The following is a 56,543-nucleotide window of genomic DNA, read 5'->3' as shown; positions in this document are numbered from 1 at the left end:
TCGGTGCCGGGGGCGCGGCCGAGGCCGAGGTCGATCCGGCCCGGGGCGAGCGCCTCCAGGGTGCCGAACTGCTCGGCGATCACCAGCGGGGCGTGGTTGGGGAGCATCACGCCGCCGGAGCCGAGCCGGACACGGCGGGTGTGGGCGGCGAGGTGGGCGAGGATCACGGCCGGGGAGGAGGAGGCGACCCCGGGCATGGAGTGGTGCTCGGCCACCCAGTGCCGGTGGTAGCCGCGCCGCTCGGCGAGCCGGCTGAGCTCCACGCTGGTGGCGAGCGACCTGCTCGCGGTCGAGCCGCTGCCGACCGTCACCAGGTCCAGTACGGAGAGCGGCACGGGAGCACTGCCCAGGGCCGTTCCTCGTACGGCGTCGGCGCCGGTGCCGTCCGCCGCGCCTGCGTCTGCCTGGGTGCCGGTCTCGCTCACCGTCCGGTCCTCTCTCCGCTCGGGTATCTCCACCGGAGCGGCAACAGGGGTGCGGTGGCCCTTATTCCGGGGCGAACGGGGCGGGACGGGTGACCGGAGTCACATTCCAGCCATCGGAACGGCGGGATCCGGGTCCGCCCCGACCCGGAGAATCCGGGATGCAACGGGAGCCGAACACGCGCGCGAGCACGGGTCCGCACTCCCCTGACCTGAGAATCTTCCACTCATTCATGCCCATGTCATATGCCAGAGGGGTCGATCCCTGCACAGGGCCCGGATCCTCCGTATGTTTCTCGCCAACAGCCGCCCCGCAAACGGCCCTTGGCGGCTATCGTGGTACAGAAGCTTGCGGTCACAACCTGGTAGGGGGAAACCGTGGCGCTGAAGCCCGAGCCCACCGCGCCGTTCCATTCGGTGCAATACGCGCTGCGCGTCCTGGAGACCGTCTCGCGCCACGGCGGCGGGGTGGCGGACACGCAGATCGCGCGCGAGGCCGGACTGCCCGTCGCCCACCTGTCGCCCCTGCTCCTCATGCTCCGCCGCGAGGGATACGTCGAGCAGGTCTCCGACGGCGCGTACGTCATCGGGGACTCGCTGGTCCTCCTCGGCTCCGGCTCCACGCGCCGGGAGGCACTGGAGGCCAAGCTCCAGGAGACCCTCACCGAACTGCGCGACTCCGTCGGCGCCGCGGTCTACATCAGCCGGTACATCGACGGCGAGGTGAAGATCACCCAGTTCGCGGACGGCCCGCGCACCCCCAAGGTCCACGAGTGGGTCGACTTCCGCTCCGCGGCCCACGCCAGCGCGGTCGGCAAGTGCCTGCTCACCCAGCTCGACCTCAACGGGCGGCGCGACCACCTCTCCCGGCACAAGATCGCCCGGCTCACCTCCCGCACGATCACCAACGAGAAGGTGCTCTTCTCCAAGCTGGACAGCCAGCCCCCGACCGTCCCGGTCCTCGACCTCCAGGAGTACGCCGTCGGCACGGTCTGCGCGGCCGTCCCGCTGACGGCCGGCTCCGCCGTGGGCTGCCTGGCCCTCTCGCTCCCGATCGAGCACGCCCACCGGCTGCGCTCGGCCGCCGACACGCTGAACCGCCGGGCGGCGCCGGTGGTGCTGTCACTGGCGATCTGAGGCGTACGGAGAGTCGCGGCGACCCGGCGCGGCGGGGTCCCGGCGGGGTGGTCACCAGCACCCGCCGGGACCGGGTAGTATTTTCTCTGTCAGCAGGCGCCGCTAGCTCAGTTGGTTAGAGCAGCTGACTCTTAATCAGCGGGTCCGGGGTTCGAGTCCCTGGCGGCGCACCGACGGAAGAAGGCCCCTCGCGAAAGCGGGGGGCCTTCTTCGTGCGCCCGTCACGCCGGACGCGCCGGACGCGCCGGCCGTCCCCGCGGCGCCCCGTCACGCCTGGAGATAGGCGAGGACGGCGAGGACCCGGCGATGGGTGTCCTCGGCCGGCGGCAGGTCCAGCTTGGCCAGGATGTTGCCGATGTGCTTGCCGACGGCGGCCTCGGTGACGACGAGCCTGCGGGCCACCTCGCCGTTGGAGTGCCCCTCCGCGACCAGCGCCAGGACCTCCCGCTCGCGCGGGGTCAGCGCGGCCAGCGGGTCGCGGCGGCGGCGCAGCAGCTGCCGTACGACCTCCGGGTCGACGACCGTGCCGCCGGCGGCGACCCGGTCCAGGGCGTCCACGAACTCCTCCACCTGCCCGACCCGGTCCTTGAGGAGGTAGCCGACCCCGGTGCCGTCGCCCGAGTCGAGGAGGTCCGAGGCGTAGTCCCGCTGCACGTACTGGCTGAGGACGAGGACCGGCAGGGCGGGGCGCTCGGCGCGCAGCGCGACGGCGGCCCGCAGCCCCTCGTCCTGGAAGCCGGGCGGCATCCGCACGTCGGTGAGGACCACGTCCGGGTCGTGGGCGGCGACCGCCGCGCGCAGTTCCTCCGCGTCGCCGACGGCGGCGACCACCTCGTGGCCGAACCGGGCCAGGAGCCCGATCAGCCCCTCGCGGAGGAGGACGCCGTCCTCGGCGAGGACGACGCGGAGCTGACGCGGCACGGGATCTCCACTCGTAGGACCGTCGGCCCGCCCGGCGGGCTGGTGATCGTCAGTGTGCCATCGAGGACGGCGAGCCGGTCGGCGAGCCCCGTGAGCCCGGAACCCCCGGCCGGGTCGGCGCCGCCCCGGCCGTCGTCCTCGACGGTGAGGACGAGGACGCGGCCGTCGTGCCGGCCGGTCAGGCGGACACGGGAGGCCCCGCTGTGCCGGTCGACGTTGGCGAGCGCCTCACGGCCGGTGAAGTACGCGGCGCTCTCGACGGCGGTCGGCAGCCGGGGCAGGCCGTCGAGGTCCGTGTCGACGGGGACGGCGCTCCGGTCGGCGGCGTCGGCGAGGGCGGGGCCGAGGCCGTAGTCGGCGAGGACCTGCGGATGGATCCCGTGGATCAGCTCGCGCAGCTCCGCCAGGACCTGCCCGGCCTCCTCCTGCGCCCGCGCGAGCCGCCCGGCCAGCGGGCCGTCCGGCGGGGCGTCGAGCCGGGCCAGGCCCAGGGTCATGCTGAGCGCGACGAGCCGGTGCTGGGCGCCGTCGTGCAGGTCTCGCTCGATGCGGCGGCGCTCCGCCTCGAAGGCGTCCACGAGCCGGGCCCGGGAGGCGATGACCTCGCCGAGCCCGTCCCGCTCCCCGGGCGTGAGCAGCGCCCGGGCCAGCGCGCCGCGCCCGGCCGCGTACAGGCTGAGCGGGTGGCCGAGGACGAGGAGGGCGAGCAGCCCGACGGCCGCGCCGGTGAAGGCGGCCGGGTAGGAGGTCACCAGCACGGTCTTGAGGAGCTTGGTCTCCTCCCCGTCGACCGCCAGCAGCACCGGCCCGGCGAGCAGACCGGCCGGCGCGCCGACGGCGACGGCCAGCACGAGCGCGTCGAGGATCCACAGGACGGTGGCGAGGAGGAGCGCGTACGCCAGCTCCCGCCAGGTCGCCCGCTCCCCCGCCCGGGTCCGCGCCCAGGCGCCGAGTCCCGGGGCGGCCGGCACCCGGTGCGGGTCCGGGGCGGGCACCCGGTCGACGAGCCGCAGCCGCAGCCGTTCGACACCGCCGAGCGCGACCCCGCCGGCGAGCAGCAGCGGGATCCCGACGAGGAGCAGTGAGGTGAGCAGCAGCACGAGGAGGGCGGCGCAGGCGAGGACCCCGCCGACGACCCCGGTCGACAGGTACGCGGCGCTCCGCCACGGCCAGGTGCCGAAGGGGTGGCGCGGGGGCCGCCGGAGGAGCGCCCGCGGGGCGTCACGATGTTCCATGACCGCCCACCGTAGGCGGCACCGTGCGCCCGGACCATGGGGCGGGAGGGTGCGCGGGGGTGGGGCCGGCCCTACCCCCCGGGGCCCGCCCCCGGGGATTGCCCCTGGGGTCCGCCCCGGGGTCCGCCCCTGGGTTCTGCCTCAGGGGTCAGGCCGGTGCGCGGCCGTGGCGGGCGTACTCGGCGCGGAGGGCGGCGAGGGCGCGGGCGGTGAGGGGTTCGTACGGGGAGGTGGGGGCGGGGCGCCACCAGACGGGGTCGTCGCAGAGGAAGGAGGCGCGGCGGAGGCCCACGCGGTGGATCTTGTTGGTGGCGGTGAGGGGGAGCGCGGGGGTGACGCGGACGAAGCGCGGCGGCATCTTCGTGCCCAGGTCGGGCTGGGCGGCGAGGAAGGCGGCGAAGGCGTCCGGGTCGAAGGCCGTGCCGGGGCGGAGGGCCAGGGCGGCCATGACCTGGTCGCCGGCGACCGGGTCGGGGACCGCGTAGACGGCGACGCCGGCCGCCCGGTCCCAGCGGGACAGGATCGCCTCGATCATCGCGGCGGCGAGGTTCTCGCTGTCGACGCGGAGCCGGTCGTCGGTGCGGCCGGCGAAGTAGAGGAAGCCGGCCTCGTCCCGGTAGAAGAGGTCGCCGGTCCAGTACCAGCCGCCGCGCCGGCGGGCGGCCTCGGCGTCCGGGTTGCGCCAGTAGCCCTCGAAGGTGCCGGTGCCGCCCCGGTTGACGAGTTCGCCGATGGCCTCGTCGGCGTTGAGGAGCCGGCCGGCGGGCGAGAACCGGGCGGGCGGGCGGACGCGGAGCGTGTCGGGGTCGACGACGGCCAGGTCGTCGTCCGGGGCGGCGCGGCCGACGGCGCCGGACGGCGTGTCGGGGGTGCGCTGGATCGACGCGCCGCCCTCGGAGGAGCCGTACCCCTCGACCAGCGGCACGCCGAAGCGCTCGCGGAAGCGGGCCGCGTCGACGGCGCCGGCCTCGGTGCCGAAGCCGAGGCGGAGGCGGTGCTCGCGGTCGTGGGGGCCCGGCGGGGTGGCGAGGAGGTACTGGACGGCCCGGCCGACGTAGGTGAAGTAGGTGGCGTCGAAGCGGCGGACGTCGGCGAGGAAGCGGGAGGCGGAGAAGCGGGCGCGCAGCGCGATCCCGGCGCCGGCGGCGAGGGCGGGCGCCCAGTCGGCGATGACGGCGTTGCCGTGGAACATCGGCATGCAGATGTAGTGGGTGTCGTCCGGGCCGACGGAGAAGGCGCGGGCCAGGGAGGCACCGGCCGACGCGACCGCGCCCTGGCTGCGGAGCGCGGCCTTGGGCGCGCCGGTGGAGCCGGAGGTGAAGGTGAGGAGGTAGCGGGTGCCGGGGCCGACGGGGCCGAGGACGGCGTCGCCGGGGCGGGCCTCCGCGTAGGGCGCGAGCAGTTCCTCGTACGCCTCCGTGTCGGTGACGAGGATGCGGACACCGGGCAGCGGCAGGCCGTCGAGAAGCGGCAGGTGGGCGCGCTGGGTGACGAGGACCCGGCAGGCGGTGTGGGTGATGTCCCGGGCGAGTTCGGCGCCGCGCCGGGTGGGGTTGACGCCGGCGACGGCGGCCCCCGCGAGGGCCGCCGCGCCGAGCCAGAGCGGGTACTCCGGCGTGTTGTCGAGCAGCAGGCCGAGGTGCGGCTCGCCCCCCGGCCGGGGTGGCATCAGGTCCACGAGCAGGGCGGCCCGGGCGGCGGCGCCCGCGGCGGCCCGGTGGTGGCTGAGGGTGTGGTGCTCGTCCCTCAGCCCCGTCCGGTGGTCGCCCCAGCGGCGCCGTATCAGCTCCGCGACGGTGTCCGCGCCTGCCCGTGTCGTGGCCGTCATGGCCACGGACCTTAACTGACAGTGCGTCAGAACTGAACGTCCGAGCAGGCGTAGAAGGCGTTCGCGGTGTCCGCGACCGTCCACACCGCCAGGATCACGTGCTTGCCCGTCTTGCCCGCCGGGATGGTCCCGGAGTGCGAGAGGGTCGCCGGCGGCTGCTGGCTGTTGTACGGGACGGTGAGGAACGGCTGGGGGTCGAGCTGGGCCCGGGTGAGCTTGCTGTTCGGGTTCCAGCCGTTCTTGGTGATGTAGTAGCGGAAGTCCGTGGTGCGGTGGCGGGCCGTGAACTGCCAGCGGAAGGTGTAGCTCTGGCCGGCCGTGACCCGGGTCGCCGGCCAGGCGCCGCCGCGCGGGTCGTCCAGCTGGGCGAACTGGGAGTTGCCGCCGGCACAGATCGTGCCGTCGGCGGGTCCGGCGCCCGGGAAGCCCTTGAGGCCTTCCACGGACTGCGGCTCCCACTGGATGTTGCCGCAGTTCGTCACGGTGCCGTTGGCACAGAGCTTCTGACGGCTGATCGGTGAGTCGGTGTAGCCGTGGCTGTTCGCGGTGCTGGTGGCGAAGAGGGAGGCGGCCGTGACGCCGAGGGCCACGGCGGCCAGCCCTGTCTTTTTGCGCATGCTGTCGCTCCAGGGAGAACGTGGGGGAGTTCTGTGATGCCCGTGGGCCGTGCTGCACGCGTGCGGGGTGGTGCGGAAGGATCCGTTCTAGGTCTAGACCAAGTACCAAGGTAGGGACGTAAGTTGAACATGTCCATACCAACGGCGAGGGCGGCCGGGAAGACCCGACCGCCCTCGCGCCGAAGACCCGTACCGGCCGTCAGGCTCCCTCGCCCGGTCCGCCCCGGCCCGTGTAGAACGCCACCGTCAGGTCCTTCACCAGCGCCTTGCGCTCGTAGTCGTCCAGCTCCACGAGACCACGACTGGTCAGCCGGTGGACCACGTCGTCCACCGCGTCCACCAACGACGTCAGCACGCTGTCCCGGTGCTTCGCGTCGATCGCCGCGATCCGGCGCCGGCGCATCGCCTCCGCGACCTCCGGGGCGTACTCGATCCGCGTCGGCTGCGCCGAGAAGACGTCGAGACCGACCGGCGCGCACTCCGCCGACAGCACCCTCGTCAGCGCCTCGCCGACCGCCTCCGCGTCCCGCAGCGTCGGCGCGTCCTCGTGGAACGCGTCCGCCGGCAGCTGCGACAGCACCCGGGCCATCGCCGCCTCCACCTGCTCGCGCAGGTAGTCCTCGTGCCCGTCGATCCCGAGCGCCGCGCGGACCGTGTCCCGGACCCGCCACACCACGAGGACCGTCACGTCCAGCGCCGTCCCCTTCGCGTCCACCGCCGGCAGCGGCTCGCTGCGCCAGTGCCGCAGCCGGACGTCCACCCGGCGGCGGAGCAGCAGCGGGCTCGCCCACACCAGGCCGGTACGGCGGACGGTGCCGCGGTACTCGCCGAACAGCGTCAGCACCCACGCGTACCCGACCCGGCCGCGGCCCAGACCGCCCACCGCGAACAGCAGCGCCAGCACGCCGAGCGCGAGCAGCCCCCACTGGGCGAGGTGGACGCCGTGGTACGGGCGCAGCGGCAGCCCCAGCATCCGTTCGAGGTCGGCGGGCACGGCGCCCGTCCACCACACGACCGCCGCGCACCCCGCGAGCGCGAGCAGCCCGCCGGCCACGCCGACCCACCCCGGCAGCACCGCCGCGGCGCGCTCCACGAGCCCGGGGTCGGCCGTCGGCGCGGGCCGCGCGGACGCGGGGCGCGGCGGCGCCTGCTGGGTGGCGGGCCTCGGGATGACGGCCTTCGGGCCGCCCCGGCCCGCGGGCGCCGGCATCGCGACGGTGTCCGGACCGCCGTCGTCCTCGGCGGCGGCCGTCGTCGTCGGCGCGCCGGCCGTGCCGCCGTCGCGGAAGAGCAGGTGGACGGGGATGGACCCGGTGGTCTCCGCCCCGATCACGTTCTTCCGGCGCGGCAACCGCCCCACGGCGGCGACCGGCACCGCCACGGACGCCACCCGGCCTCCGGTGATCCGCCCGTAGTCGAGCACGTCCCGCTCCGCCTTGAACACCCCGCGCCCGGCGGCCACCGACAGATCGGAGCTGCCGGTGGTCGTGGGGGTGGTGGGGGACGCGGGGGTGGTGGGGGTGGTGGGGGTGGTGGAGGTCTTGGGGGGTGTGGGGGTCGTGGGGGGCGCTGCCACGGGTGCCCGGCCGGCGGCCGTCGCGCTCGCCGCCGGGCGCGACACCTCCGGCGCGCGGGCGGCCGGTGCGCCGGAGGGCGTGACCGGTGCCGTCACCGGGCGCGGCTCCAGGGCCGCGCCGGCCGAAGCACCGGCCACCGTCGGCCTCGGGGCGAGGGCACCGGCCTCGGCCGGGACGGAACGGGCCCCGTCCTGCGTACGACCGGTCACGGCCGGGCTCGCCCCGGCGAGCGCCGTCGCACCGGCGACCGCCGTGGACGGGTGCGGCTCCCCCGACGGGCGCTGCTCTCCCGACGGGCGCTGCTCCTCCGACGCCCGCGCGACCGGCCCGCCGGGGGCCGGGGCGCCGGAGGTCGGGGAGCCGGAGGTCGGGGAGCCGGAGGTCGGGGAGCCGGTCACGGTCCGGTCCGGACGGGGTGCCGGGGCGGGGTCCGTCTCGGCGAGGGGCGATGTGGCGGCCGCCGCCGTGCGGCGCGGTTCGCCGGCCGGCGCGCCGGGGGTCGGGATCGGCGTCGGGGTCGGGGTCGGGGTCGGGGTCGCCGGGGCGTCCGGTCCCGGCTCGCCCGGGGTCCGGGCGGGGGTGGGGGCGGCGGTCGCCTCGCGCGGGGCCAGGGACGGGTCGGCCTGGGGCAGGGGCAGGTCGGCCGGCGGGTCGGCGGGGGTCGGGACCGGGTGGGTGCCGGGGCGTACCGAGACGGCCGACGCCCCGAGCGGCGGGGCGGGCGGGGGCGCCGCGCCCGGCGCCGCGCGGCGGGGGAGACTGCCGTCGGTGAGGCGGCGGGCGGTTCTGGCCGCGTCGCGCGAGGCTGCCGCGCCGGAGTCGTTCGGGGTCGCTGCCGTCATTCGAGGTCCACCTCTTGTCTCGGGGTCATCGGAACAATCGCCGCCAGGTCTCCGGGCCCGGGTAGCCGTCGGCCGCCGCGCCGCGCCAGCCCTGTGCCCGCTGGAACGCCTCGACGTTGCGGCGGTCCGCCTCCGTCCAGCGCGGACCGGGTCCCGACAGGTAGTGCTTGCCGAAGCCCCGCTTCACCAGTTGTTCGCCCAGCTTCTCCACATATGCGTTGGATTGGCCCGGACGGAAGGAGCCACGCCCGGGGAACCCCTTCGCATCTGTGCTCGGACCGCTCGAACCACTCGAACCGCCGATGTCCCGGCCCCCGCCCGACACGAGGAGCTTCCAGGTGTACGGGCCCGGCAGCCCGTCGGCCTCCTTGCCCTTCCAGCCCTGCGCGCGCTGGAACGCCTGGGTGGCCCTGCGGTCGGCCTCGCCCCACTTCGGACCGGGCCCCCGCGTGTAGTAGCGCTTGCCGCCGCGCTCGATCAGCATCCGCCCGAGCTCGGTGACGTACGCGTTGTCCGCGCCGGGGCCGAAGCGCGCCCCGCCCGGGTAGGCGGAGCCGCCGGGCGCCGCCGCGCCGCCGCCCGCGCCGGTGCCGCCGACCAGGCCCTTGTAGCGATAGGCCACGTACCGGTCGGAGTTCTCCCAGTACGCCAGGGGCGTGGCCTGCCTCCGGGTGCGCGGCTCGGTCTGCTCGTACGCGAGGTACGAGTCGCGGGTGTGGTCCGTCCAGCCGCCGAAGATCGTCACGTGGGAGCCGCGGTTCGGGTCGGCCGGGTTGTGGAAGAGCAGGATGTCGCCGGGCTGGAGCGCGGCCCGGTCGATGCGGACGGCGAAGCGGTCGAGGCTCCCCGTCCACTCGTTGCTGCTCAGGTTCCAGGCCATGGAGATGTAGCCGGAGCAGTCCTGGCGGTAGCCGTCCGACCAGTACTTCTCCATCGAGTACGGCACCTGCGCCGAGACCCACGTCCTGGCCCGGTTGATGATCTCTGTGCGGGTGGTCCTCCGCAGCGTGTCGGTCGAGATCTGACTGGTCGTCGGGACGGCGCCCGGGGTGGGCCCGCCGTCGGCCTGCGGGGTCGGCCGGCCGTGCAGCGGGGCGGGGCCGCCCTGCGGGGTGTCGCCGTCCCGGGCCCCACCCCCGGCGTCCACGACACCCGCCGGGACCACCGGAATACCCGGAATGCCCGGGTCGGCCGGGAGCGCGGGCACCGGCGCCGTGACGGCGCCGCTCACCCCTCCCCCGCCGAGCACCGCACCCGCCGCCGTCACCAGGACCAGGACCCGGCGGGCGCCGTGCGCCGCCGGGTGGCCGCCCGCGCGGACCGGCAGGCCCAGCGCTAGGTCGCGGCGGTGCCGGGCGCAGCCCGGGCAGCCGCAGTCGGGCGCGGGTTCGACTTCCTCGAAGACCAGCACACTCATGCGATTCCCCTCCACACTCGTCAAGATCTTCTGGGCCTCGCTTCGGGCGCCAGTTTCTCAACTGTCTGGACAAAACGCATTTTGACGGATCAAAGGCTCAATATGACCATCTGACAGGCCGGAGGCGGGCAGTGTTGGTCGGGAGCACCCCCGGACGTCGGGTAGAGTTATCCCTGTCAGCAGGCGCCGCTAGCTCAGTTGGTTAGAGCAGCTGACTCTTAATCAGCGGGTCCGGGGTTCGAGTCCCTGGCGGCGCACCGACACAAGAAGGCCCCTCGCGAGAGCGAGGGGCCTTCTTGCTGCCATCGGGCAACTACCGTGTGTTGCGGGCCAGTTCCGGCGCGTACTCGTGCGGCGTGTCGGAGGCGTGACCGTCGTGACACGGCAGCGCTCTGGGCCGTGCGCGGCACGGCCCTCTACAGTGTGCGGAACTCCTGCCTCCCGCGGCGGTTCCGGGCTCCTCCCGCGGCCCGTGAGCCCGCGGTCGAGGACCGGCCCGGCCGGCGGGCCGTGGGACGCGGCCCGCCGGCCGGAGCCAGGTCCTCCCGTCGCGGCCCGCCCGGCCGGTCCTGATCCGCGCCCCTGACCGGCGACTCCGACCCGCGGTCCTGAATCGGCGACCCTGGTCCGCCGTCCGGGCCTCGGGCCCTTGGGGCTACTCCGCTCCCGTCAGGTACGCCGAGACGACGACGTTCGCCGTGTAGGCGCCGGTGGCGCGGTCGAAGGTGCCGCCGCACGTGATGAGGCGGAGCTCGGCGCGGCCGGGGTCGCGGGGGCCGTAGACCGCCCGGGGGTCGAAGGCGTCGCGCTCGACCACGCGGACGTCGTCGATCGTGAAGACGGCGACGGATCCGTCCGTCCGGGTGACGCGGACGGTCTCGCCGGGGCGGGCGGCGCTGAGGGCGTAGAAGACGGCGGGGCGGGTCTCGGTGTCGACGTGGCCGACCAGGAGGGCGGGGCCCCGGGCGCCGGGCGCGGTGCCGGGGGCGTACCAGCCGACGGTGTGCGGCTGCTCGTACGGGGGCGGGTCCACCGCCCCGGTGGAGTCGAGGCCCCGGGGGACGACGGGGGCGTCGACGCCGAGGGCGGGGAGCTGGACGCGGCTCGGTCCGGCCGTGCCGGACATCGGCTCCCGGGAGGACGGGAGGTCCACACCCGGCGGGCGCCCGACGGCCGCGATGTCGCCGTGCGTCGGGGCCGAGCTCCCGCCCGGGCCCCAGGCGGCGTCGCGGCCCCAGAGCCAGAGTCCGAGGAGCAGGACCGCCCAGGCCACCCCGGCGACCGGGCGGCTCGACGCGGCCACGGCTAGGCCGGGCCTTCGCCCGATCCCGAGGGCGCCGCCCCCTCCTGGTCCCGGCGGCGGGAGCTTCGGAAGGCCACGGCCACGGCGGCCACGGCGGCCATGCCGAGGCCCAGCAGGGTGTAGGGGGTGCCGAGGCCGTCCCCGCTCGCCGTCTGGGCGACGCCGGGGGCGGCCGGGGCGGCGAAGGCGGCGGTGCCGCCGCCGCCCGCGCGGACCGGGGCGACCGGGGTGACCGGCGTCGGGCGGTGGGTCGGTTCCCGGTGGTGCTCGATCCTGAGCGTGCTGGCGTCGGGGTGGTCGTGTCCGTCGCAGGTGACGGAGATCTGGTAGGTGCCGTCCCGCAGGCCGGTCCGGACGGTGGCTCCGCCGAAGAGGGCGCGGCCGCCGTCGCGGCCGGTGAGCTCGGCGTCGGCGACGAACGCCTGGGACCTGGCGGCGCCGGTGGTGCCCTTGCAGCCCTTGACGCGGATGTCGACGTCCGCGCCGGGAGCGGCGGTGGCCGGGGTGACGCCGGCCTCGACGCCGTCGCGGGCGAGGGCGGTGCCCGCCGCGGGCGCGAGCACCAGAATCAGTGCCGCCCCGGCGGCACGGAGAGCGATGGAGCCTGAACGCATGGTGACCTCCTGGTACTGGCAGGGTCACCCGGTTCGCCGCTCTCCGCATCCGCAGGGGACGGCGGGGACGGAATCAGACGCGGTCGACGATGTCCGCGATCGACTTCACGATCTTGGAGGGGCGGAACGGGAAGCGGTCGATCTCCGCCTCCGTGGTCAGGCCCGTCAGCACGAGGAAGGTCTGCATGCCCGCCTCCAGGCCCGCGAGGATGTCGGTGTCCATCCGGTCGCCGATCATCGCGCTGGACTCGGAGTGGGCGCCGATCGCGTTGAGGCCGGTGCGCATCATCAGCGGGTTGGGCTTGCCCGCGAAGTACGGCTCCTTGCCGGTGGCCTTGGTGATGAGGGCGGCGACGGAGCCGGTGGCGGGGAGCGGGCCCTCCAGTGAGGGGCCGGTCTCGTCGGGGTTGGTGCAGATGAAGCGGGCGCCGTTGTTGATGAGGCGGACGGCCTTGGTCATGGCCTCGAAGGAGTACGTCCGGGTCTCGCCGAGGACCACGTAGTCGGGCTCGTGGTCGGTGAGGACGTAGCCGATGTCGTGGAGGGCGGTGGTGAGGCCGGCCTCGCCGATGACGTACGCGGTGCCACCGGGGCGCTGGTCGTCGAGGAACTTGGCGGTCGCGAGCGCCGAGGTCCAGATGTTCTCGACGGGGACGTCGAGGCCCATGCGGCGGAGGCGGGCGTGCAGGTCGCGGGCGGTGTAGATCGAGTTGTTGGTGAGGACCAGGAACGGCTTCCCGGTCTCCCGCAGCTTCGTGATGAACGCGTCGGCGCCGGGGATCGGGACGCCCTCGTGGATGAGGACGCCGTCCATGTCGGTGAGCCAGGATTCGATCGGCTTGCGCTCTGCCATGGGTGCGGGACTCCTGCCGTACGGGCGTGGGACGTGCGGTGTGCTGGGGGCGACGCGACAGCGCTGTGGCGACGCCCCCAGCGTAGGCCCTCCCCGCTCGCTCGGGCAGGGCCCGCCCCCGCGTGCGTGGGCGGGGAGGGCCCGGGGTCAGGAAGTGGTCACGGTGACCCCGTCGATCGTCCAGTACCAGTTGTTGGACCCGGTGTACCGGAAGCGGAAGCCGACGGTGGAGGCGCCGGCGGGGACCGGGACGGTGACCGTCTGGGCCTGCGACAGGACGTCGGCGGTGTAGCTCTTCACGACGGTGGGGGTGCCGCCGTTGAAGGAGGCCAGGATCTGCGCGGTCTGCGAGCCCTCCTGGCGGTAGAGGGTGGTGAAGCCGAGGGTGACGTTCGAGGCGCCGGAGACCGTGTACGCGGGGGTGACCAGCGTGGAGTCGTAGGTCCCCGAGAAGGACTTGTCGGCCCACTCGTCGGAGTCGGCGACGGCGAAGACGCCCCGGGCGCGGACGTTGAGCTCGCGCCACTGGTCGCGCTGGGAGCGGGACCAGAACTCGTCGGTGGCGAAGGACCAGCCGCGCCACTCGGTCACGCCGCCGGTGCCCATGGCGTTGTCGATGACGGACCAGCCGCTGGGCGGGGTGCGGGTGAAGCCGAGGACGCCGGCGGGGATGCCGGTCTCGTCGACGCGGCCGGCGAGCGAGGACTGGAGGGTGTCGAAGGGGTCGCCGGTGCGGTCCTGGATCGGCTTGCCGTCGAGGCCCCAGGACGGGTCGGGGACGATGCCGAGCTGGCGGAAGACGGTGGGGGCGACGTCGACGAGCCGGGTGTCGATGGGGCGGGCGCCGGCGGCGATGCCGGGGCCCTGGGCGAGGACGAAGGTGCGGCGCTCCTCGATCGCGGAGCCGCCGTGGCCGCCGCCGTCGGTGTGGCCGTGGTCGGTGGTGACGATGACGGTCCAGCGCTCGGAGGCGCGGGTGGGCCGGGCCTGGATCGCGGCGAGGAGGCGGCCGAGGTAGCCGTCCTGGACGGCGATGGCGTCGAGGTACTTCTGGCTGGCGGCGCCGTGGTTGTGTCCGATCTCGTCCGTCTCGCCGAAGTAGACGAAGAGGACGTCGGGGTTCTGGCCGCGGAGCACCTGCTCGGTGAGGTCGGTGATCACGGCGTCGTTCACGGCGTAGTTGTTGTTGTAGACGAGCTTGGCGTCGGCGCCGGGGGTGACCGTGCCGTGGGTGTCGAGCTCGGGCCAGTCGACGGCGGCGAAGAGGGAGAGCTGGGGCCGGATCTGGTGGAGGCGGGCGAGGAAGCCGGGGTACCGGCCGTAGTTCTTGCCGGCGAAGCTGTTGTCCTTGACGCCGTGCTTGTCGGGCCAGACGCCGGTGGAGACGGTCGACCAGCCGGGGCCCGAGGAGGTGGCGGCCATCGGGTTGGCGTAGAGCAGGGAGCGGCCGTAGGTGCCGTTCGCCATCAGGGACTTGAGGGTGGGGGCGTTCGCCGCGTCGATGCGGTCGTGGCGCAGGCCGTCCATGCCGACGACGAGGACCTTGTCCTGGCTGGTGCCGTTCGGGAGCGTCGGGGGCGCGGCGGCGTGGGCGGCGGGGGCGGTCGCGAGGCCGGTGGCGGCGAGGGCGGTGCCGGCGCCCGCGACGGCGAGCACGGTACGGCGGGAGATGCCGGGGATCGGCATGTCGGAGTCCTCCGTGGAAGGGGGTGAGGGCGTGCCGACGCCCCTGATTTCTCAGGGGCGTCGGTCCGTACCCGTTATCTTTCCGCGACCCTTGGAGGGGGTCGAGGGTCCGTGCGGTGAACTCTCAGCTGCCGGTCGCGGACTTCCACGCGTCCACGTAGGCGGCGAGGTTCTTGTCGATGTCCGCCCAGTCCGGCTCGAAGATCTCGACGCCGTCGATCAGCTCGGCCAGCTCGATGGCGTTGGCGTCGGTGGGCTTGACGTCCTTGCGGGCGGGGAAGCCGCCGCCGACGGCGCTGACCTCGCGCTGGGCGCCCTCGCTCAGCATGAAGTCGAGGAGCTTCTTGCCGTTCTCGGTGTGCGGGGCCTTGTCGACGAGGCCGGCCGCGTAGGGCAGGGCGAAGGTGGTGGGCCTGCCGCCCTCCTTGGCCGGGAACCAGATGGCGAGGTTCGGCATGGACTTGGCCTGGGCGAAGTTCATCTGCACGTCGCCGTTGGCGACGAGGAGTTCGCCCTTGTCGACCTTGGGGGCGAGCTTGGAGGTGGAGGAGGACGGGCCGACGTTGTTGGCCTGGAGCTTCTTCAGGTACTCCATGGCGGGTGCCTGGCCGCCGAAGTCGTGCATGGCCTTGATGAGGACGGCGGTGCCGTCGCCGGCGACGCCGGGGGTGGAGTACTGGAGCTTGTTCTCGAACTTCCCGTCGAGCAGCGCCTCCCAGGTGCCGGGGGCCTCGGGCAGCTCCTTCTTGTTGTGGATGAAGCCGAAGTAGTTGTTGACGACGGAGGTCCAGGAGCCGTCGGCGGCCTTGTCGCCGCCGTCGACCTGGTCCGCGCCCTTCGGGGTGTACTTCTGGAGGAGGCCCTTGGAGCCGGCCTGCTGGATGAAGGGCGGGAGGGTGACGATGACGTCGGCCTGCGTGTTGGACTTCTCGCGGAGGGCCCGCTGGACCATCTCCCCGGAGCCGCCCTCCACGTACTTCACCTTGATGCCGGTCTCCTTCTCGAAGTCGGCGAAGACCTTGTCGTACCAGCCGTCGCCCTTCTCGCCCTTGAGGCCGTCGGCGCTGTAGACGGTGACGACCTTCTCGTCGGAGGCGGCGGAGGAGCCGCCGCAGGCGGTGAGGGTGGCGGCGAGGGCGAGGGCGCCGGTGACGGCGGCGACCGGCTTGGCGTACGTGCGCATAACGTCGTTCTCTCCTGGCTGTGAGGGCTTAGCGGTAGGAAGCCTTGGTGCGGATACGGGAGACGGCGAGCAGGACCAGCAGGGTGGCGGCCATGAGGACCACGGCCAGCGCCGATCCGGTGAAGAGGGATCCGCGGTCGGTGGCCGTGAAGACCAGCACCGGCAGCGGCATCCAGTCCGGCGGGTAGAGCATCATCGTGGCGCTCAGCTCCCCCATGGACAGGGCGAAGCAGAGCCCGGCGGCGGCGCTCAGCGAGGGCAGCAGCAGGGGCAGCTTGACCCGGAACAGGACGTACGAGGGGCGGGCGCCGAGTCCGGCCGCCGCCTGCTCGTACATCGGGTCGAGGCGGCGGATCGCCGCCGAGACCGACTGGTGGGCGAAGGCCGTGACCAGGACGGTGTGGGCCAGGATCACGATCCAGCGGGTGCCGTTGAGGAGCAGCGGCGGCCGGGAGAAGGCCACCAGGACGGCGAGGCCGACGACCACCGACGGCACGGCGAGCGGCAGCACGAAGAGGCCGTCGAGGAGCCGGCGGCCCCGGCCGCGCAGCGAGGCGGCGGCGAGCGCGGCCCAGGTGCCGAGGGTGAGGGCGAGGAGGCTGGCGGCGACGGCGGTGACGAGGCTGGTCGTCAGGGCCTGGAGCGACTCGCCGCGGACGGCGGCCGAGTAGTGCTCGGCGGTCGGCCCCGAGGGGAAGGCGCCGGACCAGTGGGTGGAGAAGGACGCGGCGACGATGACGAGGAGGGGGACGGCGAAGAGCGGGACGAAGAGGACGGCGAAGACGAGCCAGGAGGCGGCCCGGCCCCTGCGGCTATGCACCAGCACGGCGGCTCACCACCCGGTAGACGGCGTAGAGGCCGACGGAGATCGCGACGTTGACGACCGCGACGACGCAGGCGGCGGCGTAGTCGGATTCGAGGATGGCCTTGGAGTAGACGAGCATCGGGAGGGTGGTGACGCCCTTGGCTCCGGTGAAGAGCACGATCCCGAACTCGTTGAGGCACATGACGAGGACGAGGCTGCCGCCGGCCGCGAGCGCGGGCAGCGCCTCGGGCAGGATCACCTTCCGCACGATCCGCGCGGGCCGGGCGCCGAGCGAGGACGCCACCTCCAGCTGGGCGGTGTCCAGTTGGGAGAAGGCGGCGAGCAGCGGCCGCATCACGAAGGGCGTGAAGTACGTGATCTCGGCGAGGAGCACGCCCCACGGGGTGGTGAGGAAGTGGAACGGCCCCTCGGCGGCCCCCGTCGCCCCCGTCCACAGTCCGTTGGCCATGCCGACCGTGCCGTAGACGAAGAGCAGGGCGAGGGTGATGAGGAAGGAGGGGAAGGAGAGGAAGACGTCGATGAAGCGGGAGACCGCCTTCGCCCCGGGGAAGGGCACGAAGGCGACGATCAGCGCCAGGACGAAGCCGAGGACGAGGCAGCCGACGGTGGCGCCGACCGCGAGCCACACGGTGGTGAGGAGCGCGTCCCGGAAGGAGGCGGAGGAGAACACCTCGGCGTAGGCGCCGGGCGCGAGCGACTCCTGGACGACGAGCCCGAGCGGGTAGAGGAAGACGAGCCCGAGGACGGCGACGGGGGGCAGGGCCCAGACCCAGGCGGGGACGGTACGGCTCCGGGGCGGGCCGGCGGCCGTGACGACCGGCGGCGCGGCGGCCTCGGCGCTAGCCATCGTTCACCCCCGCCGCCAGCAGCACCGCGTCCTCGGGCGCGAAGTGCAGCACGACCTCCGAGCCCAGCGGCGGGGTGTCCCGCAGCTCCCGCACGTCCGCCTTCACGCGGTGCCCGTCGACGTCGACGTACAGCCGGTGGGTGGCGCCCCGCCACTGGACCTCGGCGATCCGGCCGCGCAGGGCGTTGGGTCCCTCGCCGAGGCCGATGAGGTGGGGGCGGACGCAGAGGGTGGCGGCGGCTCCGGCGGCGGCGTCGCCGACCGGGACCTTCAGGCCGGTGCCCGCGAAGTCGACGCCGTCGGCGCCGACCCGGACCGGCAGCAGGTTGGCGTTGCCGACGAAGGAGGCGGTGAACTCGGTGCGCGGCCTGCGGTACAGCTCCTGCGGGGTGCCGCAGTCCTGGAGCCGGGCCCTGTCCATGACGGCGATCCGGTCCGCGAGGGTCAGCGCCTCGACCTGGTCGTGGGTGACGTACAGGACGGAGACGTCGGGGAGTTCGCGGTGGAGCCGGGCGAGCTCGGCGAGCATGCCGGAGCGGAGCTGGGCGTCGAGCGCGGAGAGCGGCTCGTCGAGGAGGAGGACGTCGGGGCGGATGGCGAGGGCGCGGGCGATGGCGACGCGCTGCTGCTGTCCGCCGGAGAGTTCGCGGGGGTGCCGCTCGGCGTACGCCGCCATCCCGGTCATCTCCAGCGCCTCGGCGACCCGGCCGGGGATCTCGGCCTTGGGGTGCTTGCGCGCCTTGAGCCCGAAGGCCACGTTCTCCCGGACCCGCAGGTGCGGGAAGAGGGCGTACTGCTGGACGACCATGCCGATGCCCCGCCGGTACGGCGGGAGGTCGGTGACGTCGCGGTCGCCGATGTGCACGCGGCCCGCGGAGGGGCGGACGAAGCCGGCGACGGTGCGCAGGGCCGTGGTCTTGCCGGAGCCGGACGGGCCGAGGAGGGCCATCACCTCGCCGGGTTCGACGGTGAGGGTGAGCGTGTCGAGGACGGTGGTGTCGCCGTACGCGACGGAGACGCCGTCGAAGCGGATGCCGCTGGTCACGACTCGTACTCCCGTATCGCCGCCGGGAGTCCGGCGATGGACGCGAGGACGTGGGTGGCGCCGCTCTCCCGGAGGGCGGGCTCCCCGTGGGCGCCGGTGAGGACGCCGGCGACGAGCCCGGCGCCGGCCCGGGCGCCGCTGAGCATGTCGTACGAGGTGTCGCCGGCGACGACGGACCGGCGTACGTCGTCGACGGCGGCGGTGCGGAGGAAGGCGGTGAGGACCATGTCCGGGTACGGGCGGCCGCGGCCGCCGGCGTCGGCCGGGCAGAGGGTGAGGTCGGCGAGGTCCCGCCAGCCGAGGGCGTCGAGGATGGCGTCCTGGGTGACCCGGGCGAAGCCGGTGGTGAGGACGACGGTGCGGCCCTGCTCGCGGAGGGCGGCGACGGTCTCCGCGGCGCCGGGGAGCGGGGCGATCCGGCCGCCGTCGACGAGTTCGCCGTAGGCCTGCTCGAAGGCGAGATTGGCGCGCCGGGCGCGGTCCTCGTCGCCGCCGAAGAGGTGGCGGAAGACGGTGATCTTGGACTCGCCCATGGTGGCGCGGACATGGCCGATCATCGCCGCGGGGTCCTCGCCGAGGCGTTCGGCGGCGGTCGTGAAGGCGGCTTCGACGAGGCCGTCGTCGGCGACGGTCGTACCGGCCATGTCGAGGACGATCAGGTCGAGGGTGTTCTGCGCGGTCATGTGTGTCACCAGCCCAGTTCGTTCGCGGTCGTCTCGGCGATGGCGGGCGAGCAGGTCATGCCGCGCCCGCCGGGTCCGGTCACGAGCCAGACCCCGTCCCTCACCCGCTGGCGGTGGACCACCCGGGTGGTGTCCACGCACTGCGCGTACACGCCGGCCCAGCGGCGGCGGATCGCCGGGAGGGGGCGGCCGAGCAGGGACTCGACGACGCGGACCAGGTGCTCGTAGGGGTCCTCGACGGTGTCGAAGGCGAAGGGGTGCTCGTACTCGTGGGTGTCGCCGATGGTCAGTCCGCCGTCGAGGCGCTGCACCATGAGCAGCTGCATCCGGTGCGCGGCGGCGGTGGGGTCCTGCGCCTGGCCCTCGTTCAGCGCGTCGAGCGCCCCGGAGGCGTAGGCGGGGTAGTAGCGGAAGGAGTCGGCGTCGGCGACGGAGGTCGTCAGCGGTTCGCCGAGCGGGGCGGTCTGCATCATCTGGAGGCGGACGCGGCGGACGGGGACCGGTCCCGCGACCTCGCGGACCAGGCCGGAGAGCCAGGCTCCGGTGCACAGGACGACGGCGTCGCCGCTGTGCAGGTCGCCGTGGTCGTCGCGGACGGCGTGCTCGCCGACGACCTCGCGGACCTCGCGGTTCGGGAGGAAGGTGTAGCGGCCGGTGGCGAGGAGGGCCTCGCGGAGCGCGAGCTGCGCGGTGCGCGGCTCGACGGCGGCGTCCCGCTCGCACCAGAGGGCCGCGTCGAAGGCGCCGCGCAGGGCGGGGTTGACCGCCCGGGCCTCCTCGGGGGTGAGCAGCTTGTAGCCGCGGGCGGGGGCGTCCGCGCGGGCGACGGCCGCCTCGGCGACGGCCAGCTCCAGCGCGCCCCGGACGGGGGTGAGGGAGCCGATCGCCCGGAAGCCGAGGCGGGGGACGCGGGCGCCGATCCCCTCCCACAGCTCACGGGCGCGCAGGGCGGTGTCGAGCTCCTCGCCGCCCGCCCTGCCGCTGACCCAGATCTGGCCGAAGTTCCTCAGGGAGGCTCCGCGCGCCTCGGCCTCGCGCTCGATGTGTACGACCTCGTGGCCGCGTTCCACTGCCTGCCAGGCGTGCATGGTGCCCACCACGCCGGCTCCTACGACGATCACCTTCATGCCGTCCACGGTCGGGGCGGCGGGTGACCCGGGCGGGTCGCGCGGACGTCGGGACGGTGAACGGGCCAACAAACTTGGCCTAGACCCGTTATCTTCTCGTGATGTGCGCGGCTTTCGTGATCGGGCCGATACGGGCTATTCCTGGCGGCCGAGGTGGGCGGTGAAGCTGAAGCGGTCGCCGCGGTAGAGGGTGCGGACCCGCTCCAGGGGCCGCCCCCGCTCGTCGCGGGAGACGCGGTGCAGCAGGAGCATCGGCAGCGCCGGCGGGGTGCCGATGAGCAGCGCCTCGCGCGGGGTGGCGAGCACGGTCTCGATCCGCTCGTCCGCGTCGCCGAAGGAGATGCCGAGGCGGTCGCGGAGATAGGCGTAGAAGGAGGAGTCGGGGTCGAACTCGGTGTCGAGGCGCGGGGCGCGGGCCTCGGAGACGTACGTGCTCTCCAGACCGACCCGCTCGTCGTCGGCGAGCAGCACCCGCTCCATGTGCCAGACGGACGCGCCGGGTTCGACGCCGACCTCGGGCGCGAGCGCCTCGGGGCAGGGGAAGCGGTCCAGGGAGACGATGCTGCGGCCGGGGCGGCGGCCCTGGCGGCGGACGCCCTCGGTGTAGCTGGCGAGGGAGAGCGGCTGTTCGAGCTTGGGCCCCGCCACGACCGTGCCGCGCCCCTGCCGGCGCAGCCTGCCCTCCAGGAGGAGTTCGCGCAGCGCCTGCCGGACGGTCTCGCGGGAGACCTCGTACCGGACGGCGAGGTCGCGCTCGGTAGGCAGCGCGTCGCCCTCCCCCAACCCGTCCACGAGGACGGCGAGTCGCGCCTTCACGGCGTAGTACTTGGGCACCCGGCCGTGCTCCGGGACGCCGGAGCGGACGGGGGCGCCGGGGGTGCTCGGCACGCCGTGAGCGCGGGGGGCGCCGGGGGCGCTCGGGGTGCCCGGGGCGCTCGGGGTGCCCGGGGTGCTCGGGGTGCCCGGGGTGCCGGGGGTGCCGGGGGTGCCGGGGGCGCTCGGGATGCGGTGCTGCTGGCTCATCCGGGGATCGTCGCAGACGGGGGTGAACGGGAAGGTGTACGGCCGGTGTCCCGGCGGGTTCGGGGTCGGGGGGCGGGGCAGGGGTCGGTCGGGGGCGGGGTCGGGGGCGGGTCGCGGGTGGGGTCGGAGCAGGGTCGGGGGCGGCTTCGGGTGTGGCTTCGGGGCGGAGGGCGTCTGTCAGGTCCGAGCGGCTTCTGTCAGGTCCGGGATCCGGTCGGTCCGGGAGCCGGCCGTCAGGGTCGGCGGGTCCGGGAGCCGGCCGTCAGGGTCGGCGGGTCCGGGAGCCGGCCGTCAGCTTCGGGGGGCTCTTCTCAGGCGGTGGCCGGCGCGGGCCAGGAGGGCGCCCGCGAGGGCGAGGGCCGCGGCCCAGGGGGCCAGGCGGGCGGCCTCCTCCTCCGCGCCCGTGTGGGCGAGTTCGGGGCGCGGCTGGGTGCCGGTCCCGGGGGGCAGGCCGGCGGGGGGCGGTGGGGTCGCGGGCGTGGATCCGTCGGGAGTGGGGGTGGGTGCGGACGTGGGTGCGGAGGTGGGGACGGGGGTGGGTCTGGGTGCGGGGGTCGCGGGGTCGGCCGGGGCGGAGGGGGGCGCGGGTTCGGCCGGGTCGGGCGGTCCGATGGTGAGGCGGTAGTCGTCGGAGCGGCCGACCCAGTCGCCGTCGGCGCCCCGGCGCTGGACGAGCGCGGCGTTGACGACGACCTCCTCGGGAGCGACGTCGTCCCGGAACGCCAGCCTGACCGGCACGGTGACGGTCCGTCCGGCGGGCACCGAGAAGCCGCCGAACCCGGTGAACGCGCCGACGCTCTCCGCCTCCTCGGTCGCCTCGAACACGACCGGCCGCCAGGCCTCCGCCTCCCCGTCGTAGAACTCCAGCCGGATCTGCTCGGGCCGCAGCACCCGCCCCTCGTCGGCGAGCACGAGCACCGGATGCACCCCGGCGCAGTCCCCTTCGGTGGTGTTCCGTACCTCCAGCTCCCACGCCCGGAACGCTCCTCCGGCGGGGTAGTCGGCGGGACCGTCGTGGATCTTGGTGTCGAGCGGGAACCCGGCGGCGGAGGCGCTGCCGCAGCGCGGAGCAGGGGCGGGGGCAGGGGCCGGAGCGGCCGAGGCGGAGGCGGGCCCGGCCGGCAGGGCGAGGCCGAGTGCCAGGGGCAGGGTGACGGCCGCGGCGGCGCTGCGCAGGGGCCGGGGGGCGGGTGCCATGTGCGGGTGCCTTTGCTGCTCGCGGACGTACGGGACGCCCGCGACGCTGCCACACCCGTCGGTCCGGAACCGGCGACGACACCGCCGTGCCCCCCGACCGCCCGCCGGATCCGCCCGATCAGCGTATGGTCCGACATTCCTATGAACGGCCGCTCCCGCTCCCGAAATCCCCGGTCAGGAGGTCAGGGGGCCGGGACGTCGGCCGGATGCGGCGCCAGACCGAAGACGGGGGCCAGGACGAGGTGGGCCGCACCGAGGGCCATGGTGTGCGGGGCGGCCACGACCTCGACCGGGGTCGGGAGACGGAGGCCGGCGAGCACCGCGGTCACGCCGTCCGCGAAGACCCCGGGCGCGGAGCGGACCACCCGGCCGCCGAGCAGGACCCGGTCGATGTCGAGGAGCCGGACCAGATTGGCGGCGCCGGTGCCGAGGATCCGCGCCGCCCCGGGCAGGTCCCCCCGGGCCACCGCCGCGAGGCAGAGCACCTCCAGGCAGCCGCGCGCGCCGCAGGCGCACGGGTCCCCGTCGAGCTGCACGGTCTGGTGGCCGAGCTCACCCGCCCCGGTCCGCTCGCCGCGCAGCGGGACGCCGCCGACGACGAGGCCGGCGCCGAGCCCCGTACCGAGGTGGACGTAGGCGAAGGAGCGGGGCGCGCCCGGCCGGACGGCGAGTCCGAGGGCGGCGGCGTTGGTGTCCTTGTCGAGCGTGACGGGCAGTCCGAGCCGCGCGCCCAGCACGTCGCGCACCGGATGCCCGTCCCACGACGCGGCCCCCGTGACCCGCCCCGGCACCCCGCCGCGGTGGTCCAGCGGCCCCGGCATCGCCACTCCGACCCCGAGCACCCCCGACCCGAGCACCCCCGACCCGAGCCCCGCGGCACCCGACGCCACCTCGGGGAGGGCGGCGGACCCGACCGAGGGGACGGCGGCGGACGCGTGACCCGGCGGCGGGGGGAGCGGGAGGCCCGCCTCCGCGAGGAGGGTGCGGAGCTCCTCCTCCACGGCGGCGAGGACCGGTTCCGGGCCGGCGGCCAGGGCCAGTGGGCGGTGGCGGAGGGCCACGGGGGCGCCGGTGAGGTCGGTGAGGGCGAGGGCGAGGCCGTCGCGGTCGAGGTGGGCGCCGACGGCGTACCCGGCGGCGGGGACCAGGCGCAGGACGGTACGGGGCTTGCCGCCGGTCGAGGCGCGGTGGCCGGCCTCTGCGGCCAGGCCCCGAGCGCGCAGCCGGGCGGTGATCTTGCTGACGGCCTGGGGGGTGAGGCCGGTGCGCTCGGCCAGTTCGAGGCGGCTGATGCCCTCCTCGCCCGCCGTACGCAGCAGGTCCAGCACGAGCGCCGTGTTGTGGCCGCGCAGCGCCGACAGGTTCGCGCCGCCGCCGGGGTCCCTCGTCATCACCGTCACCGGCTCATTCTGCCTCCTGCTTGCACTTCGGCAACAGCGTTGCTTAAGTGCTGTCCATGACGCCCCTCACCACCCCCCGCCCCCTCCGCGTCGGCCTCGTCGGCTACGGCCTGGCGGGCTCCGTCTTCCACGCCCCGCTGATCGCCGCCTCCCCCGACCTGACGCTCGCCGCCGTCACCACCGGCAACCCCGAGCGCGCCGCGGAGGCGCGGGCGGCCCACCCGGGCGTCCAGGTCCTCGCCCGCCCGGAGGAGCTGTGGGCGCAGGGCGGCCCGGAGCTCGACCTCGTCGTGGTCGCCTCCCCGAACAAGACCCACGTCCCGATCGCCGAGGCCGCCCTGAAGGCCGGGCTGCCCGTCGTCGTCGACAAGCCGCTCGCGGCGACCGCCGCCGAGGCCCGCGCCCTGGCGCGGCTCGCGGAGGAGCGGGGGCTGCTGCTCTCCGTCTTCCAGAACCGGCGCTGGGACAGCGACTTCCTCACCCTCCGCCGCCTCCTGGACGAGGGCGAACTGGGCGAGGTCCAGCGCTTCGAGTCCCGCTTCGAGCGGTGGCGGCCGCGCCCCAAGGGCGGCTGGCGCGAGTCCGGCGCCCCGGAGGAGATCGGCGGTCTGCTGTACGACCTCGGCAGCCACGTCGTCGACCAGGCCCTGGTCCTCTTCGGCCCCGCCGTGTCCGTCTACGCCGAGTCGGACGTGCGCCGGCCGGGCGCGGAGGCCGACGACGACACCTTCGTCGCGATCACCCACGCCGGCGGCGTCCGCTCCCACCTGTACATGAGCGCCACAGCCGCCCAGCTGGGGCCCCGCTTCCGGGTGCTCGGGCAGCGGGCCGGCTTCGTCACGTACGGCCTCGACCCGCAGGAGGCGGCACTGCGCGAGGGGCTGCGGCCCGGCCCCGGCGCGGCCTGGGGCGTGGAGCCCGAGGGGCTGTGGGGCCGGATCGGCTCCGGGGAGTCCCCGCTGACCGGCGGCGGGACGCCGGTCGCGTCGGTGCCGGGGGACTACCCGGCGTACTACGCGGCCGTCGCCGCCGCCGTGCGCGGCACCGGACCGAACCCGGTCACCGCGCACGAGGCGGCCGCCGCCCTGGACGTACTGGAGGCGGCGCGGCGCTCGGCCCGCGAGGGCGTCACTGTCAGGCCGACCACCGCGCCCGACGGCGCCGGCGGCTGACGGCGACGAGGACGCCGCCGCCGAGGGCGAGCGCGGCCGCCGTCGCGCCCATGACGATCTTCCCGGTGCCGGCGCCGGTCTCGGGGAGCTCGCCCCCGCCGTCCGGGCCGTGGTGGCCGCCGGTGTCGTCGCCGTAGCCTCCGTCGGAGCCGGCGTCGGAGCCACCGGCGTCGGACCCGCCGCCGCTGGTCCAGCCGCCCGAGTCACCGCCGTCGGAGCCGCCGTCCGTGACCCCGCCGTCCGTGACCCCGCCGTCGGCGGAGTCGGTCGGGCTGGGGACGGGCTCGGTCGGCGTGGGCGTGGTCTCGGTGGGGGTCGGCTCGGTGGGAGTCGGGGTGGACTCCGTCGGGGTCGGCTCCGTGGGGGTGGGCTCCGTCGGGGTGGGCGTGGTCTCCGTGGGGGTCGGCTCGGTGGGAGTCGGAGTGGTCTCCGTGGGGGTCGGCTCGGTCGGGGTGGGCGTGGTCTCCGTCGGGGTCGGGGTCGGGTCCTCGTCGCAGGACGGCAGGTCGCCGTCGAACGGGTAGTTGTGGATCTCCTGGCCGCCTCCCCCGCCCGGCTCGGAGGCGTGGGTCAGGTCGCCGGTGGTGAAGAAGCGGCCGTTCATGCCCGGCATGGTGATGGTGGCGGTGCTGGCCTGGTTGCCGACGAGGACGCTGCCCGCGAACTGCGCGGTGCCCTCGAACGTGACCCGGGTCGCGTCGGGGAAGTTCCACAGCAGCCGGTCGCGGAGCCCCGGGAGGCCGTCGATGTAGGTGTCGACGGTCCGGTCGCCGCCGAGGACGTTGACGAGGACGGTCGCGTTCGCGGGGATCCCCTCGAAGCGGATGCCCTGCTGCCCGCCGGGCCCCGACTCCAGGTCGAAGTCGACGTTGAAGACCTGGAGCGCGGAGGTGCCGTCACCGGTGAAGAGGGTCTCGTAGCCCTTGTTGACGGCCGTTCCGGTGGCGGTGCGGGAGGCCCCGTCGACGTACGCGTAGCACCGGCTCGCGGCGGTCAGCTCGTCGCGCAGGGCGGTGTACGGGGCGACGGCGGCCGCGTCCTTGACGGGCGCCGGGGAGACGGTGCCGGTGGCGGTGCCCGCGTACAGCGTCCTGCCGGTGACCGAGCCCTCCTCGGTGAGGAGGCTCTGCCCGGCGGCGACGGTGATGTTCCCGCCCACACTGAGGAACGCGGTCCCGTTGTCGGGGACGACCCGCGACCCGCCGCCGGCGATGCCGACGTTGTAGACCTGGGAGACGCCCGCGCGCTTGGCCTGGTCGAAGCCGCCGAGGACGACGACCTTGCCCTCGGCCTCCGCGGCGGCCTCGCGGACGAGGAAGTCGCCGCCGACGAAGACGTTGACGGCGTTGTCGCGCCACACGACCTCGCCGTTGTTGAGGTCGGGATACGTGGGCGGGCACTTGCCCGGCAGGCAGGGGCCGAGCCCGCCGGGCAGCGGATCGGCGGCGCCGGTGCCGGCGAGTCCGCCGACGAGGGCGCCGGAGGCGAGCACCGCCGTCGCGGCGGAGAGGGCGAGACGTGTTCCGCGGCGGGGGGCGCGTCCGTTCTTCACAGGTTCCATACGCCGCAATATGCATAAAAAAGGACGAAAATGGCGGCACCCCACGCGGGGTGCCGCCAGATTCGGCGCCGGCCGTCGTCGCCCGCCGGCGCAGCCCGTCGCCGGGCCGGGGGTCAGGCGCTCTTCAGCTCCTGGCGCTGACGGCCGAGGCCCTCGATCTCCAGCTCGACGACGTCACCGGCGCGGAGGTACGGCTTGGGGTCCGGCTGACCCATGGCGACACCGGCGGGCGTGCCGGTGTTGATGATGTCGCCGGGGTACAGCGTCATGAACCGGCTCACGTACCGGACGACCTCGGCGACCGGGAAGATCTGGTCGGAGGTGTGGCCCTCCTGCTTCAGCTCGCCGTTGACCCACAGGCGCAGGGTGAGGTCCTGCGGGTCGGGCACCTCGTCGGCGGTCACCAGCCAGGGCCCGAGCGGGTTGAAGGTCTCGCAGTTCTTGCCCTTGTCCCAGGTGCCGCCGCGCTCGATCTGGAACTCCCGCTCGGAGACGTCGTGCGCGAGCGCGTACCCGGCGACGTGCGCCAGGGCCTCCTCGTCGGTCTCCAGGTAGCGGGCGGTCCGGCCGATGACGATCGCCAGCTCGACCTCCCAGTCGGTCTTCACCGAGCCGCGCGGCACGAGGACGGTGTCGTCCGGGCCGACGACGGTGTCGGCGGCCTTGAGGAAGACGACCGGCTCGGCCGGGGTGGCCTGCCCGGTCTCGGCCGCGTGGCCGTGGTAGTTCAGCCCGATGCACACGACCTTGCCGATCCGGCCGACCGGCGGGCCGACGCGCAGCCCGGTGGCGTCGCCGGAGCCGCCGTACGCGGGGAGCACCCCGGCCTCGGCGGCGGCGCGGATCCGGTCGAGCGTGGCGGTGTCCGAGAGCAGCCGGCCGTCGACGTCGTCGGCGAAGGAGGACAGGTCACGGAGGGTCCCGTCCCCGTCGAGGAGGGCGGGACGCTCGGCGCCCGGCGGGCCGACTCGCAGCAGCTTCATGGTCTTCTCCCTGTGGTCGAGGTGGGCCCGGGGGGAGGCCCTTCGGTGCCCCGGCCGATGGAGTGCGGCCATCGGAGGATCGTCCGATCCTCCAAGGTTCCCGTTCAGCCCGCAAGACCCCGTTCAGCCTGCGGACCCTTACGCATGAGTAGGGCCCGCTCGACGACGGACCAGGTGGTGCTGGTGGCGAGGTAGAGCCCGACCGCCAGCGGGACGACGGCGACGGTCACGACGGTGCCGAAGGACAGCAGCGGAAGGATCCGGCCCAGCGCCGCCGGGGCGCCCTCCACCCCCGCCGCCCCCGCCGTCTCCCCGCGGGTCCTGCGGTACTGGTACGCGGCGACGGCGAGGGTCACCCCGAAGAGGGCGAGGTACACGAGCCCGGCCGGCCCGAAGGGCCCCCCGTCGGCGAGGGCGCCGGCCCACCGCGCGTCCAGCGGGGCGGCGAGGAGGCTGTGCCCGGCCATCCGGTCGCCGGAGGAGAAGAGCGCGTACAGGAGGAGGAAGGCGGGCACCTGGAGCAGGCCCGGCAGGATCCCGGCGAACGGCGAGACCTTCTCCTCGGCGTGCAGCTCCAGGATCGCCCGCTGGAGCCGCTCCGGCCGCCGCTTGTGCTTCTCCCGCAGCGCGGCCACCCGCGGCGCGATCCGGACCCGGGCCTGCTGCCCCCGGACGGAGGCGCGGGAGAGCGGGTGGACGGCCAGCCGGACCAGGGCGGTGAGCAGCACGACCGCGGCGGCGGTCGAGGCACCGTCGGCGAGGGGCTGGAGCAGCTCGGCGAGCCGCTCGACGAGGGCGGCGAAGGCGTCGAGGACGGACGTCGGGAAGACGGAGAAGGCGAGGGGCTGGGACGGGGGCGGGAGCGGGAGCGGGGACGGGGATGCGGGGAGGAGGGGCGCGGAGAAGGGCGGAGACAGGGGCGACAAGGGCAGGGACAAGGGAACCCTCCGGGGTTCGTCGTGCCGGGGATGGGGTGTCTCGGCATGACGGACCGCGCGAAGGGGTCGTCGGGTGCGGTGTGCGCGGACCCCTACGCGGCCGTCGGGAGGGAGCGTCCCGGCGCCCTGGGCCGGCTGCGGCCGGCCGCGTCGGGGTCGCGCTGCGGGAGGAAGGCCGTACGGCGGGCCCGGTCGCGCAGCGCGGTGCGGACGAGGGTGGGGGGCACGGCCGGAGCCGTACGGGCGCCGACGAGGGCGGCGACGACGGCGGAGGCGGCGAGGACGACGCCCGCGCCGACGGAGCCGTCGGAGAGGAACGCCCCGGCGGCCGCGAGCGCGAGGAGGAACGGCAGGAGGAAGGCGAGGGAGGAGGCGAAGGCGTGGAGGAGGGCGGGGGGCGCGACTCGGCGCGGGACCAGACTCCCGCTCATCACGCCCCCCGTTCCCCGGACTTCACTGTCTGCCGGGTAGGACGAACGGCCGTGCGGGAGAGTTCCCGGCCCTCCTCAGGAAGCGGCCGGCTCCAGGGGGACGAGGAGGCGGCGGGGGGCGAGGAGGGCGCGGCCGACCGGGTCGGCGGGGTCCGGGTCGAGCCCGGCGCCGGGCCGCATCTCGACGTCGGCGGGGGCCACGGGGAGGCGGCAGGCCGGGCACTCGCCGTACGGACCCAGTTCGGTGCCGCACTCGGCGTGGTGGAAGTGGCGCATGGGGACGGTGCCGGGGATCTCGGTCCTGCCCCAGGCTCCGAGGGCCCGCAGGACGGGCCAGAGGGCGAGGCCGCGCTCGGTGAGGACGTACTCGTCGCGGGGCGGGGAGTCCTGGTAGCGGCGCCGGTCGAGGACACCGGCGTCGACGAGGGCCTGGAGGCGGGCGGCCAGGACGGCGCGGGGGGCGCCGAGGTGGGCCAGGAAGTCGCTGTACCGGCGGACGCCGTAGAAGGCGTCGCGCACGACGAGCAGCGTCCAGCGCTCGCCGACGACCTCCAGGGCGCGGGCGATGGAGCACTGCTGCTGGGCGTAGTCCTTGCCGAGGGCCATGCCGACCAGCGTACCCAAAAGTTCGGTTCAGTGACCGAACCTATCTGGTGAAGCATCGGTTCATTGAACGAACTCAAGGGGTAGAGTAATGGTTCATTGACTGAACCGACGACGCCTTGACGCACCGATCGGGCGGAGGCCCCCATGCGCACAGCCCAGCCGCAGCCCCACCGCGAACCCCGCCCCGACCCGCCCGGGCACGCCGCCGCCCCCGCTCCCGGCGACCCGGCCCGCTCCCCCGGTCCGGATCGCTCCCCCGGTCCGAATCACTCCCCCAAGCCGGATCGCTCCCCCGGGCCGGATCGCTCCCCCGGCCCGACCCGCTCCCCCGGTCCGGCCACCCTCGCCGTCACCGCCCTCGCCACCACCCTCGCGCTGATGAACTACACCGCGCCGATGCTCACCCTCCCGGCGATGGCGGAGGCGTTCGGGACGCCGCCCTCGGCACAGGCCTGGCTGCTCAACGGCACCCCGCTCGGCCTCGCCGCGCTGCTCCTGGTCGCGGGCGCGCTGGCCGACGCGCACGGCCGGCGCCGGGTCTTCCTGCTCGGCACGCTCGCACTCGGCGTGACGACCGCGCTCGGGGCCTTCGCCGGCTCGACGGCGCTCTTCACGGCGGCGCGGATCGCGCAGGGCGCGGCGAGCGCGGCGATCCTCGCCGGGAGCCTGGGCCTGCTGGCCGACGCGTACCCCTCGGGCCGCGACCGGATCCGGGCCACCGGAGTCTGGGGCGCGGCGGTCAGCGGCGGGATCGCGCTGGGCCCGCTGCTCGCGGGAGCGCTCGGGCCGGTGGACTGGCGGCTCGCGTACGTGGCACTCGGCGCGGCGGCCGTGCTGACGGCGGCGGTGGGGACCCGTACCCTCGCCCGTCCGGCGGACCGCGCCACGGGCGGCGGCCGGCGCCCCGACCTGCTCGGGGCGACCACCCTCGCCCTGGCCCTCGGCGCGCTGCTGACCGCCCTGACGCTGGGCCGGGACGGGTGGCTGCGTCCGGTGATCGGCGTGCTGTTCCTGGCGTCGGCCGCGCTGACGGCCCTCTTCCTCCGGGTGGAGCGCCGGGTGGCGCGGCCGATGATCGACCTGGCGCTGCTGCGGCGGCCGGACTTCCGGGTGTCGGCGGTGGGCGCGCTGTTCACGGGCCTGGCGGTGATCGGCCTGTTCAGCGTGGTCCCGGCCCTGGTCCAGCGAGGCACGGGCATGGCGCCCCTGGCGGCGGCGTGGCTGTTCGTCCTCTGGTCGGGCACGGCGTTCGCGGTGGCGCTCCAGGCACGGCGGCTCGCGGGCCGGCTCTCGGCCCCGTACCAGCTGGCCCTCGGCTTCGTCCTGTCGGCGGCGGGCGTCCTGCTCCTCCTCGGCGCCCTCGACTCCCCCGCCCTCCCCTGGCCGCGGCTGATCGCGGGGCTCGTGACGGCGGGCGCGGGCAGCGGCCTGCTGAACGCGGCGCTGCCCCGGCTCGCGGTCGACTCGGTGCCCCCGGAGCGGGCGGCGATGGGCTCGGGCGCGAACAACACGGCCCGGTACATCGGTTCGGCCGCCGGCGTGGCGCTGATGCTCGCCCTGTCCGGGTCGGGCCCCGACGCGGCCGTCGCGGCCTCGGCGGTCCTCGCCCTGGCGGGAGCGGCCCTCACCGTCGCAGGGTCGCCCAGACGATGAGCCGGTGGCGGGAGGTGAACTCCGGCGTGCAGGTGGTGAGGGTGAGGTAGGACCCGGCCCTGGAGTACCCGTACGAGGGCTTGACGATCGACCGGGGCACGGGCTGGATGACGCCCGTGTCGCGCGGCGAGGTGACCGGCAGGATCTGGTCGACGCGGTAGGTGTACGTGCCCTCCCGGGTCCGCAGGACGATCTCGTCCCCCTTCCGCAGCCGGTTGACGTACCGGAACGGTTCGCCGTGCGTGTTCCGGTGCCCGGCGAGCGCGACGTTCCCGGGCCGCCCGGGGGCGGCGGTGCCGGGATAGTGGCCCACGTACCCCCTGTCCAGCACCTTGCTCTTGGAGATCCCCCGGGCGACCGGCACCGTCAGCCCGATCCGCGGGATGCGCAGCACGGCGAAGGTCGCGCCGGAGGGCGGCGGGACGGCGGACGGCGCCGCGGGGCGCGCCGGAGGCCTCGTACGCCCGGGGGACGGACTCCCGGACGCGGGCCCGCCGACCGGGGCGCCCGGCACGACGGACGACTCGGCCGCGGGCTCGGGGCCGGGGCCGGGGTCGGCCTGGGGCCCGTCCTCGGGGGAATCCGCCCCCTCCCCGCCCCCGGGGGGAGAGATGTCCCACTCCCGCTCCAGCGCGGCCACCTCCGCGCCGGCCTCGGCACGGGCCTGCTGATTGGTCCACCACAGCTGGTGGACGACGAGCAGAAGGATGAGAACACCGCAGGTGACGACGGTCTCGGCGGCGATCCAGAGCACGCGGGCGAGCCCACGGCGCCCCGAGCGCGCCTGGACGACGACCGGCACCCGCTCCCGCCCCCCGCGTCTCCTGTCCCGCACGCCGCGCACGATAGGCGCTGCCGCGCCAACTCTCCAGGGGCGTACAGCAGTACGGTGAAGACATGCGCCCCGACACGCCTGCCGCCCACACCGCCGAAGCCGAGCGCCTGCTGCGCACCGCCGCGCAGTACCCCGGGGACCGGGAGCCGCTGGTGCTCCGGGCCGCGGCCCACCTGGAGCTGGCGGACGACCGGCCGGGGGCGACCGCCCTCTACGACGACCTGCTGTCCGGCGAGCCGGCGGACCCGCACCTGATCCGCGCGCTGAAGGCGTCGAACCTGTGGGAGTACGGGCACGAGGCCGAGGCGAGAGCCGTCATCGACGGCGTCCGCCGCGCCCGCCCGACGGACGCGGCCCCGTGGGAGATCGTGGCGGAGACGCTGGAGGCCCACGACGAACTGCAGACGGCGGAGGCCACGCTGACCGAGGCGGCGACCCACCTCCTCGCCCCCGGCACGGAGCTCCCCCACGCGACCCGCTCGCTCCTCGCGACCCGGCACCGCGTCCGCCGCATGCTGGCCCTCGACCACGACGACTGGGACACCCTGGCGGACCGCCTCCACCCCGGCACGATCCCCCTGGACGAACTCCACGACCCGAAGCGCCTGTGGTCCCTCGGCTCCTCCGACCCCGCCGAGCTCCAGGCCGAGATCGCCCGCCTCCGCTCCGAACTGGGCACCTACCGCACGGCCCTCTCCCGCCCCTTCCCGGTGGCGGTCCTCCACTGGCCCTCCGGCGAACTGGACGAGCTCCTCGCCGCCTACCCGGAGCTGGAGACGGAGTACCCCACCCACCGCGCCCACCTGACGGACATCGAGGCCTCCCTCCGCGAACTCTCCGCGGCCGGCACCCCCAACCTCGGCATCGTCCGCGCCACCGTCCCCTCCTACGAGGCCTTCGCCGCCTCGGAGTCCTCCTCCCCCGCGAACGCCGACCTCCTCCCCCAGTACGCCACCACCCTCGCCGCCCGAGCCCGAGCCACCCCCTGGCCCCCTCTCCGCACGGCCACCTGCTGGTGCGACTCGGGGCGGGCCTACGGGGAGTGCCACGGGGCGGAATGAGCCCGCGGGGCCGCCGGCAGAATGCCGGTGTGCCCGAAGCCACCCCCTCCTCCCCCGGCGTCTCGGCCCGCATGAGCAGGCAGGCCAGCAAGGACACGGCCGCCGAGCTCGCGGTACGCCGTCTCCTCCACGCGGCCGGGCTGCGCTACCGCGTCGAGTACCCGGTCCCCGGCATGGCCCGGCGCCGGATCGACGTGGCCTTCACCTCGGTGAAGGTGGCCGTACTGATCGACGGCTGCTTCTGGCACGGCTGCCCCGAGCACGCCACGCGTCCGAAGGCGAACGCGGAATGGTGGCGACAGAAGCTCGACCGCAACATGGCCCGCGACCTGGAGACGACCGCGCACCTCACAGCGGCCGGATGGGAAGTGCTCCGCTTCTGGGAGCACGAGGCCCCGGAGGAGGTCGCGGCGACGGTGCGGGCGGCCGTGGCCGAGAGAAGGCGGGCGCTTCCCGGGGCCGGGATCGCGGCGCAGGAGGAGCGGGGCAGGAATGAGTGAGCTGCTCCGTTTCGTGGACGTCTGCTCCGGTGCGGGCGGCCTCGCCTCCGGGCTGGAGGCCGCCGGCTGGGCACCGTCGCTGCTGCTCGACCACGGCTCCCAGGCGTGCGAGACGATCCTCGCCAACCGACCGCACTGGAACGTGGTCCGTCAGGACCTGGTCGACTTCCTGCCCGACGAGCACCCGGAGTCCCTGGACGTCGATCTCCTTTCGGCGGGGCTTCCCCGGGTGAAGGCATCGGCCGCGCGGGGCCGGGCCGACGCCGACAAGGAACTGCGGCTCCTCGAGGCCACGGTCTACCTGCTGCATGCCGTCCAGCCGAGGGCCCTGCTGCTGGAGAACCTGCCCGCACTGGTCGATTCCCCCGCCTACGCGTCGATACGATCCTTCATCGAGGCCGAGCTGAGTCATCTCGGCTACCGTTCTCGCTGGTTCGTCCTGAACGCCGCAGACTTCGGCGTACCGCAGGAGCGTAGGGTCGGCGTGCTGGTGGCGATCAAGGAACCGTGGTTCTCCGGATTCGCCCCGCCGGCTCCAACGGTCACTGATCACGTCCCGGTGGGACACGTGCTGCTCCCGTCGATGAGGTCACGGGGTTGGGCCGAAGCCGAGGAATGGGCCGCGCAGGCCACAGCGCCGGCACCCACTCTGGTCGGTGGGTCCGAGAACCGGGGCGGCGCGGACCTGGGGCCGTCGGGCACCAAGCGCGCGTGGGCACGGATGGGGGTGAACGCGGGTTCGCTCGCCGACGACGTCCCGGGACCGGAGTACGCGTGGCCGCGCTCGACGGATCCCGCCCTGATGGTGAAGATCACGGTGGATCAGGCAGCCCTGCTCCAGTCGTTCCCGCCGGAGTGGCGCGTCACCGGACGCAAGACGTCGCGGTACCGACAGATCGGCCATTCCACTCCCCCGCCGGTGGCGCGGGCACTCGGCGTCGCCCTGGCGGAGGCCCTGCGCTCCCCCTCTTCGTGAGGGACCGGTGCTATCTTTTTCTGTTCTAGAATTCCGGCACATGAGCCACGCCCACAACCAGCACACACCACCTGCGGACCTCCGCATCCTGGACCTGTTCGCAGGGCCCGGTGGACTGGACGTGGCGGCCGAGGCCCTGGGCTACCGGGCCACGGGCATCGAGTGGGACGACGACGCCGTCATCACCCGCAATCACGCCGGGATGGACACCTTCCACGGCGATGTCCGCCGCTACCGCGCGGCCTTCTTCCCGCACGCCGACGTGCTCACGGGCGGTCCGCCGTGCCAGACCTTCACGGTCGCCGGGAACGGCGCCGGCCGCAGGTCCTTGCACGACGTGACGGAGCACATCCATACACTGCACGAGGCCGTGCGCACCGCGCGCGCCGTTCGCAGCGACGAAGACCGCCTCGACGCCTGGAAGGGCGCCTTCCGCACCTGGCGGAAGATCTACGAGAAGCTCCGGCTCAACGAGGTCCTGGCCGAAGAGGTCAGGGTCGAGAAGCAGCGGATCGAGAAGGCCCGGACCGGCCTGCGCAAGACCATGCGGAGCCGACTGGCGGGCCTGGGCCACACCCCGCGGGAGACCAAGGACTTCTTCAAGAAGCTGAAGAACCCTCAGGACGTCCGACTGCCCGACGCCGACCTCACCGCGCTGCTCAAGGCGTACGGCGATCTGAACGGCGAACTCGACAAGGCGCGCAAGCGGCTCGAGGAGCTGGGCGACCCCCGGACGGGCCTGGTCCTGCAGCCCCTGTGGTGGGTGATCGAGCGGAGCCTGCGGCCCGGCTCGCGCCCCTATGAGGCCGTGGTGCTGGAGCAGGTCCCGGCGGTGATGCGGGTGTGGGAGGAGTACGCCCGTGTTCTCACGACTCTCGGGTACCGCACGAACACGCAGTACCTGCACACGGAGGCGTTCGGGGTCCCGCAGACCCGGCGCCGTGCCGTGTTGATGGCGAGGCTCGGCCCCGGAACGCTCGCCGATCTGGAGGCGACCCACGAGCGCTACCGCCCGGGAGGGCGCGACGGCGGTGTGCTCGGGGAGGACGGCGAGCAGCTGCCCCTGCCCCCGCGGGACACCCCGGATCCGGCGGAGAAGACCCCGAAGACCCCGAGCAAGGGCTGGATCTCCATGGAGACGGCTCTGCGCGAGGCCGCGGGCGCGTTCCCCGAGCGAGGTGAGTTCACCGTCGTCTCGAACTACGGCACCGGCGGCGATCCGGACGCCCGGGGGCGTCGCGACCATGACACCCCCTCGGCCACCATCACGGGGAAGGTGTCCCGGAACCGTCTGGTCCACAAGGGTACGAACGTGGACCTCCCGGGCGGTCTCGGTCGTTTCACGAACGCCGAGGCGGGCGTGCTGCAGACCTTCCCCGCCGCGTACCCCTGGAAGGGCAAGGACGTGGCACAGCAGATCGGTAACGCGGTCCCGCCCCTGTTGGCGCTCCACGTGCTGCAGCACGTCCTCGAACCCGACCTGGACGGGGACGGGAGGGAAGAACGGTTGGAGGAGGCGGCCGAGCGGTTGAGGACCCGGCCGGCCTCCGCCGTCCCGGTGGAGGCACTGGACCACAAGGGCCTGAAGGGTCACCCGCTCACCGGCAGGTGACCCGCCCGACTCAGCCGCGGGGCTCCCGCCCGCGGATCGGGGCCGTCTCGAACAGGTCGACGAAGTAGTCCGTGAGGACCTCCACGGAGGCGCGCGGGACGGGTTCCTCGTCGGGCCCGTCCGGCAGGGTGTGCCTCGGCACGGACGCCGCGTTCCCCGCCTCGGCGATCCAGGCGGCCAGGGCGTCGGGGTCGCGGGGCAGGTCGGGGGCGAACGCGTCGTAGACCACGGTCGCGGCGGCGGCGTTGATCGCCGTCATGAGCCCCTCGATCTCACGACCCGTGGCGGCGACACCCCGCTCCATGACCTGGACGAGCGCCTGCGCGGTCGGGCGATGGTCGATCAGCTCCCTGCGGAGAGCCGAGTGGATCAGGTCCTGGTTGCCGCAGGCGGCCACGACCGGGGTGTAGTCGCCGCCGTTCCGGAACATCTCCGCCGCCCACCACAGCCGCGAGAAGCACTGTCGGTCGAGCGAACCGCGGAACCTCTCCGGGGTGATCCTCGAGGTCGTCTGCGAGAGGTGTCGCCAGGCCACGTAGTCCGGCGCCACGGCCAGCGCGAAGTGGCTCCACAGCCTCCGGTCGGCGGCCTCGCGCCGGTTGAGACGGAGCGCGGCATGGAGTCGCGGCGCCAACCAGGCGTCCGCCTGGGTGCGGTTGTCGTGGAACGCGTGCATGGCGTCCTCGACGAGGTCCCTCAGCGGTTCGACCTCCCAACGGGGATCGTCGTCGGCCTGAGCGTCGACGACCTTGTCCAGGTCGACGCCGGCGTGGCCCTGGACACCCTGGAGCAGGTCCTCGGTGAGGAAGGGTTCGGCCGCGGCCGCCGACAGCAGGCCGAGGCGCACGGGGAGGTGGTAGGGCTTCTCGATCATGCCTTGTCGCCTCGGTTCAGCTGCTGGAGCGCGCGCAGCGCCTGGGAGAGGGCCTTGCTCGCACCGGCGCGTCGCACGGCCGCGTAATGGACTCGGGTCTGGAGTTCGACCCACCCGGCGTCGCCGGTGCGCCGACGGTGGACGCGTCGGAGGGCCTCCTCCACGTGGACGCCCGGCATCACGTCGGGGAGCATCTCGCGGAGCACCTCGCCACGCCAGTCGGTGGGGAAGACCGGCGAGCCGTCGGGCTCGATCTCGAGGTCGCCCACGGCACTGTGGAAGACGGCGGTCCACACGTCGGTGGACATCTGCGAGACCAGCAGCTCGTGGACCTTGTTCTCGATGCCGCCGCTCTCCGCGTCGAGCAGGTCGGAGAACCCTTCGATGTCGGTGTTGACCAGCACCGCGGGGACCCTGCCGGAGGCGTCCACGATCCAGGGGACGTCGGAGTAGGCGTGCAGCCAGGTGCGGGAGCTCTTGGCGAAGCCGAGCTGCTTCACGTCGAGGCGCAGCCCACCGAGGGGTTCGTCGGCGGTGACGTCCACGGTCCAGTCGTCGTCGGTCTCCGCGATCGACCGGCCCCGTACGTCGTCGACGGTGGCGACGGCCTGGGCGGAGAGCGTCGCGCGGCCCACGTGCTCGTCCCGGATCAGTTCGACGGCGCCGGACCATTCCTTGCTCCCCGGTGCGTCCTGCCGGAGGTCGACGACGGTGCGCACGTTCGTCTCCCCGTCGGTGAGCACGGCCAGGACCCGCAGATCGCTCCACGGGGCGTCGTCGGCCACCGAGCCGGGAGGCAGCGTGGCCGAGATCCCGATCCTGGCGGAGACCCAGTCGTCGTACTGCGCCACGCCCAGGGCCACCGTCCGCTGCGGGACGGAGAAGGCCGAGGTGTCCAGGTGGTCCCTGGTGTTGTCGGGGAGTTTCAAGGAGGCCGAGGTCACCCGGAGGGTGATCGGGCGGTTGAGCCGCTTGTACGGGTAGAACTTCATGCCTCACTCCCCCTTGCCGGCGCGCAGTTCGAGCACGAGCCGCGTGAGCGTGGTGCGGACGGGGTGACTGGTGACGTCGGTGGATCCGCTGAAGACGGCACGTCGGGCACCGGGTGTGAAGCGCAGTACGTCGTCCTCGACGGCGCATCCGTCCACGGCGACGAGCTCCGACCAGTCCAGTCGGGGTCGACTGCCCGATCTCACGTCGAGCAGCACGACCGGGGTCATGGTGGGCAGTTCGTCGGCGCGGGGCAGCTTGACCTCCGCGGTGATCCGCCACTCGCCGTCCGGGCCGATCGACGCCTCCAGGCCGTCGAGCTCCGGGAGGCCGGGACCGGCCGGTCGTTTCACCGCCGCTCTCCGGCCGGTGGGCACGGTGAGGGCCTTCCGCAGCTTCGCACCGCCCTCGTCGCCGGAGCGCTTGGGCCCGGAGACCAGTTCCTTCACCGCTGCGTTGATCTCGGTGGTGAGGCGGGCGATCCGGTGGTGCGCCGTGTGCGACCACCGGAGGGTGAGCTCCTCGGTCTGCCCCCACCGGTCGTGCTCGGGCGGTTCGGCGGCCCTGAGGAATTCCTCGGCCTCCTCGGCGAAGGGGGCGGTGTCGCCTGCCGCGGTCCCGGCGAGGAGCACCGCCTGGAAGTTGTTGGCGCCGAGGGGGAGGCCGAACACACCGGACCTCTTGATCGTCATCCGGTTGCCCCGCAGCGAGTGGACCTGCTTGGGGACTCCGTCCCGGTCCGAGGCGTCGGTCACCAGGAGCACGGCCTGATGGGTGCCGAGGGTGCCACCGAGACCTCCACCGCGAGGCAGCCTGAGCGGGACCGTCCGCAGGGCCACCTGGCCGGCCTCGGTCAGCCGGTCGACGGTCGTCCCTTCGTAGAAGGCGCGCAGCGCACGGGTGCGGGCGGGCTGGGCCTCCGAGGGGTCGACCTTCTCCTCCTCGATGACGACCTGCCCGTTGCGCAGGGTGCGGACGGAGGTCTCGAGCAGGGGGAGGCGACTGCCTCCGGCGGTCATGGCCGCCCAGAAGTCGCGTTCCAGCGCCCGGACGAGGCGTCGGTGCATGGAACCGATGTCGCGGGTCCCGTCGTCGGTGGCCGTCTCGTCCTCGGTGGCACGGTCGGCCTGGCCCTCGTCGAGGCTGGCCACGTCGTGCGCGCCGACGATGAGGAAGGAGGTGCCCGGTTCCTCGCTGTCACGGGTGAGGTGGAGACGTTCGACCGTCTCCTCGTCGGCCCACCAGGAGCGGGTCACCTGCGCCCCGGGGCTGTCCGGGTCGGGGCGGCCCAGCCAGGCGGGGCCCGCGTACGTGCCGCCGTCGACGGAGCGCCACGGCAGCTCCAGCCGTCCGATGACACGCCGCTCGGTCCGGCCTTCGTGGGGGGAGGAGAGCGTGGAGTTGATCAGCACCATGCCCAGGGCGCTGGTCGCCCAGAGTGTGGCCTTGCCGAGGCCGAAGGAGCCGCCGGCACCACGGTCCGACTTGAGGCTCTCCAGCTGGCGTCTGACGACGGCGGCGAACTTGCCGTTGTCGTAGTCGTCGCCGACGAGTCCGGACGCGTTGTAGTCGTCCACCCGGAGGAGGACGAGCCGCCCCTTCTCGAACATGTCCTGCACGCCGGCGTGGACGACCCTGCCGACCTTCTGGTGGGAGGCAGACGCCGACACGGCTTCGTAGTGGGGCTGGAGCTCGTCCCAGAGGATCGCCTGCCGGAAGGCGTCCAGCATCTCGCCGGTGAGCTCGTGGATGGTGTATCGCACTCTGACGGGGCGGCCGTTCTCGGTCAGGCGCTCGTCGAGACTGTTCTGGCAGGTCTCGCGGGCCAGGACCTGGACGTCCGCGTCGAAGGCGAAGGCGGCGGCGTTGCCGCCGTCCCGACCACCGTCCTGGTAGCCGGGCCGGTGGTACCAGGTGACGGGGAGGCCGGCCTGCGTGTCGGTGGTGCGGCTGTGGACGGTTCCGATGTCGGTGCCGAGCGCCTTGGCGATCTCGGACATGACCGTCGGGCGCGGTACGGATCTCTTGGTGATCCACGCGGACACCGCGGCGCGCGTCAACCCCAACTCCTCCGCCAGCTCGGCCTGCGTCCTGCCCGCGAGCTTGAGCTGCCGGGCCAACCACGGCCCGAAGTCCTCGCCTGTCTCCATGCAACCACCCGTTCGTCGACCGTGTCCCTACAACTGCCGAAGAGGTTAATTTGACAGGTCCAAGATCGTCAAACAGTGCTTGACATCCCACCGGTCGACCCCGTGCCACCCTCCAGTCCGAATAAGGCAGAAGAATAGGCAGATGTCCCCTTTGCCAGCATTTGGCAACGGAGAATTCCAGCCACTCGGCGCCGATGAAACCAGGCCTCCCTTTTCGCCACCCACGATCTCCTCCTTCAGGTCCGCCCATAACCGTTGACACGAGCGTCGAGCCACGGGAAGATGCAGGGTGACCCAAAAGGATCTCGCTCTATCGGAAATATGAGCGATCGGGGGAGAGCTCTACCCTCAGGCATTTCTTCCGATCCACTAGCACGCGCCGCCAAGAACCCACAAGACCTTTTCGGGCGGTTGACACCGCCAGGCAGGCAACCTCTACCCTGAGCGGGTCGAAATCAATGCCGGAGAGGAATTAGGTGCACCCCATGTCGGGCCATTTCGGTGTGCCTCCATTTCTTTGCACAGCGCCACATCGCGTGGCGTTATCAACCGAAGACGAGAGGATACTGGTGGGTAATTACCGGGGGGAATCGGGGCCGTCGTTCGAGAGCGACTCCCCGCTGTGCGGAATTCAGGAGTCCGGACGGGAGATGGAGTCGCTGCGCCAGGAATTCCTCGTGGCCTCCGACCAGGCTGCCCGGAAGCGCGTCGTCGGCTCGTACGGGCTGACGTACGACCTCTTCTGTCACCTGGACGAGCTGCACGGGCTGGGCCTCGACGCCAAGGGCTACCGCGACCTGTTCGACGACGACCACGATGAAGGCTGACCGCGCCCTTCCCGGCACCGCGCGGCGCGCCGGCCTGGTGCAAGGCACCGGGTACACCCCGGGCCCTTGGGCCGGGCCGGCCCGCCGCGGCCTCCATCTCCTCCTTCCTCGACTCCAGGAGCCGCAGAGACATGCCTGAAACCGACTCGCCGGTCGTCCGCACCGTTCTCGACCAGTCCGCCCGCGTCCTCCAGACCTACGAGGTCGACCCCGGCCTCATCCCGGAGCACGCGAACAGCGAGCGACGCATCACGCAGGGCGGGTACGGCGACCGCCAGCTCTTCGAACTCGTGCAGAACGCGGCCGACGAGATCGCGGCCCACCCGGGCGGAACCGTCCAGGTCGTGCTCACCGACACCCATCTCTACTGCGCCAACGAGGGCACGGCCGTCTCCCCGGAGGGAGCGGAGACGATCCTGCGGATGAGCATGTCGCGCAAGCGCGGCGGCCAGATCGGGCGCTTCGGCGTGGGCGTGAAGTCGGTACTGGTCGTGACCGACACCCCGCAGTTCTTCAGCTCCACCGGTTCCTTCGGCTTCGATCGCGAGTGGGCGTACGAGCGCATCCGCTCCGTCCCCGGGGTCCAGGCCCACCTCGGCACGGCGTTCGAGGCGCCGGTGCTGCGCATGGCCCGACCCCTCGACGCGACCGCCGAGCGCGCCCAGGATCCGGTGCTCGACGAACTCCTCCGGTGGGCCACCACGGTGGTTCGTCTGCCCCTGCTGCGGGGCGCGGCGGACCGGTTGGCCCAGGACATGCACGGTGGCCGGACGAGCGCCGCCTCCCGCGAGGAGTTCCCGCTCGGCTTCCAGCTCCTGTCCCCGCACGTGGCGAAGGTCGTCCTGGAGGACCGACGACCGCGCCCCGTCGTCCGTCGCGTGCTGACGGCCGAACAGTCCGGCGACCTGCACACGGTGTACGAGGAGCGAACGGGCAGGCCGACGACGGCCGACCGCTGGAGGGTCTTCTCCGCCACGCACGAACCCGGTCCCGCCGCGCGCGCCGACGCCGGTGAACTGCACGACCGTCTCACGCTCGACCTCGCCTGGGCCGTACCGGCACTGGAGAAGGACGCGACCACCGGTCTGTACGCGTCCCCCAGATCACGCGGCCGCGGACGCTTCTGGTCGTTCTTCCCCACGAAGTACGAGATGTCCCTCAGCGGCGTCCTGAACGGCGCCTGGAAGACGAACGAGGACCGCCAGAACCTTCTCGACTCCTCCGCCTTCAACGAGGAGATGATCAAGGTGTCGGCCGCACTCGTGGTCGACTCGCTCCCCCGGCTCGCTCCGGCCGAGGACCCCGCCGCCTACCTCCCGCTGCTCCCCGGGCGTGTGAAGGAGGCCATCAGCTGGGCGGACGAGTTCCTGACCAGGGAGATCTGGGCCCGCGCCGCCGTGGGTCCGTCGCTCCCCGATCAGGAGGGCGTCCTGCGTGCGCCGAACGAGCTCCGCGTGCACCCCCGGCTCGACAAGGACCGTCTCCACCGATGGCTCCGGATGTGGCACGAGTGCCCGGACCGCCCGTCGGACTGGCTGCACCCCTCCGCCGAGGTCGACGTCCTGCGTGGGGGAAAGGTCGAGCACATCCTCGGCGCCGCCGGACACCAGCGCACCGACGTCCGCACGTGGCTGGAGGCGCTGGTGGCGTCCGGCACGGCCGAGGCGTCGGCCGTGGCCATCCGCATCCTCACCGACATGGTCGAGCACAGGTCGCCCTCCGCGGAAGAGGCGCGCAGGGCGCGGATCGTCCTCACCGAGGAGCACGGCCTCGTGGCTCCCGTGGCCGGGCGGGTCTTCCGGCGCGCCGACGAGGGAGGCCTGCCCGAGTCCCTCGTCTACGTGGTCGGCGCGATCGCCCGGGACCCGTCCCTCGCGCACGCCCTCAACGTTCTGGGCATCCGCGAGGCCCATGCCGAGGGCCGGTTCGTCAGCGTCCTCGACCAGGGCTTCGACGGCTACGGCGACGCCGAGTGGGAACGGTTCTGGGACCTCTTCCGCCGCGCCGGAGGACGACGCCTCGCCCACACCCTCCTGGAGAAGGTGCCGAACCCGCGCGAGACGCTGCACGTGCGGACCGCTGACGGACGGTTCCGCCCCGTGCGGAACTGCATGCTCCCCGGCACGGTCGTCACCGCCGAACGGGACCCCGGCATCGCCGTCGACACCCGTTTCCACTCCGACGACCTGTCCTTCTTCCCCGAGCTCGGTCTGCGGGAACGCCCCTCCGCGTCGGTGCGACCGGAGGGCGAGGAGTGGTTCGAGGAGTACCGGCAGGCCGTGCACTCCGCCTATCTGCGCACGCTGGCGACCCACGCCCCCCGCCCCTCGCTCACCCGCATGAGGCTGGAGGGATCCGCCGTCGGCGGCCCGCTGCACTTCTTCAGGGACCTGTCGGAGGAGTCGCGCGCCGCCTTCCTGAAGGCCCTGCCCGACGAGTCCGTGGTCGACAACTGGACCCTGCAGATCGGTGCGCAGACGAGCACCCGGCAGGCCGTCGCCTCCCCCGTCCGCTGGCTGCTCAGGAAGTACGGCCGCGTCGCCACCTCTCAGGGACTCAAGCTCCTCCCGGAGGCAGTCGGTCCCCAACTGGCCGCTTACCGGGACATGCTCCCCGTGGCGGACATCTCGCCGGAGAAGGCCCGGAAGCTCCATCTGGCCACGACCGTCGACGACGTCCCGGCGGACCGGTGGGAGGCACTCCTCGCCGAGCTGGCGCGCAGCGAGGACGACAGTGTCGTGGGCGGCACGTACGTGATGCTGACCCGGTTCGGCGCGGACTTTCCCGAGGACACCCTCACACGCTGCCGGATCGGCGACGTCTGGGGGAACCGCCCCGACGAGGAGATCACCGTCGCGGTCGGCGCCGCCGAGTACCGGGCGTTGCGGGCCGAGCAACTGCCCGCTCTGCTCGTCGCCACGCCCGAGGACGCCGACCTGCTGGTCGAGAAGTGGGGCATGCTCCGCTTCGCCGACGTCATCAGCAAGGAGACCCGGGAGGTCCTCGAGGGCGACCCGGTGCCGCTCGTCGAGCTCTTCCCCGGCCTGCGCCAGCAGTTGAGCACCGCGAACAGGAACAGCCTCGTGCAGCGGTGCAGCGAGCTCGAGGAGCTGACCCGTACCCCGAACGGCACCAGGCCTCAGCCCCTCGACGCGGTGCGCACGGGCTCCACCGTGAAGATCCTCGTCCCGCTCGACCCCGAGCCGATGCTGCTGCTGATCGACCGGGAGCTGGAGCTGGGGCTCGGCGCGGCCGGCTGCCGGGCGGTCCTGCAGCTTCAGGACCGCATGGCTCGCGACAGCGCCGTGCGGTCGGCGATCAAGGCCGTGCGCGAGGCCGACGACGTCGTCACCAAGATCGAGCTGCTGGTCGGCGCGGACGCGCTGCGCGCCGGGCTGCCGGAGGGCCTGCTGGAGGCCGAGACCCAGGAGACCGGGGAGACCGAACCCTCCGGCCACCGCATCGCGCAGATGGCGTTCAACGCGCACGGCGACGGAGTCCTCCAGCAGCACGCACGGGACATCCAGGCCCGCTTCCCGAACGCTCCGGTCGCGTACGGCGGTTCGTCGGCGGCCGTCGCCTTCGTGTCGGACCTGCGGCTCCCCGTGACGTTCGCGGGGTCCCGTACCCCTGCGCCGCCGGCGTCCGAGACGGTGGAGGGCCCGCGGGACTTCCCGCGACTCCACGACTACCAGGAGGACCTGGTCAGGAACATCAGCGGTCTCCTCGACCGGCTCGCCCCGCAACGCGCGATGCTGTCGCTGCCCACCGGGGCGGGCAAGACGCGGGTCACCGCGGAGGCCGTCATCCGATGGGTCAAGCAGGTGGGCGACCTGAGCGGTCCCCTGCTGTGGATCGCCCAGACCGAGGAGCTGTGCGAGCAGGCGGTGCAGAGCTGGAAGTTCGTGTGGAGCAAGGTGGGCGCGGAGCGACCGCTCGTCATCAGCCGACTCTGGAGCAGCAACGAGGTCGGGGACGTGGACGACCATCCGCACCTCGTCGTCGCCACCGACGCCAAGCTGGAACGCTGCCTGGAGACCGACGCGTACGCGTGGCTGCGAGAGGCCGCCCTGGTGATCGTGGACGAGGCGCACACCGCCGTCTCCAAGCGTTACACCGCGATCCTCGGGCAGCTGGGCCTCACCCAGTACGAGACCAGGCGGCACCTGCTGGGCCTCACCGCCACCCCCTACCGCAACACCAACGAGGAGGAGACCCGGCGTCTGGTGGGGCGCTTCGGCAACAAGCGCCTCGACGAGGGTGTCTTCCCCTCCGGCGACCCCTACCGGGACCTGCAGGACTGGGGAATGCTCGCGCAGGTCGAGCACCGCACCCTCGAGGGTGGCCGGATCGAGCTGACCAGGGAGGAGAAGGCGCAGGCCGAACGCATGTCGATGCTCACGCGCGCCGCCGAGCAGCGGCTCGCCGACGACCACGCGCGAAGCCGTCGCATCGTCGACGAGGTCGCCGCCCTCCCCGAGAACTGGCCGACCCTGCTCTTCGCCACCTCGGTGGACCACGCCAAGTACGTGGCGGCCCTGCTGAACGATCGAGGGGTGCCGTCCGCCGCCGTGGACGCGACCACCAGCCCTCAGGACCGTCGACGCCGCATCGAGGACTTCCGGACCGGTCGCGTCCGTGTCCTCACCAACTACGGTGTGCTCACCCAGGGGTTCGACGCTCCCGCCACTCGCGTGGTGGTGGTGGCCCGCCCGGTCTACAGCACGAACGTCTACCAGCAGATGATCGGCCGCGGTCTGCGCGGGCCGCGGAACGGCGGCAAGGACACCTGCCTGATCCTGAACGTCAGCGACAACATCGAGAACTTCGACACCCAGCTCGCCTTCAACCAGTTCGAGCACCTCTGGAGCCCCGCGTGACCGACACCTACCTCGACAGTCCGCCGCTCACCGACGAGCAGCGGGCCGTGGTCGAGCAGCCCTGGGACGCCCGGGTGCTCGTCACCGCCGGCGCGGGCGCGGGCAAGACGCACACCCTGGTGCGTCGACTCGACGCGCTGTGCGGACACGAGGACCCGGAGGAGGCGCTGGAGGCGTCCGAGATCCTCGTGCTGACGTTCTCCCGGGCAGCGGCGCGGGAGCTGCGGGAGCGGATCGCCCGGCACGGGGAACGCGCACGACGCGTGCGGGCCCAGACCTTCGACGCCTGGGCGTACGGCGTCCTGCGGCAGGCCCACCCGGACGGCGCCTGGGGCGACGTCGGCTTCGACGAGCGGATCGTGGCCGCGGCACAGGCGATCGAGAAAGGGGCGCTGGAGGCGGGCGACGCCGTGCCCCCCGCGCACGTGGTGGTCGACGAGGTGCAGGATCTCGTGGGGGCGCGTCGTGACCTCGTGGAAACGCTCCTCGACCGGTACCAGGACAGCTGCGGATTCACCGTGGTGGGTGACGCCGCCCAGAGCGTGTACGGCTTCCAGATCGCGGACCCCGTCGAACGGGCGGACGAGACCGGCCGCTTCTTCGACTGGCTGCGCGGTTCGTACCCGGACGAGCTGGTGGAGCTCCACCTCACCCGGAACTTCAGGGCCGCCACGCCCGAGGCACGGACCGCGCTGCACCTCGGCCGCCGCCTCCAGGAGCTCACCGACCCGGACGAGGCGGCCGAAGTGTACGAGGAGTTGCGCGAACTGCTTCTGGAGCCGGCGAACACACTGGCCGACCTGACCGACCCCTTGACGTTGCGGACACTGCGCGGCGCGATCGACACGTGCGCGATCCTCACCCGCGACAACCGGCAGGCGCTCGCGGTGTCGGAGCTCCTCCACGGCAACGGTGTCCCCCACCGACTGCGACGTCCTCTGGAGGACCGACCCGTCCCCCACTGGGTCGCCGAACTGCTCCGCGGCACCGAGGCCAACAGTCTCACCGAGGACCGTTTCCGCGCGCTGCTCGCCGAGATCCCCCTTCCCCACGAACCGAATCCGGGCGCGTTGTGGTCCGTACTGCGCCGCGCCGCACGTGGTTCCGGGAGGAACGTGCTCGACCTGGAGCGTCTGCGCCGCGCCGTGGCCGACGGCCGCTTCCCCGACGAGGCCGCCGACCCCGAGACGGAGCGGCTGGTCGTCTCCACCGTGCACCGGTCCAAGGGACTCGAGTTCGACCGCGTGATCGTGCTCGCCCCGCCGTCCGTCGGCGAGCTCCGCAAGCAGCGCCAGGACGAAGTGGACCTCCCCGCCGAGGCACGCGCCCTCTACGTGGCGATGACCAGGGCCCGCCAGGATCTCCATCACGTCGCCGTGCCCGAGCTGCCGATCCTGCGCAGGGCGGGCGCCGGGAGGTCGGGGCGCAGGTACGTCGGGGGTTGGCGGACGTTCGACCGGTTCGGGATCGTCGCCGAGGCCGGCGACGTCGACCGCGAACGCCCAGGTGGCCACGGGGACGAGGCCGTCACGGTCCAGGCCCACCTTCTGGAACGGGTCGCCCCGGGTGACGCGGTGCTGCTGCGGAAGCGCCACGACGTGCCGCTCGGCGAGGATCAGAGCCCCCCGTACGTGCTCGTGCACGACGGCCGGGAGATCGGAGAGGTCTCCGAACGGTTCCGCGAGGACCTGTTCCTGGTGCAGAAGGTGAACCGGACCAGGGACCCCTGGTGGCCGGACGAGATCCGCGGGATACGCGTGGACGCCCTGGAGACCGTGACCGGCAGCGTCGCGGCCGGGGCCAACGCGGGACTGGGCGACCGCGGTGTCTGGATCGCCCCCCGGCTCACCGGCCTCGGACGGTTCCGACGGGCCGACGTCGGCGCCGGGTTCGAGGAGAGCGACGAGGAGAGGAACGCATGACGCACGTGGCAGGCCGGCACGCCGAGCACTACCGGGTCCGGGACGAGGAGCTGCTGGTCGGGCTGCGCCGTGAGCTCCTCGGTCCGGCCCCCGACGCGACGCCCGAGGACCGGGACGAGGTCCTCGTGCGGGACGCGCCGATCGACCGGTACGTCGTGGGCGTTCTCTATCCGCGGTCGGCGGACCCCGCGGCGGCGGACCGGCTCCGCGCCGCGGAGCAGGAGCAGAACAGTCCCGACGACGCGCCGTTGATCTCCCGCGGGGACGGCGACGAACCCGCCGCCACGGACGACACCGGTTTCTCCGGTTCCCGACGCCCCTCGTCCATGGGGCTCACCTTCGCCGTCGATGCCGACGAGAGCGCCTCGGTCGTCGTCGCCGCCCGGGCCTCCGTCTACGAGCCCACCGACGCGGAGGGGCGCCCCGTCCCCGCCCGCCGGGCCGAGGCCCGCACCACCTCCGACCAGCGGGAGCAGTGGCGCCGCAGGGAACTGACCCTGCCCGACACCACCGTCGACGTCACGACACCTCAGCCGAGGATCGAGGTGGACCTGGGGCACGGCGCCGCCCTGCGGGTCAACGTCCGTCGGCGCCACGCGGCCACCGGCACGGTCACCGTCACCGTCACCCTGGTCAACACCCTGCGGGTCGGCGAACACGATCTGCAGGACGCCGCCTCCCTCTTCCAGTGCGGGCTCACGGTCCGGGCCTCGAACGGTTCCGGCGCCTTCGTCGAGCGTCCCTCCCCGCACACGTCCCACGACGACGAGGTGGCCACCAGCCGCCTGCTGCACCGCCATGCCCCGACCTTCGCCGTCGGGCACGGGTGCGCCGCCGACTGGGACTGGAGCGCGCCGCCGGTCGGGATCACGGATGCCAGGAAGGCCGCCGTGAGCGAGGTCCGCAGCGAGTTCGTACCCGCCGTCGAGGTGCTGCTCGCCGACTCCAACCCGGAGATCGACAGCTCGGCTTTGTCCATGCTCGGTCTCGCCGAGGGCTCGGACTCCGAGATCCTGGACGCGCTGCACGCGCTCGCCGACGGCTACGAGCAGTGGATCGCACGCAAGCGGTCCGAGGCGCGCCTCCTCGCGGACACCCCGCACGCGCGGTCCGCGTCCGGTCAGGTGGACAGCTGTGGCGAGGCCCTGCTGAGGATCCGCGCGGGCATCGCCCTCCTCGCCGACCCGGGGAAGCCGGAACTGATGCGGGCCTTCCGACTCGCCAATAGGGCCATGGCCGATCAGCGGGCCCGGAGCGCATGGGTCAAGGCGGGCAGGGACGGCGCACCGGACCCGGCGGCCGGCCGCTGGCGCCCCTTCCAGATCGCGTTCGTCCTCCTCTGCCTGTCCGGCATCGACGACCCGAAGCACGCTGACCGCGAGATCGCCGACCTGCTCTGGTTCCCCACCGGCGGCGGCAAGACCGAGGCGTATCTCGGCCTGATCGCCTTCACGGCGTTCCTCCGCCGCATCCGGAAGGGAGCCGACGGCGGAGGTGTGACCGTCCTCATGCGCTACACCCTGCGCCTGCTCACGCTCCAGCAGTTCGAGCGGGCCGCGATCCTGCTGTGCGCGATGGAACGGATGCGCCGGGACCTCCCCTCGGAGCTGGGCACCGAGGAGTTCTCCATCGGGATGTGGGTCGGCCGGTCGGCGACGCCCAACACCCTGGAGAAGGCCGAGGAGAAGCTGGGGGAGCTCCGCCGTGACCTCGGTCGGCGGCTCGCCACCGAGAACCCCGTCCAACTGCACGCCTGTCCCTGGTGCGGGACCAGGCTGGACGCGCTGGCCTACGAGGTGGACCGCGACGCCCGGCGGATGCGTGTGCGCTGCCCCGGTGAGGACTGCGACTTCGCGGACGGCCTGCCGGTCCACCTGGTCGACGAGGCCGTCTACGACGCCCGCCCCACCCTCGTCATCGCCACCGTCGACAAGTTCGCCTCGATGCCGTGGCGACCGGCCACCGCGGCGCTCTTCAACCTGGACGACCCGACGGACGCCACCCCGGCGCCCGAACTCGTCGTGCAGGACGAACTCCACCTCATCTCCGGACCGTTGGGGACCCTCACCGGCCTCTACGAGACCGCGGTCGACGCCCTCGCCGGCCGCCCCAAGGTGATCGCCTCCACGGCGACCATCCGCCGCGCGGTCGACCAGGGGCGCAGCCTCTTCGCGCGCGACGTGCGCCAGTTCCCGCCGGCCGGCCTGGACTCCCGGGACTCCTGGTTCGCGGTCGAGACGCCTCGGGAGGAGAAGGCGAGCCGCCGCTACGTGGGTCTGCTGGCCCCCGGCACGAGTCAGTCGACCCTCCTCATCCGCACCTACGCGACCCTGATGCACCGGGCGAAGCAGGCACGGACGAGCGAGGAGGTCCGCGACGCCTACTGGAGCCTGGTCGGCTACTTCAACAGCCTCCGACTCCTGTCCGCGGCCGAACTCCAGGTCCACGACGACGTCGTGGACTATCTGGAGCTGCTCGCCGAACGGGAAGGGGTGGAGGTCCGGTCCACCGCCAACTACTCCGAGCTCACCAGCCGGGTCGACGCGAGCGACATCCCCGCCCGACTCAAGGGCATCGAGAAGCGGTTGCCCGACGAGGACACGGTGGACGTCCTCCTCGCCACCAACATGATCGCGGTGGGCGTGGACGTGGACCGACTCGGACTGATGGCCGTGATGGGCCAGCCGCAGACCACCGCGGAGTACATCCAGGCGACCAGCCGCGTCGGGCGCGCCCATCCCGGTCTGGTCGCCGTCATGCTCAACGCCACCCGGTCCCGCGACCGCTCGCACTACGAGAACTTCCTCCACTTCCACTCGGCCCTGTACCGCGAGGTGGAGTCCACGTCCGTCACCCCGTTCTCCGCGCGCGCCCGCGAGCGCGGCCTCCACGCCGTCGTCGTCACCCTGGCACGCATCCTGATTCCCGAGGCTCGGGACAACGACGCCGCCGGAAAGGTCGCCTCGTACGCGGAACGGCTCCGTGACGACGTGAAGAAGATCCTTCGCGACCGTGTCACCGCCGCCGTCCCCACGGAGGACGGCACGCCGCCTCCGGAGCTGGAGGCGGTGTCACACGCCTTCGACGAGTTCGTCGACTGGTGGTGCGACGAGGCCGACGTCCACGGCGGCCTGCTCTTCGAACCCCGGCGGGGCGACCGGAGGCCGTCGCTGCTGGTGTCGTACGACGACGAGTCCGAGGACGCCGAGGCGTGGCCCACACTGTGGAGCCTGCGCGACGTCGACGCCGAGTCCGCCCTGTTCCTGGAGGCATCCCGATGACCCCGCCCCCCGCGCGTCGCCGCCGAACCGGCGCGAACGGCGCGCCCGCCCCGAGCCTGCCCCGACGGGGCGCGGTCCGCCGCGCCCAGATGATCACCACGTACGGCGTCGGCTCCCTGATCGCGGTCGACCACGAGTCCTTCGTCGTCTCCGGACTCGACGGCGCCGACGAGCAATGGCGGTCGGACGAGTCCCCGCGCATCAGCGAGCGGCGGCTGGCCCGACTCCTCGAGGTGGACTACTTCCGGCTGCCGCCCGCATCCGAGGACACCAGCAAGGACGGGGTCCGGGTCCGCCGGTTCCCGATCATGCACTCCTGTCCCGAGTGCGGCGAGCTGCGGCGGTGGCACCAGTTCAACCCGCCGCCCGGGCGCAGCGAGTGCGGGGCCTGCGGGGCCGACCTCGTCCCCTCCCGCTTCGTGATCGCCTGTGAGGCGGGGCACCTCGACGAGTTCCCGTACTGGCACTGGGTGCATCGGTCGTCGGCGGGCGGGACGTCCACGGCGGGGCAGTGCGGCGGCACCCTCACGCTGCGTTCCTCCGGACGCAGCTCCTCGCTCCGCTCCATCATCGTGTCGTGCACCTGCGGGGTGCCGGAGGTCTCCATGGAGGGCTCCTTCCGCAGGAACGCCCTGAGGGACCTGGGGCTCCGGTGTCGCGGGACACGCCCCTGGCTCGGGACGTCCGTCCCCGCGGACCCCTGCCGGCTCTCGGCCCGCACGCTCCAGCGCGGTTCCTCCTCGGTGTGGCAGCCCGTCCTGAAGTCGGCCCTCTCCATCCCCCCGTGGAGCGACGGACGGGCGGACCCGCTCGACGAGCACTGGGCGCAGCTCCGCGAGCTCGACGGTCGGGACGCCGTGGAGATGTGCCTCAACTTCGTCTTCAAGAACAAGCCGCCGGTCCCCGTCGACGAGGTCATGGCTCTCCTCGCCGCCGAGCGGGAGGAGGATCCGGAAGGCGACGGGACACCCTCCTTCGACCGGCGCTATCTCGCACTGCGTCACAAGGAGTACGAGCGACTCCGCGCGGGCAACGACGAGCGCGAGCGATCCCACAAGGAGCAGTTCGTCTGCGAGAGTCCGCTGGGCGATCCGGCACCCCTGATCCCCCTCGGGGTCACGGGTCCGATGCTGGTGAAGAAGCTCCGCGAGGTCCGGGCGCTCAAGGCGTTCACCCGACTCGCCGACCCCGACTCGACCACCGAGGGCAAGGAGGCCGCGCTCTCCGCCTCGTCCCTGTCCTGGCTGCCCGCGATGGAGGTCCGCGGCGAGGGTGTCTTCCTCCGCCTGGACGAGGAGCGGCTGGAGGAGTGGGCCGGCTCGGCGCCCGTGTTCGCCCGCGCGGAGCGGATCCGCGCGGCGCACGAACGGCTGTTGCGGCAGCGGGCGACGGAGCCCGACCTGGCCCCTCCCTCGCCGGCCGGACCGCGGATGATCCTGCTGCACACCCTGGCCCACGTCCTCATCACCCAGTGGAGCCTGGACGCCGGATACCCGGCAGCCGCGCTGCGCGAGCGTCTGTACGCAGACGAGGGCATGGCGGGGATCCTCGTCTACACGGCGACGAGCGACTCGGCCGGCAGCCTCGGCGGGCTCGTCGCCCAGGGCGAGCCCGCCCGACTCGCCGACGCCGTCCGCGGGGCCGTGCACCGATCCGCGTGGTGTTCCTCCGACCCCCTCTGCGTCGAGTCCGAGGCGTCGGGGACCGCGGGCACCAACCTCGCGGCGTGCCACGCCTGCGTGATGCTCCCCGAGACGAGCTGCGAGCACAACAACACCCTGCTGGACCGCGCGCTGCTCGTGGGCACCCCGGAGGATCCTTCGATCGGGTTCTTCGCCCAGCTGCTCGCCTGACGTGCGGGTGCGGCACCTCGTTAGGCTTCGGGCAGAGACGTCGATCCGAACACGAGGTGCCCCCATGCCCACCCTCCCCTCTCCCGCCGTGGCCGCCGCCGGACTCGTCGGCGGGTACGCCGTCGCGCGGTGGACCAAGAAGCGGCCGCTCGGTGGGGTGGTGCTGGCGGTGGCTGGTGGGGTGGCGGCTCGGGAGTGGCAGCGGGTGGGCGGGGCGAAGGTGGCCGTGGGGCTGTCGGCCGCCTATGTGGCGGCGTTCGGGGGGTCGCATCCGCTGGCCAAGAAGGTCGGGGCCTGGCCCGCGGTGTTCTCCGTCGCCGGAGGGATGGCGGCCACCGCGTGGGCCGTCACCCGCGACAAGGGCTGAGCGGGGCGGAGCCCGTACCCGACCCCCGTCAGCCGCCCGGCGCGGGGCCGGGGCCGCCCTCAGCCGCCCAGCGCCTGGCCGACGTCGCCGCCAGCCGCCCAGGACGTGGCCGACCCCCGTCAGCCGCCCAGCGCGGGGCCGGCGTCGCCGTCAGCCGCCCAAGGCGTGGCTGATGGTGTAGATCGTCAGGCCGGCCAGCGCGCCCACCACCGTGCCGTTGATGCGGATGAACTGGAGGTCGCGGCCGATGTTGGCCTCGATCTTCTTCGAGGTCTGGTCGGCGTCCCAGCCGGCGACCGTGTCGGTGATCAGGGAGGTGATCTCGGCGCGGTAGGTGGTGACCACGTACGTCGTGGCCGCCTCCAGCCAGCCGTCGACCTTCGCCTGGAGGCGGGGGTCGGAGGCGAGGCGCTTGCCGAGGGAGATCAGGGAGGCGCGGGCGCGGAGGCGGAGCTGGCTCTGGTCGTCCTCGGCGGCCGCGAGGATCAGGGCGCGGACCGACGCCCACGCGGAGGCGATGATGTCCTGGATCTCCGGGCGGGCCAGGAGGTCGGACTTGAGGCGTTCCACGCGGGCGCGGGTCTCCGTGTCGGACTGGAGGTCGCCCGCGTAGTCCGTGAGGAAGCGGTCGATGGCGCCCCGGGCGGGGTGCGCGGGCATGTCGCGCATCTCGGTGACGAAGCGGAGCAGCTCCTTGTAGACGCGCTCGCCGACCTTGCGGTCCACGAAGCGGGGGGTCCAGCCGGGCGCGCCGCCCTGGACCGCGTCCATCACCGAGTCGCCGTGGGTGACGAGCCAGTCGTGGGCGCGGGCGCAGACGAGATCGACCGCCCGGTGGTGGGCGCCCTCCGTGACCATGCGGTCCAGGGTCTTGCCGAGGCCGGGGGCGACCTCGGCCTGGTCGGCGCGGCGGGTGATCGCCTCGCCGACCACGGCCTGCACGTCCGCGTCCCGCAGCACGGTCAGCGCGCCGCGCAGGGCCGTCGCCGCCTCGGCCGTCACCCGGTCCGCGTGGGCGGGTTCCGCCAGCCAGGCGCCCAGGCGCCGGGCCACGCCGAGGGCGCGCAGCCGGCCCCGTACGACGTCCGCGGAGAGGAAGTTCTCGCCGACGAAGGAGCCGAGCGAGGCCCCGAGCTGGTCCTTCTTCGTCGGGATGATCGCGGTGTGCGGGATGGGGAGGCCGAGCGGGTGCCGGAAGAGGGCCGTGACGGCGAACCAGTCCGCGAGCGCGCCGACCATGCCGGCCTCGGCCGCCGCGGCCACGTACCCCGCCCAGGGGCCGGCTCCCGCGCTCTTCGCCCAGGTCGCGAGGGCGTAGACCGCCGCGACCAGCGCGAGGAGCCCTGTCGCCAGGGCCTTCATCCTGCGGACGCCTCTGCTCTTCTCCTCGTCCGCCGCCGTGTACGAGAATCCCACCATGTCAGCCCGACCTCCCTGCCCGCCTCGGTGAAGGGCCTACATCAGGGACTCCCGGCGATCCTCGCGAGTTCCCCCGTACATCTTCGCGATCACGGACTCGATGTCCGGTTCCCGCACCGAGAGGTCCACCAGCGGGTACGACTCCGCGACCGCGGCCACCAGCGGGGCGGCGGAGGCGGAGGCGGGGAAGGCGAGGTACTGGCGGGGCCCGTCGGCCCGTACGAAGCGGGCGCCGGGCACGGAGTCGATCGGCGGCAGCTCGCGCGCGAGGTCGACCACGAGCAGCCGTTCGCCGTCGCCGGCCTCGTGCAGACCGGCGAGGTCGCCGTCGTACATCAGCCGTCCGTGGTCGATGACCATCACCCGTGAGCAGAGCTGTTCGATGTCGGTGAGGTCGTGGGTGGTGAGGAGGACGGTGGTGCCGCGCTCCGCGTTGAGCTCGCGGAGGAAGGAGCGGACCCGGGACTTCGAGACGACGTCGAGGCCGATGGTCGGCTCGTCCAGGTAGAGCACCTCCGGGTCGTGGAGGAGGGCGGCGGCGATGTCGCCGCGCATCCGCTGGCCGAGGGAGAGCTGGCGCACGGGCACGTCGAGGAGGTCGCCGAGGTCGAGGAGCTCGACGCACCGCGCCAGGTTCTCGCGGTAGCGGTCGTCGGGGATCCGGTACATGCGGTGGGTGAGCCGGTACGAGTCGCGCAGCGGCAGGTCCCACCAGAGGGTGGTGCGCTGGCCGAAGACGACGCCGATGCGGCGGGCCAGGCGGGTGCGGTCCCGGGCGGGGTCGATGCCGGCGACGCGGAGGCGGCCGCCGCTGGGGGTGAGGATGCCGGTGAGCATCTTGATGGTGGTGGACTTCCCCGCGCCGTTCGGGCCGATGTAGCCGACCATCTCGCCGCGGTCCACGGTGAACGAGATGCCGTCGACGGCACGGACCTCCCGCCGCTCCCGGCGCAGCAGGCCCGCTCTGCGGCGGACGGTGAAGGTCTTCTCCAGGCCGTCGAGTGCGATGAGGGGCATGCCCGGCGCGAGGGTCGTGGGTGACGTGGTGGACATGCGCGGTCAGCTTCCTGTCGATCGGTAGGAACGGACGCCCGCCCGCCACGCCAGGCCCGCGACACCGCAGCAGGCGAGGGCGACGAGCGGGGAGGCGAAGGCCGTCCAGGACGGTACTCCGGCGGGGGCGGGGCGGCCGAGGACGTACAGGGCGGGCAGCCAGTTCACGAAGGCCAGCGGGATCACGAACACCACGCCCTTCACGAGGTCCTGCGCGAAGATCGTGGGCGGGTACTGGAGCAGCGTGTTGCCGCCGTACGTGAAGGAGTTGGTGACCTCGGCCCCGTCCTGGAGCCAGAAGATCGCCGAGGCGCCCAGCACCATCACCGCCATGAAGATCACCGCCCCGCAGGCCACCATCCCGGGGACCATCAGCGCCTTCGCCCAGGACCAGGCGACCTCGTCGCGCAGCAGCACCAGGCTCCACACGAGCACCATCAGCCCCTGGAGCACCCGGCCGAGCCGGCGCAGGGCGAACTTGTCCGCCGCGACCTGCGCGAGCAGCGGCGCCGGACGCAGCAGGAACACGTCGAGCGAACCGTCCCGGATCCGGCGCCCCATCCGCTGGAGCGAGCCCAGGGTGAGGTCGGCGATCCCGAAGGCGGTGCCGGTGGTGCCGTACAGGAAGGCGACCTCGGCGAAGGAGAAGCCGCCGAGCCCCCGGACCTGCCCGAACATCAGCAGGATGACGACGAAGTCGAAGAAGGTGACGCAGAAGGAGGTCACGAGGGTCAGGGCGAAGGAGGCGCGGTAGGTCATGGTGGAGCGGATCCACATGCCGGCGACCATCCGGTACGTGCGCAGGGCGTCGCCGGC

General features: G+C 73.6%; 45 protein-coding genes and 2 tRNA genes (1 of these 47 only partly in view). 15 read left to right on the top strand and 32 right to left on the bottom strand.

The genetic code is table 11. From position 1 onward, the window contains the following. Positions 1–425 carry the start of an LLM class flavin-dependent oxidoreductase gene (locus tag ACF1BN_RS04580; RefSeq protein WP_392330104.1) on the bottom strand. It extends 691 nt beyond the left edge of the window, so only the first 425 of its 1,116 coding nucleotides appear in the window; it begins with the start codon at positions 423–425; its stop codon lies beyond the left edge, outside the window. Between the two features lie 375 nt (positions 426–800). Between ACF1BN_RS04580 and ACF1BN_RS04575 the strand changes: the two genes are divergently transcribed. Both ACF1BN_RS04575 and ACF1BN_RS04570 read left to right on the top strand, forming a co-directional pair. After that, on the top strand, positions 801–1,559 hold the full coding sequence (locus tag ACF1BN_RS04575) for an IclR family transcriptional regulator (RefSeq protein WP_392330103.1): 759 nt from the start codon (positions 801–803) through the stop codon (positions 1,557–1,559). A 96-nt stretch (positions 1,560–1,655) separates the two neighbouring features. Next, positions 1,656–1,729, top strand: a tRNA-Lys gene (locus ACF1BN_RS04570). A gap of 97 nt (positions 1,730–1,826) precedes the next feature. On the opposite strand, the gene ACF1BN_RS04565 is transcribed toward ACF1BN_RS04570, so the two are convergent. From ACF1BN_RS04565 to ACF1BN_RS04540, 6 genes are all read right to left on the bottom strand, one after another. Then, positions 1,827–2,480, bottom strand: a complete 654-nt coding sequence (locus ACF1BN_RS04565) for a response regulator (protein WP_392330102.1) — start codon at positions 2,478–2,480, stop codon at positions 1,827–1,829. Next, positions 2,420–3,715, bottom strand: a complete 1,296-nt coding sequence (locus ACF1BN_RS04560) for a sensor histidine kinase (protein WP_392330101.1) — start codon at positions 3,713–3,715, stop codon at positions 2,420–2,422. The genes ACF1BN_RS04565 and ACF1BN_RS04560 overlap by 61 nt, the downstream gene beginning before the upstream one ends. Positions 3,716–3,863: 148 nt before the next feature. Beyond that, a complete protein-coding gene (locus ACF1BN_RS04555) occupies positions 3,864–5,543 on the bottom strand; it encodes an AMP-binding protein (protein WP_392330100.1) in 1,680 nt (559 codons plus the stop codon). A gap of 26 nt (positions 5,544–5,569) precedes the next feature. After that, entirely contained in the window at positions 5,570–6,160 is a 591-nt protein-coding gene (locus tag ACF1BN_RS04550) for a lytic polysaccharide monooxygenase (RefSeq protein WP_392330099.1), read from the bottom strand. 199 nt (positions 6,161–6,359) lie between these two features. Continuing rightward, a complete protein-coding gene (locus tag ACF1BN_RS04545; RefSeq protein ID WP_392330098.1) occupies positions 6,360–8,579 on the bottom strand; it encodes an SPFH domain-containing protein in 2,220 nt (739 codons plus the stop codon). 25 nt (positions 8,580–8,604) lie between these two features. After that, positions 8,605–9,996: a peptidoglycan-binding protein gene (locus tag ACF1BN_RS04540; protein WP_392330097.1), complete on the bottom strand. Its 1,392-nt coding sequence runs from the start codon at positions 9,994–9,996 to the stop codon at positions 8,605–8,607. A gap of 183 nt (positions 9,997–10,179) precedes the next feature. On the opposite strand from ACF1BN_RS04540, the gene ACF1BN_RS04535 reads away from it, so the two are divergent. Continuing rightward, a tRNA-Lys gene (locus tag ACF1BN_RS04535) sits at positions 10,180–10,253 on the top strand. Between the two features lie 398 nt (positions 10,254–10,651). Here ACF1BN_RS04535 and ACF1BN_RS04530 read toward each other — a convergent pair. The 13 genes from ACF1BN_RS04530 to ACF1BN_RS04470 all read right to left on the bottom strand — a co-directional run bounded on the left by ACF1BN_RS04530 (position 10,652) and on the right by ACF1BN_RS04470 (position 23,774). Beyond that, on the bottom strand, positions 10,652–11,299 hold the full coding sequence (locus ACF1BN_RS04530; RefSeq protein WP_392330096.1) for a class F sortase: 648 nt from the start codon (positions 11,297–11,299) through the stop codon (positions 10,652–10,654). A gap of 2 nt (positions 11,300–11,301) precedes the next feature. After that, positions 11,302–11,913, bottom strand: coding sequence for a hypothetical protein (locus ACF1BN_RS04525; protein ID WP_392330095.1), 612 nt, complete (start codon positions 11,911–11,913; stop codon positions 11,302–11,304). A 73-nt stretch (positions 11,914–11,986) separates the two neighbouring features. Next, entirely contained in the window at positions 11,987–12,766 is a 780-nt protein-coding gene (locus ACF1BN_RS04520; RefSeq protein ID WP_392330094.1) for an HAD-IIA family hydrolase, read from the bottom strand. A gap of 147 nt (positions 12,767–12,913) precedes the next feature. Further along, positions 12,914–14,452: an alkaline phosphatase family protein gene (locus tag ACF1BN_RS04515; protein ID WP_392330093.1), complete on the bottom strand. Its 1,539-nt coding sequence runs from the start codon at positions 14,450–14,452 to the stop codon at positions 12,914–12,916. Between the two features lie 124 nt (positions 14,453–14,576). Then, positions 14,577–15,635 carry a 2-aminoethylphosphonate ABC transporter substrate-binding protein gene (locus tag ACF1BN_RS04510; RefSeq protein WP_392330092.1) on the bottom strand — a complete coding sequence of 353 codons (1,059 nt, stop codon included), beginning with the start codon at positions 15,633–15,635 and terminating at the stop codon, positions 14,577–14,579. 28 nt (positions 15,636–15,663) lie between these two features. Next, positions 15,664–16,461, bottom strand: a complete 798-nt coding sequence (locus ACF1BN_RS04505; RefSeq protein ID WP_392330091.1) for an ABC transporter permease — start codon at positions 16,459–16,461, stop codon at positions 15,664–15,666. After that, on the bottom strand, positions 16,448–17,308 hold the full coding sequence (locus ACF1BN_RS04500) for a 2-aminoethylphosphonate ABC transporter permease subunit (protein WP_392330090.1): 861 nt from the start codon (positions 17,306–17,308) through the stop codon (positions 16,448–16,450). Before ACF1BN_RS04500 ends, ACF1BN_RS04505 begins: the two co-directional genes overlap by 14 nt. After that, complete coding sequence (locus ACF1BN_RS04495; RefSeq protein ID WP_392330089.1) at positions 17,301–18,353, bottom strand: ABC transporter ATP-binding protein; 1,053 nt, start codon at positions 18,351–18,353, stop codon at positions 17,301–17,303. Before ACF1BN_RS04495 ends, ACF1BN_RS04500 begins: the two co-directional genes overlap by 8 nt. Beyond that, positions 18,350–19,036, bottom strand: coding sequence for a phosphonatase-like hydrolase (locus ACF1BN_RS04490; RefSeq protein WP_392330088.1), 687 nt, complete (start codon positions 19,034–19,036; stop codon positions 18,350–18,352). The genes ACF1BN_RS04495 and ACF1BN_RS04490 overlap by 4 nt, the downstream gene beginning before the upstream one ends. Positions 19,037–19,041: 5 nt before the next feature. Further along, on the bottom strand, positions 19,042–20,163 hold the full coding sequence (locus tag ACF1BN_RS04485; protein WP_392330087.1) for a TIGR03364 family FAD-dependent oxidoreductase: 1,122 nt from the start codon (positions 20,161–20,163) through the stop codon (positions 19,042–19,044). A gap of 135 nt (positions 20,164–20,298) precedes the next feature. After that, entirely contained in the window at positions 20,299–21,186 is an 888-nt protein-coding gene (locus tag ACF1BN_RS04480; RefSeq protein ID WP_392330086.1) for a GntR family transcriptional regulator, read from the bottom strand. Between the two features lie 291 nt (positions 21,187–21,477). Next, positions 21,478–22,383, bottom strand: a complete 906-nt coding sequence (locus tag ACF1BN_RS04475) for a hypothetical protein (RefSeq protein WP_392330085.1) — start codon at positions 22,381–22,383, stop codon at positions 21,478–21,480. A 182-nt stretch (positions 22,384–22,565) separates the two neighbouring features. Continuing rightward, positions 22,566–23,774, bottom strand: a complete 1,209-nt coding sequence (locus tag ACF1BN_RS04470) for an ROK family protein (RefSeq protein ID WP_392330479.1) — start codon at positions 23,772–23,774, stop codon at positions 22,566–22,568. A gap of 65 nt (positions 23,775–23,839) precedes the next feature. Here ACF1BN_RS04470 and ACF1BN_RS04465 point away from each other — a divergent pair, with 65 nt between their 5' ends. Next, positions 23,840–24,955 carry a Gfo/Idh/MocA family oxidoreductase gene (locus ACF1BN_RS04465; protein ID WP_392330084.1) on the top strand — a complete coding sequence of 372 codons (1,116 nt, stop codon included), beginning with the start codon at positions 23,840–23,842 and terminating at the stop codon, positions 24,953–24,955. Here ACF1BN_RS04465 and ACF1BN_RS04460 read toward each other — a convergent pair. The 5 genes from ACF1BN_RS04460 to ACF1BN_RS04440 all read right to left on the bottom strand — a co-directional run bounded on the left by ACF1BN_RS04460 (position 24,918) and on the right by ACF1BN_RS04440 (position 29,474). Continuing rightward, positions 24,918–26,516 carry a choice-of-anchor A family protein gene (locus tag ACF1BN_RS04460; RefSeq protein ID WP_392330083.1) on the bottom strand — a complete coding sequence of 533 codons (1,599 nt, stop codon included), beginning with the start codon at positions 26,514–26,516 and terminating at the stop codon, positions 24,918–24,920. The genes ACF1BN_RS04465 and ACF1BN_RS04460 overlap by 38 nt on opposite strands. Before the next feature lie 113 nt (positions 26,517–26,629). Then, a complete protein-coding gene (locus ACF1BN_RS04455; protein ID WP_392330082.1) occupies positions 26,630–27,499 on the bottom strand; it encodes a fumarylacetoacetate hydrolase family protein in 870 nt (289 codons plus the stop codon). 104 nt (positions 27,500–27,603) lie between these two features. After that, positions 27,604–28,272 carry a YidC/Oxa1 family membrane protein insertase gene (locus tag ACF1BN_RS04450; RefSeq protein WP_392330478.1) on the bottom strand — a complete coding sequence of 223 codons (669 nt, stop codon included), beginning with the start codon at positions 28,270–28,272 and terminating at the stop codon, positions 27,604–27,606. A gap of 257 nt (positions 28,273–28,529) precedes the next feature. Next, entirely contained in the window at positions 28,530–28,868 is a 339-nt protein-coding gene (locus tag ACF1BN_RS04445) for a DUF6412 domain-containing protein (RefSeq protein WP_392330081.1), read from the bottom strand. A gap of 75 nt (positions 28,869–28,943) precedes the next feature. After that, a complete protein-coding gene (locus ACF1BN_RS04440; RefSeq protein WP_392330080.1) occupies positions 28,944–29,474 on the bottom strand; it encodes a winged helix-turn-helix transcriptional regulator in 531 nt (176 codons plus the stop codon). A 144-nt stretch (positions 29,475–29,618) separates the two neighbouring features. On the opposite strand from ACF1BN_RS04440, the gene ACF1BN_RS04435 reads away from it, so the two are divergent. Further along, positions 29,619–31,127, top strand: coding sequence for an MFS transporter (locus ACF1BN_RS04435; RefSeq protein ID WP_392330079.1), 1,509 nt, complete (start codon positions 29,619–29,621; stop codon positions 31,125–31,127). On the opposite strand, the gene ACF1BN_RS04430 is transcribed toward ACF1BN_RS04435, so the two are convergent. Continuing rightward, positions 31,099–31,962: a class E sortase gene (locus ACF1BN_RS04430; protein ID WP_392330078.1), complete on the bottom strand. Its 864-nt coding sequence runs from the start codon at positions 31,960–31,962 to the stop codon at positions 31,099–31,101. The two genes, ACF1BN_RS04435 and ACF1BN_RS04430, sit on opposite strands and share 29 nt — an antisense overlap. Before the next feature lie 62 nt (positions 31,963–32,024). Between ACF1BN_RS04430 and ACF1BN_RS04425 the strand changes: the two genes are divergently transcribed. From ACF1BN_RS04425 to ACF1BN_RS04410, 4 genes are all read left to right on the top strand, one after another. Beyond that, positions 32,025–33,023, top strand: coding sequence for an SEC-C metal-binding domain-containing protein (locus ACF1BN_RS04425; protein ID WP_392330077.1), 999 nt, complete (start codon positions 32,025–32,027; stop codon positions 33,021–33,023). A 71-nt stretch (positions 33,024–33,094) separates the two neighbouring features. Further along, entirely contained in the window at positions 33,095–33,523 is a 429-nt protein-coding gene (locus ACF1BN_RS04420; RefSeq protein ID WP_392330477.1) for a very short patch repair endonuclease, read from the top strand. Beyond that, complete coding sequence (locus tag ACF1BN_RS04415; protein WP_392330076.1) at positions 33,516–34,499, top strand: DNA cytosine methyltransferase; 984 nt, start codon at positions 33,516–33,518, stop codon at positions 34,497–34,499. Before ACF1BN_RS04420 ends, ACF1BN_RS04415 begins: the two co-directional genes overlap by 8 nt. 40 nt (positions 34,500–34,539) lie before the next feature. After that, positions 34,540–36,111, top strand: a complete 1,572-nt coding sequence (locus ACF1BN_RS04410) for a DNA cytosine methyltransferase (RefSeq protein ID WP_392330075.1) — start codon at positions 34,540–34,542, stop codon at positions 36,109–36,111. 10 nt (positions 36,112–36,121) lie between these two features. On the opposite strand, the gene ACF1BN_RS04405 is transcribed toward ACF1BN_RS04410, so the two are convergent. The 3 genes from ACF1BN_RS04405 to ACF1BN_RS04395 are packed head-to-tail and all read right to left on the bottom strand — an operon-like array spanning position 36,122 to position 40,125. Beyond that, positions 36,122–36,985: a DUF6339 family protein gene (locus ACF1BN_RS04405; RefSeq protein ID WP_392330074.1), complete on the bottom strand. Its 864-nt coding sequence runs from the start codon at positions 36,983–36,985 to the stop codon at positions 36,122–36,124. After that, positions 36,982–37,977, bottom strand: coding sequence for a hypothetical protein (locus ACF1BN_RS04400; RefSeq protein ID WP_392330073.1), 996 nt, complete (start codon positions 37,975–37,977; stop codon positions 36,982–36,984). Before ACF1BN_RS04400 ends, ACF1BN_RS04405 begins: the two co-directional genes overlap by 4 nt. A 3-nt stretch (positions 37,978–37,980) precedes the next feature. Continuing rightward, entirely contained in the window at positions 37,981–40,125 is a 2,145-nt protein-coding gene (locus tag ACF1BN_RS04395; protein WP_392330072.1) for a helix-turn-helix domain-containing protein, read from the bottom strand. Between the two features lie 569 nt (positions 40,126–40,694). Between ACF1BN_RS04395 and ACF1BN_RS04390 the strand changes: the two genes are divergently transcribed. The 6 genes from ACF1BN_RS04390 (at position 40,695) to ACF1BN_RS04365 (ending at position 53,255) form a co-directional block, all read left to right on the top strand. Beyond that, positions 40,695–40,952 (top strand): hypothetical protein, encoded by a 258-nt coding sequence (locus ACF1BN_RS04390; RefSeq protein ID WP_392330071.1) that lies wholly within the window; start codon positions 40,695–40,697, stop codon positions 40,950–40,952. 131 nt (positions 40,953–41,083) lie between these two features. Then, the gene (locus ACF1BN_RS04385; RefSeq protein ID WP_392330070.1) at positions 41,084–45,832 is read left to right on the top strand and encodes a DEAD/DEAH box helicase; all 4,749 of its coding nucleotides are present in this window, start codon (positions 41,084–41,086) and stop codon (positions 45,830–45,832) included. Beyond that, positions 45,829–47,754 carry a UvrD-helicase domain-containing protein gene (locus ACF1BN_RS04380; RefSeq protein WP_392330069.1) on the top strand — a complete coding sequence of 642 codons (1,926 nt, stop codon included), beginning with the start codon at positions 45,829–45,831 and terminating at the stop codon, positions 47,752–47,754. The genes ACF1BN_RS04385 and ACF1BN_RS04380 overlap by 4 nt, the downstream gene beginning before the upstream one ends. After that, entirely contained in the window at positions 47,751–51,035 is a 3,285-nt protein-coding gene (locus ACF1BN_RS04375; protein WP_392330068.1) for a helicase-related protein, read from the top strand. The genes ACF1BN_RS04380 and ACF1BN_RS04375 overlap by 4 nt, the downstream gene beginning before the upstream one ends. After that, a complete protein-coding gene (drmB, locus tag ACF1BN_RS04370; protein ID WP_392330067.1) occupies positions 51,032–52,888 on the top strand; it encodes a DrmB family protein in 1,857 nt (618 codons plus the stop codon). The genes ACF1BN_RS04375 and drmB overlap by 4 nt, the downstream gene beginning before the upstream one ends. A 64-nt stretch (positions 52,889–52,952) precedes the next feature. After that, positions 52,953–53,255, top strand: a complete 303-nt coding sequence (locus tag ACF1BN_RS04365; RefSeq protein ID WP_392330066.1) for a hypothetical protein — start codon at positions 52,953–52,955, stop codon at positions 53,253–53,255. Positions 53,256–53,405: 150 nt separating this feature from the next. On the opposite strand, the gene ACF1BN_RS04360 is transcribed toward ACF1BN_RS04365, so the two are convergent. Genes ACF1BN_RS04360 through ACF1BN_RS04350 form a run of 3 tightly spaced genes read right to left on the bottom strand, consistent with a single transcriptional unit; the run spans position 53,406 to position 56,516 of the window. Continuing rightward, a complete protein-coding gene (locus tag ACF1BN_RS04360; protein WP_392330065.1) occupies positions 53,406–54,674 on the bottom strand; it encodes a DUF445 domain-containing protein in 1,269 nt (422 codons plus the stop codon). A 36-nt stretch (positions 54,675–54,710) separates the two neighbouring features. After that, a complete protein-coding gene (locus ACF1BN_RS04355; RefSeq protein ID WP_392330476.1) occupies positions 54,711–55,691 on the bottom strand; it encodes an ATP-binding cassette domain-containing protein in 981 nt (326 codons plus the stop codon). Between the two features lie 42 nt (positions 55,692–55,733). Further along, positions 55,734–56,516 carry an ABC transporter permease gene (locus ACF1BN_RS04350; RefSeq protein ID WP_392330475.1) on the bottom strand — a complete coding sequence of 261 codons (783 nt, stop codon included), beginning with the start codon at positions 56,514–56,516 and terminating at the stop codon, positions 55,734–55,736. Positions 56,517–56,543 lie beyond the last annotated feature (27 nt).

The sequence above is a fragment of the Streptomyces sp. NPDC014861 genome, from assembly GCF_043081625.1.
Lineage (GTDB): Bacteria > Actinomycetota > Actinomycetes > Streptomycetales > Streptomycetaceae > Streptomyces.
Note: the sequence above shows the minus strand (reverse complement) of the source record. Positions and strands in the feature narration are given on the sequence as shown.

Coding starts and splice junctions, on each gene's coding strand:
- ACF1BN_RS04485 (WP_392330087.1), bottom strand. CDS start 20,163: ATGAAGGTGATCGTCGTAGGAGCCGGCGTGGTGGGCACCATGCACGCC.
- ACF1BN_RS04455 (WP_392330082.1), bottom strand. CDS start 27,499: ATGAAGCTGCTGCGAGTCGGCCCGCCGGGCGCCGAGCGTCCCGCCCTC.
- ACF1BN_RS04435 (WP_392330079.1), top strand. CDS start 29,619: ATGCGCACAGCCCAGCCGCAGCCCCACCGCGAACCCCGCCCCGACCCG.
- ACF1BN_RS04490 (WP_392330088.1), bottom strand. CDS start 19,036: ATGACCGCGCAGAACACCCTCGACCTGATCGTCCTCGACATGGCCGGT.
- ACF1BN_RS04460 (WP_392330083.1), bottom strand. CDS start 26,516: ATGGAACCTGTGAAGAACGGACGCGCCCCCCGCCGCGGAACACGTCTC.
- ACF1BN_RS04360 (WP_392330065.1), bottom strand. CDS start 54,674: ATGGTGGGATTCTCGTACACGGCGGCGGACGAGGAGAAGAGCAGAGGC.
- ACF1BN_RS04510 (WP_392330092.1), bottom strand. CDS start 15,635: ATGCGCACGTACGCCAAGCCGGTCGCCGCCGTCACCGGCGCCCTCGCC.
- drmB (WP_392330067.1), top strand. CDS start 51,032: ATGACCCCGCCCCCCGCGCGTCGCCGCCGAACCGGCGCGAACGGCGCG.
- ACF1BN_RS04540 (WP_392330097.1), bottom strand. CDS start 9,996: ATGAGTGTGCTGGTCTTCGAGGAAGTCGAACCCGCGCCCGACTGCGGC.
- ACF1BN_RS04440 (WP_392330080.1), bottom strand. CDS start 29,474: ATGGCCCTCGGCAAGGACTACGCCCAGCAGCAGTGCTCCATCGCCCGC.
- ACF1BN_RS04560 (WP_392330101.1), bottom strand. CDS start 3,715: ATGGAACATCGTGACGCCCCGCGGGCGCTCCTCCGGCGGCCCCCGCGC.
- ACF1BN_RS04355 (WP_392330476.1), bottom strand. CDS start 55,691: ATGCCCCTCATCGCACTCGACGGCCTGGAGAAGACCTTCACCGTCCGC.
- ACF1BN_RS04525 (WP_392330095.1), bottom strand. CDS start 11,913: ATGCGTTCAGGCTCCATCGCTCTCCGTGCCGCCGGGGCGGCACTGATT.
- ACF1BN_RS04480 (WP_392330086.1), bottom strand. CDS start 21,186: ATGAGCCAGCAGCACCGCATCCCGAGCGCCCCCGGCACCCCCGGCACC.
- ACF1BN_RS04425 (WP_392330077.1), top strand. CDS start 32,025: ATGCGCCCCGACACGCCTGCCGCCCACACCGCCGAAGCCGAGCGCCTG.
- ACF1BN_RS04385 (WP_392330070.1), top strand. CDS start 41,084: ATGCCTGAAACCGACTCGCCGGTCGTCCGCACCGTTCTCGACCAGTCC.
- ACF1BN_RS04445 (WP_392330081.1), bottom strand. CDS start 28,868: ATGAGCGGGAGTCTGGTCCCGCGCCGAGTCGCGCCCCCCGCCCTCCTC.
- ACF1BN_RS04410 (WP_392330075.1), top strand. CDS start 34,540: ATGAGCCACGCCCACAACCAGCACACACCACCTGCGGACCTCCGCATC.
- ACF1BN_RS04465 (WP_392330084.1), top strand. CDS start 23,840: ATGACGCCCCTCACCACCCCCCGCCCCCTCCGCGTCGGCCTCGTCGGC.
- ACF1BN_RS04515 (WP_392330093.1), bottom strand. CDS start 14,452: ATGCCGATCCCCGGCATCTCCCGCCGTACCGTGCTCGCCGTCGCGGGC.
- ACF1BN_RS04470 (WP_392330479.1), bottom strand. CDS start 23,774: ATGACGAGGGACCCCGGCGGCGGCGCGAACCTGTCGGCGCTGCGCGGC.
- ACF1BN_RS04550 (WP_392330099.1), bottom strand. CDS start 6,160: ATGCGCAAAAAGACAGGGCTGGCCGCCGTGGCCCTCGGCGTCACGGCC.
- ACF1BN_RS04375 (WP_392330068.1), top strand. CDS start 47,751: ATGACGCACGTGGCAGGCCGGCACGCCGAGCACTACCGGGTCCGGGAC.
- ACF1BN_RS04400 (WP_392330073.1), bottom strand. CDS start 37,977: ATGAAGTTCTACCCGTACAAGCGGCTCAACCGCCCGATCACCCTCCGG.
- ACF1BN_RS04545 (WP_392330098.1), bottom strand. CDS start 8,579: ATGACGGCAGCGACCCCGAACGACTCCGGCGCGGCAGCCTCGCGCGAC.
- ACF1BN_RS04350 (WP_392330475.1), bottom strand. CDS start 56,516: ATGGTCGCCGGCATGTGGATCCGCTCCACCATGACCTACCGCGCCTCC.
- ACF1BN_RS04415 (WP_392330076.1), top strand. CDS start 33,516: ATGAGTGAGCTGCTCCGTTTCGTGGACGTCTGCTCCGGTGCGGGCGGC.
- ACF1BN_RS04405 (WP_392330074.1), bottom strand. CDS start 36,985: ATGATCGAGAAGCCCTACCACCTCCCCGTGCGCCTCGGCCTGCTGTCG.
- ACF1BN_RS04500 (WP_392330090.1), bottom strand. CDS start 17,308: ATGGCTAGCGCCGAGGCCGCCGCGCCGCCGGTCGTCACGGCCGCCGGC.
- ACF1BN_RS04475 (WP_392330085.1), bottom strand. CDS start 22,383: ATGGCACCCGCCCCCCGGCCCCTGCGCAGCGCCGCCGCGGCCGTCACC.
- ACF1BN_RS04555 (WP_392330100.1), bottom strand. CDS start 5,543: ATGACGGCCACGACACGGGCAGGCGCGGACACCGTCGCGGAGCTGATA.
- ACF1BN_RS04520 (WP_392330094.1), bottom strand. CDS start 12,766: ATGGCAGAGCGCAAGCCGATCGAATCCTGGCTCACCGACATGGACGGC.
- ACF1BN_RS04395 (WP_392330072.1), bottom strand. CDS start 40,125: ATGGAGACAGGCGAGGACTTCGGGCCGTGGTTGGCCCGGCAGCTCAAG.
- ACF1BN_RS04420 (WP_392330477.1), top strand. CDS start 33,095: ATGAGCAGGCAGGCCAGCAAGGACACGGCCGCCGAGCTCGCGGTACGC.
- ACF1BN_RS04365 (WP_392330066.1), top strand. CDS start 52,953: ATGCCCACCCTCCCCTCTCCCGCCGTGGCCGCCGCCGGACTCGTCGGC.